Annotated in this window: 51 protein-coding genes and 1 tRNA gene (1 of these 52 cut by a window edge); 17 read left to right on the forward strand and 35 right to left on the reverse strand. The window is 64.9% G+C overall.

What is annotated here, in order from left to right; all coding sequences use genetic code 11:
- Positions 1–1977, reverse strand: a 1977-nt coding sequence (locus BLW48_RS35100; RefSeq protein ID WP_177142424.1) for a DUF6531 domain-containing protein, incomplete at its 3' end; no start/stop codon positions are given.
- Between the two features lie 201 nt (positions 1978–2178).
- The gene (locus tag BLW48_RS27320) at positions 2179–2553 is read right to left on the reverse strand and encodes a hypothetical protein (RefSeq protein ID WP_093178580.1); all 375 of its coding nucleotides are present in this window, start codon (positions 2551–2553) and stop codon (positions 2179–2181) included.
- Between the two features lie 418 nt (positions 2554–2971).
- Between BLW48_RS27320 and BLW48_RS27325 the strand changes: the two genes are divergently transcribed.
- Positions 2972–3151, forward strand: coding sequence for a hypothetical protein (locus BLW48_RS27325; RefSeq protein WP_093178582.1), 180 nt, complete (start codon positions 2972–2974; stop codon positions 3149–3151).
- A gap of 43 nt (positions 3152–3194) precedes the next feature.
- Here the strand turns inward: BLW48_RS27325 and BLW48_RS35105 are convergent, their stop codons facing one another.
- The 22 genes from BLW48_RS35105 to flgB all read right to left on the reverse strand — a co-directional run bounded on the left by BLW48_RS35105 (position 3195) and on the right by flgB (position 31214).
- A complete protein-coding gene (locus BLW48_RS35105) occupies positions 3195–3527 on the reverse strand; it encodes a hypothetical protein (protein WP_143047793.1) in 333 nt (110 codons plus the stop codon).
- An 8-nt stretch (positions 3528–3535) separates the two neighbouring features.
- A complete protein-coding gene (locus tag BLW48_RS27335; RefSeq protein ID WP_093178586.1) occupies positions 3536–8140 on the reverse strand; it encodes an RHS repeat-associated core domain-containing protein in 4605 nt (1534 codons plus the stop codon).
- Positions 8141–8509: 369 nt separating this feature from the next.
- Positions 8510–9721, reverse strand: a complete 1212-nt coding sequence (gene flgL / locus BLW48_RS27340; RefSeq protein ID WP_093077303.1) for a flagellar hook-associated protein FlgL — start codon at positions 9719–9721, stop codon at positions 8510–8512.
- A gap of 38 nt (positions 9722–9759) precedes the next feature.
- The gene (gene flgK, locus BLW48_RS27345) at positions 9760–11724 is read right to left on the reverse strand and encodes a flagellar hook-associated protein FlgK (RefSeq protein ID WP_093178587.1); all 1965 of its coding nucleotides are present in this window, start codon (positions 11722–11724) and stop codon (positions 9760–9762) included.
- Between the two features lie 102 nt (positions 11725–11826).
- Positions 11827–13542 carry a methyl-accepting chemotaxis protein gene (locus BLW48_RS27350; RefSeq protein WP_093178589.1) on the reverse strand — a complete coding sequence of 572 codons (1716 nt, stop codon included), beginning with the start codon at positions 13540–13542 and terminating at the stop codon, positions 11827–11829.
- Between the two features lie 19 nt (positions 13543–13561).
- Entirely contained in the window at positions 13562–15283 is a 1722-nt protein-coding gene (locus BLW48_RS27355) for a methyl-accepting chemotaxis protein (RefSeq protein ID WP_093178590.1), read from the reverse strand.
- A gap of 3 nt (positions 15284–15286) precedes the next feature.
- Positions 15287–17227 (reverse strand): methyl-accepting chemotaxis protein, encoded by a 1941-nt coding sequence (locus tag BLW48_RS27360; protein WP_305367592.1) that lies wholly within the window; start codon positions 17225–17227, stop codon positions 15287–15289.
- Between the two features lie 78 nt (positions 17228–17305).
- Positions 17306–18973, reverse strand: coding sequence for a methyl-accepting chemotaxis protein (locus BLW48_RS27365; RefSeq protein ID WP_093178593.1), 1668 nt, complete (start codon positions 18971–18973; stop codon positions 17306–17308).
- Between the two features lie 63 nt (positions 18974–19036).
- Positions 19037–19561 (reverse strand): chemotaxis protein CheW, encoded by a 525-nt coding sequence (locus BLW48_RS27370; protein WP_093178595.1) that lies wholly within the window; start codon positions 19559–19561, stop codon positions 19037–19039.
- Positions 19562–19638: 77 nt separating this feature from the next.
- Entirely contained in the window at positions 19639–21357 is a 1719-nt protein-coding gene (locus BLW48_RS27375; RefSeq protein WP_093178596.1) for a methyl-accepting chemotaxis protein, read from the reverse strand.
- Positions 21358–21375: 18 nt separating this feature from the next.
- Positions 21376–21657 carry a hypothetical protein gene (locus tag BLW48_RS27380; protein WP_093057943.1) on the reverse strand — a complete coding sequence of 94 codons (282 nt, stop codon included), beginning with the start codon at positions 21655–21657 and terminating at the stop codon, positions 21376–21378.
- A 7-nt stretch (positions 21658–21664) separates the two neighbouring features.
- Entirely contained in the window at positions 21665–23230 is a 1566-nt protein-coding gene (locus BLW48_RS27385) for a methyl-accepting chemotaxis protein (protein ID WP_093178598.1), read from the reverse strand.
- A gap of 66 nt (positions 23231–23296) precedes the next feature.
- Positions 23297–23779 carry a chemotaxis protein CheW gene (locus BLW48_RS27390; protein WP_093077315.1) on the reverse strand — a complete coding sequence of 161 codons (483 nt, stop codon included), beginning with the start codon at positions 23777–23779 and terminating at the stop codon, positions 23297–23299.
- Positions 23780–23813: 34 nt separating this feature from the next.
- On the reverse strand, positions 23814–24794 hold the full coding sequence (flgJ, locus tag BLW48_RS27395) for a flagellar assembly peptidoglycan hydrolase FlgJ (RefSeq protein WP_093178599.1): 981 nt from the start codon (positions 24792–24794) through the stop codon (positions 23814–23816).
- A gap of 10 nt (positions 24795–24804) precedes the next feature.
- Positions 24805–25896, reverse strand: a complete 1092-nt coding sequence (locus tag BLW48_RS27400) for a flagellar basal body P-ring protein FlgI (protein WP_093178601.1) — start codon at positions 25894–25896, stop codon at positions 24805–24807.
- Positions 25897–26015: 119 nt separating this feature from the next.
- Complete coding sequence (locus BLW48_RS27405; protein WP_093178603.1) at positions 26016–26726, reverse strand: flagellar basal body L-ring protein FlgH; 711 nt, start codon at positions 26724–26726, stop codon at positions 26016–26018.
- Complete coding sequence (flgG, locus tag BLW48_RS27410) at positions 26726–27508, reverse strand: flagellar basal-body rod protein FlgG (RefSeq protein ID WP_093077317.1); 783 nt, start codon at positions 27506–27508, stop codon at positions 26726–26728. Before flgG ends, BLW48_RS27405 begins: the two co-directional genes overlap by 1 nt.
- A gap of 54 nt (positions 27509–27562) precedes the next feature.
- Positions 27563–28309, reverse strand: coding sequence for a flagellar basal-body rod protein FlgF (gene flgF / locus BLW48_RS27415; protein ID WP_093057948.1), 747 nt, complete (start codon positions 28307–28309; stop codon positions 27563–27565).
- Between the two features lie 43 nt (positions 28310–28352).
- Complete coding sequence (gene flgE, locus BLW48_RS27420) at positions 28353–29573, reverse strand: flagellar hook protein FlgE (protein ID WP_093057949.1); 1221 nt, start codon at positions 29571–29573, stop codon at positions 28353–28355.
- 49 nt (positions 29574–29622) lie between these two features.
- On the reverse strand, positions 29623–30306 hold the full coding sequence (locus tag BLW48_RS27425) for a flagellar hook assembly protein FlgD (RefSeq protein WP_093178605.1): 684 nt from the start codon (positions 30304–30306) through the stop codon (positions 29623–29625).
- 50 nt (positions 30307–30356) lie between these two features.
- Positions 30357–30779, reverse strand: a complete 423-nt coding sequence (gene flgC, locus BLW48_RS27430; RefSeq protein ID WP_093057951.1) for a flagellar basal body rod protein FlgC — start codon at positions 30777–30779, stop codon at positions 30357–30359.
- A 24-nt stretch (positions 30780–30803) separates the two neighbouring features.
- Complete coding sequence (gene flgB / locus BLW48_RS27435) at positions 30804–31214, reverse strand: flagellar basal body rod protein FlgB (RefSeq protein WP_093057952.1); 411 nt, start codon at positions 31212–31214, stop codon at positions 30804–30806.
- 220 nt (positions 31215–31434) lie between these two features.
- Between flgB and flgA the strand changes: the two genes are divergently transcribed.
- From flgA to BLW48_RS27460, 5 genes are all read left to right on the forward strand, one after another.
- Positions 31435–32139, forward strand: coding sequence for a flagellar basal body P-ring formation chaperone FlgA (gene flgA / locus BLW48_RS27440; protein ID WP_093178606.1), 705 nt, complete (start codon positions 31435–31437; stop codon positions 32137–32139).
- A gap of 74 nt (positions 32140–32213) precedes the next feature.
- A complete protein-coding gene (gene flgM, locus BLW48_RS27445) occupies positions 32214–32537 on the forward strand; it encodes a flagellar biosynthesis anti-sigma factor FlgM (RefSeq protein WP_093178608.1) in 324 nt (107 codons plus the stop codon).
- The gene (locus BLW48_RS27450; protein ID WP_177142426.1) at positions 32534–32992 is read left to right on the forward strand and encodes a flagella synthesis protein FlgN; all 459 of its coding nucleotides are present in this window, start codon (positions 32534–32536) and stop codon (positions 32990–32992) included. The genes flgM and BLW48_RS27450 overlap by 4 nt, the downstream gene beginning before the upstream one ends.
- A 5-nt stretch (positions 32993–32997) precedes the next feature.
- On the forward strand, positions 32998–33420 hold the full coding sequence (locus BLW48_RS27455; protein ID WP_256330950.1) for a YadA-like family protein: 423 nt from the start codon (positions 32998–33000) through the stop codon (positions 33418–33420).
- Between the two features lie 50 nt (positions 33421–33470).
- Entirely contained in the window at positions 33471–34304 is an 834-nt protein-coding gene (locus BLW48_RS27460; RefSeq protein ID WP_093178610.1) for a winged helix-turn-helix domain-containing protein, read from the forward strand.
- 7 nt (positions 34305–34311) lie between these two features.
- On the opposite strand, the gene BLW48_RS27465 is transcribed toward BLW48_RS27460, so the two are convergent.
- Entirely contained in the window at positions 34312–34560 is a 249-nt protein-coding gene (locus BLW48_RS27465; protein WP_093057956.1) for a hypothetical protein, read from the reverse strand.
- Positions 34561–34776: 216 nt separating this feature from the next.
- Here BLW48_RS27465 and BLW48_RS27470 point away from each other — a divergent pair, with 216 nt between their 5' ends.
- Positions 34777–35568, forward strand: coding sequence for a 4'-phosphopantetheinyl transferase family protein (locus BLW48_RS27470; protein WP_093178612.1), 792 nt, complete (start codon positions 34777–34779; stop codon positions 35566–35568).
- Here BLW48_RS27470 and BLW48_RS27475 read toward each other — a convergent pair whose 3' ends face one another.
- Positions 35569–36396, reverse strand: a complete 828-nt coding sequence (locus BLW48_RS27475) for a DUF7822 domain-containing protein (RefSeq protein ID WP_093178614.1) — start codon at positions 36394–36396, stop codon at positions 35569–35571.
- A gap of 437 nt (positions 36397–36833) precedes the next feature.
- Between BLW48_RS27475 and BLW48_RS27480 the strand changes: the two genes are divergently transcribed.
- The 4 genes from BLW48_RS27480 to BLW48_RS27495 all read left to right on the forward strand — a co-directional run bounded on the left by BLW48_RS27480 (position 36834) and on the right by BLW48_RS27495 (position 44254).
- Positions 36834–41045 (forward strand): ESPR-type extended signal peptide-containing protein, encoded by a 4212-nt coding sequence (locus BLW48_RS27480; protein WP_093178616.1) that lies wholly within the window; start codon positions 36834–36836, stop codon positions 41043–41045.
- A 32-nt stretch (positions 41046–41077) separates the two neighbouring features.
- Entirely contained in the window at positions 41078–41947 is an 870-nt protein-coding gene (locus tag BLW48_RS27485; RefSeq protein WP_256330951.1) for an OmpA family protein, read from the forward strand.
- A 129-nt stretch (positions 41948–42076) separates the two neighbouring features.
- Positions 42077–43048 (forward strand): Bug family tripartite tricarboxylate transporter substrate binding protein, encoded by a 972-nt coding sequence (locus tag BLW48_RS27490; RefSeq protein ID WP_177142427.1) that lies wholly within the window; start codon positions 42077–42079, stop codon positions 43046–43048.
- Between the two features lie 156 nt (positions 43049–43204).
- On the forward strand, positions 43205–44254 hold the full coding sequence (locus tag BLW48_RS27495; protein WP_093178622.1) for a porin: 1050 nt from the start codon (positions 43205–43207) through the stop codon (positions 44252–44254).
- A gap of 121 nt (positions 44255–44375) precedes the next feature.
- On the opposite strand, the gene BLW48_RS27500 is transcribed toward BLW48_RS27495, so the two are convergent.
- Both BLW48_RS27500 and serS read right to left on the reverse strand, forming a co-directional pair.
- Positions 44376–44465 (reverse strand) — tRNA-Ser (locus tag BLW48_RS27500).
- A 59-nt stretch (positions 44466–44524) separates the two neighbouring features.
- A complete protein-coding gene (gene serS, locus BLW48_RS27505) occupies positions 44525–45856 on the reverse strand; it encodes a serine--tRNA ligase (protein WP_093178624.1) in 1332 nt (443 codons plus the stop codon).
- A 61-nt stretch (positions 45857–45917) separates the two neighbouring features.
- On the opposite strand from serS, the gene BLW48_RS27510 reads away from it, so the two are divergent.
- Positions 45918–46319, forward strand: a complete 402-nt coding sequence (locus BLW48_RS27510; protein WP_093057964.1) for a VOC family protein — start codon at positions 45918–45920, stop codon at positions 46317–46319.
- Between the two features lie 7 nt (positions 46320–46326).
- Here BLW48_RS27510 and BLW48_RS27515 read toward each other — a convergent pair whose 3' ends face one another.
- Genes BLW48_RS27515 through BLW48_RS27525 form a run of 3 tightly spaced genes read right to left on the reverse strand, consistent with a single transcriptional unit; the run spans position 46327 to position 48697 of the window.
- Positions 46327–47292 (reverse strand): threonine/serine dehydratase, encoded by a 966-nt coding sequence (locus tag BLW48_RS27515; RefSeq protein ID WP_093178626.1) that lies wholly within the window; start codon positions 47290–47292, stop codon positions 46327–46329.
- Positions 47289–48257 (reverse strand): 4-hydroxy-3-methylbut-2-enyl diphosphate reductase, encoded by a 969-nt coding sequence (gene ispH, locus BLW48_RS27520; RefSeq protein WP_093057966.1) that lies wholly within the window; start codon positions 48255–48257, stop codon positions 47289–47291. The genes BLW48_RS27515 and ispH overlap by 4 nt, the downstream gene beginning before the upstream one ends.
- Positions 48254–48697 (reverse strand): FKBP-type peptidyl-prolyl cis-trans isomerase, encoded by a 444-nt coding sequence (locus BLW48_RS27525; protein WP_093057967.1) that lies wholly within the window; start codon positions 48695–48697, stop codon positions 48254–48256. The genes ispH and BLW48_RS27525 overlap by 4 nt, the downstream gene beginning before the upstream one ends.
- 109 nt (positions 48698–48806) lie before the next feature.
- On the opposite strand from BLW48_RS27525, the gene radC reads away from it, so the two are divergent.
- Positions 48807–49484 (forward strand): RadC family protein, encoded by a 678-nt coding sequence (gene radC / locus BLW48_RS27530; protein WP_093178628.1) that lies wholly within the window; start codon positions 48807–48809, stop codon positions 49482–49484.
- Entirely contained in the window at positions 49484–50140 is a 657-nt protein-coding gene (locus BLW48_RS27535) for a Smr/MutS family protein (RefSeq protein ID WP_093057969.1), read from the forward strand. Before radC ends, BLW48_RS27535 begins: the two co-directional genes overlap by 1 nt.
- Before the next feature lie 30 nt (positions 50141–50170).
- Here BLW48_RS27535 and BLW48_RS27540 read toward each other — a convergent pair whose 3' ends face one another.
- From BLW48_RS27540 to fabV, 4 genes are all read right to left on the reverse strand, one after another.
- Positions 50171–52234 carry a bifunctional 2',3'-cyclic-nucleotide 2'-phosphodiesterase/3'-nucleotidase gene (locus BLW48_RS27540; protein WP_093178744.1) on the reverse strand — a complete coding sequence of 688 codons (2064 nt, stop codon included), beginning with the start codon at positions 52232–52234 and terminating at the stop codon, positions 50171–50173.
- Between the two features lie 142 nt (positions 52235–52376).
- Positions 52377–53600: an NAD(P)/FAD-dependent oxidoreductase gene (locus tag BLW48_RS27545; protein ID WP_093077341.1), complete on the reverse strand. Its 1224-nt coding sequence runs from the start codon at positions 53598–53600 to the stop codon at positions 52377–52379.
- A gap of 39 nt (positions 53601–53639) precedes the next feature.
- Positions 53640–54059 (reverse strand): group II truncated hemoglobin, encoded by a 420-nt coding sequence (locus BLW48_RS27550; protein WP_093178630.1) that lies wholly within the window; start codon positions 54057–54059, stop codon positions 53640–53642.
- Positions 54060–54086: 27 nt separating this feature from the next.
- Positions 54087–55283 (reverse strand): enoyl-ACP reductase FabV, encoded by a 1197-nt coding sequence (gene fabV / locus BLW48_RS27555; RefSeq protein WP_093178632.1) that lies wholly within the window; start codon positions 55281–55283, stop codon positions 54087–54089.
- 186 nt (positions 55284–55469) lie between these two features.
- Here fabV and BLW48_RS27560 point away from each other — a divergent pair, with 186 nt between their 5' ends.
- The 3 genes from BLW48_RS27560 to BLW48_RS27570 form a co-directional block, all read left to right on the forward strand.
- Positions 55470–56297 carry an ABC transporter substrate-binding protein gene (locus BLW48_RS27560; RefSeq protein WP_093077344.1) on the forward strand — a complete coding sequence of 276 codons (828 nt, stop codon included), beginning with the start codon at positions 55470–55472 and terminating at the stop codon, positions 56295–56297.
- Between the two features lie 88 nt (positions 56298–56385).
- Positions 56386–57081 (forward strand): amino acid ABC transporter permease, encoded by a 696-nt coding sequence (locus tag BLW48_RS27565; protein WP_093178634.1) that lies wholly within the window; start codon positions 56386–56388, stop codon positions 57079–57081.
- Between the two features lie 13 nt (positions 57082–57094).
- On the forward strand, positions 57095–57178 hold the beginning of the coding sequence (locus BLW48_RS27570) for an amino acid ABC transporter permease (RefSeq protein WP_081265922.1). 627 nt of this gene lie beyond the right edge of the window; only the first 84 of its 711 coding nucleotides appear in the window; it begins with the start codon at positions 57095–57097; its stop codon lies off the right edge, out of view.

Consider the following 57178-nt stretch of genomic DNA (forward strand, 5'->3'; position numbering starts at 1 on the left):
GGGATCGGTGGCGGTATCGACCAACTGCGAAGAGTTGTAGGTCCACTGCCAGAGTTGGGCCTTGTTGGTCGCGGTGTCGGTCACCATCTTCGACAACATATTGCCGAGGGCGTCGTAGGTGTAGGCAGTGGTGCGGCCGGGCTCCGTCACCAGCACGGGTAGCGAGAAGGTCGCATGCCATTGCGTCGTTACCGTACGCTCGTCGGGAGTGCCAGAGGCGTAGACCGCGGTGGTCGGCAGGCGTCGGGCAACGTCCCACGTCGTGTTGGTCATCACGCCATTGAAGTCAGTCTCCGAAGTGATTAGCCCGTTGGTGTCTTGCACGCGACTGGCGGCGTCTGCCTCGCCTTCGCCAGAGGGCAGTGACCCCGAGATCACGGCCAGCTTGCCGACGGTGGTGCTGTAGCGGTAGGTGCGGGTGGTTCCCCGAGGGTCTTGTACGGTGGCCGAACCCGCGGTGGACGGGTAGAACACCCAGTAGGAGTCCACTCCGCCAGCCAGTTGGGTGCTGACGGCACGCCCCTGGTCGTCGTAGCCGAAGGACCCCCAGAGCACGCCGGCTTCGTCGATGATGTCCGTCAGGGCCTGTGCATAGGTAGCATTCCTGTAGAGGAACGTGCGGCTTTTGCCGTCTGGATGCAGCACCGAAGACAGGCGCCCCGAGGCGTCGTAGCTGTAGCCCAAAACGCGGCCATCCGGAGTGGTGACGGTGGCGAGGCTACCGTTGGCATAGGCAAAGGCCAAAGTACGGCCGAAGGCGTTGGTAACGCTGATCAGGCGTCCATCGTTGTTGTAAGCGTAAGTCGTGGCCCGACCGTTGCGGTCGACCACCGTTTGCAGCTTGCCGTCAGCGGTGAAGCTGTAAGTACTGTCGTCGTCGGCGCGATGCCAGACCCAGACGCCGCCAAGCTGGGCCAGGGTGTCGGCGCTGTTACCTTTGGCGGGGGTCCAGGCAGAGTTGGCATCGGCGCGTGTGAAGCTCCGCAAATAGCCTGCGGGTAGGCTGATAGTGATCGCCGGTGGGTCGGTGCCAAGCGAGGCAGTCAGACCGGTGTTGTAGTTATGACTCCAGACTTGCCCCAGGCCCGATGCCGGCCCCGCCGTGCCACCAGCCCATGTACTGCGGTAAGTGCGCACGAACGACAGGGCGTCGGGGCCAAAGTCAGACCAGTCGGTTTCGGCGCGGAATTTTTCGCCGGAGGCAGGGAAAATCGGATTGCCTTCAAAGGCGCCGGCAGGCAGGCGGGGGCGGACGCAGATTTGTGGACCAGAGGCCGGCTCAGGAGCTGCTGCTTGGCAAGAGGTGCGGCCGGGGGTTTCTGCGTAGCCATCCTTGCAATCGCAAGAATTCTTATTATTCAGGGTGCTGTATGCAGGACACCCAGTAATGATCTGAACAATCGTGTCCGACATGTACATCGGGCCGCCAGCATTGGTGTAGTACACCATGCACTGATTCGCCTTGCCCCACGCATCGACACCGAAAGAATGCGAAGTCACCGTGACGCCAACAAAGTTCGACGACACCACGAAGGCATCACAGGCCGCAGATGCACTGGAAGCGCGGATCCCTACCTGATAGTCATGCGTCGTCCAATATGCCATCGGAGGCAAAGCAGCCGATGCCCCACTGGCAAACCAAAGCGCCAGCGGAACCAGAGATTTCCTGACTGCGCCACCGGCCGCAACAAGAAGCAGACGCCAAAGAGCGCTGCGAACTTGAAGGGACGGGGACGGAACCTCGCCAGGCACTGAGGAGAAGGTACGTCCGGATGCAGGAAATGCGACTGCCTGAGGCAAAGCCGACAGCAGCGCCTTGCGTGCGAGCCACGTCCACGGGAAGGAGGCCAAGCGCAAAAGGCCTTTGGTCTTCGACAGCGCCAGACGAGACGTCCGCAATCCATATCGTTGACCTGACGCCTCCCTCGAAATTGCGATCAACTCACTGATCTTTTGCAGTGCTCCCCAAAGCCTCATCACACACTCTCCCATGCTTCTCATCTGCGTGTCTGATCATCTGATGGCATCTTCGCGAGCCGTGATGAACAGTATTTCTTGAATGGTCAATCCCCCTCGGGTGACGCGCACCGCCATGCAGCGCACTCCGTACAAGTTGTTTCAGATTAGCCGAAAGGCCACATGCAGACAACGACAGATCGATGGCACGGGGTGAGTTGATCACGAGCTGAACATGAAAGTACGCAGCGTCCAGAGGTTGCTGTTGTCGGAGGGCGACGATCGGGCGCTCCAAGCATCGCCTTCAGATACGGCGTTGGATGTCGTAGCAGAAGCGGCCATGGCCATGCCGATCTCGGTGCCGGTGACGGCACCAGAGAGCGCACCGGAGATACCACCAGCTGCGCCGGCGACGGTGCCGATCGCCGCGCCGGCCTTCTTGCCGGTGTCGCGCGGAATGGTTCGCGGTGACTGGCAGGCAGGACAGGCGAAGTTCGCAGACGTTGCACGCGTCTCGTGCTGAGGGAATGGCTCATCGTCGAAAGTGGTGGATGTGAAGTCGTGATCCATGAGGTGCGAGGTGATCGGGAAAGACATGCCCTTGGAGGGAAGAGAGAACACGCCAGGCGGAGCCAGACGGCACAAAGCCCAGCTCGGCGGTGAGGCCGAGCTGAGCTTTGTGAACGAGGATGGACGTTCTACCGTCTATCCAAGGCAGTCATATGGGGTTGAAAATTTCTGGAATCATTTATCGCCGCGTGACCTGTGGGCATGTGTTGCGCGGATGTCATCCGCGGCGAGTGCTCTGCACCCGATCCAACAGTCGCGGTAAACAGTTCGTCAGTTCGACCTCTTGATCAGCCGGTGCCCCGTGTACATCGACCTGCGCAGATGTCTCTGATCGTTGGAGAGTCTGTCTCTGCCCGAACTGAGAAATCACTGATCGAATTGCTGGTGGAAGGTGAGACAGTGCTCCACATGAAAAGCCGAGTAATCCATCAGGCAGAGCGTTGATGTGACCTCGAAGCTCCAGACGTTGCAGATGGAGCGCGAGGACGACCGTCACCGGCAGCTGATCGACAGCATCGACAACGTTGCGCAGACTGTCGAGGAATCCAGTGCGTTCGCACAGGGCAAGAAACTAGTCGAGCGCCATCCGTTCCTGACGGGGCTACTCGGACCATCGATCATCTAGAAGATTTTCGGACGATGAGAAGCGAAAGCCCATCGTCAGATGTTCACCCCTTTTCGCTCTGTTCGATCGCACTCACAAGTGCAGATGCGGCATAGCCTTGAACGCCGTTCGTATCTGCGATTTCATCAAGAATCGCGAACAGAACATCATCGGGGTATCTTGCTCGTCCGACTGATTCAGAAAGGGCCTGAGAGAGCAACTTGTGTTGAAGTTCGTTGAGAGCATCTCCCATCTTTCGCGCATCGCGATCTTGCAGATCACGTAGTCCACGAAACTCAATGGTCAAGTTGAATGCTGCAGTAACCAACACAGCGGCCTTTTGCGTAGAAGGCAAACTGGCGAACCGCAATGAGAGAGGCTTGATTTCGTTGTTCATGTGTTCTCCTAGGAGCATCGGGGGTCGCAGCTGCACGGGTCCTTGCTGCATTGCATGTCTCTCTTGATCGCCTCAGCAGCGTCCAAAGCAATGCCGATGGCACTGAGAATGGGAATGCATCGAAGACCACTCATGCCTCCTGGACGGTAGCTTTCTCTCGGCAAGCCATTAACGTCGAAACCACGATCGTTGAGGACCTTGATTCGGGTATTTCCATCCCAAATTTTTCCGGTCGCTGGATCAACCTTTAAGCTTTCGGGGAGACCGGGTTGCAACGACTTTACGATGTCTCCGGTTGGCTGGCGAGACCAAAAATCAAGGCCCGACTTCGATAGTGACGAATCAGGGTGCATCGGTGTCAGCGGTAGCCTCGGAGACCCTTGGCCCTCCATTGAGTTGAGGCCCAGCGGATCAACTTTCGACAACGGATTGGCATCCACATACCCAAACCGATTCCACCCTCCGTCAAGCCCGATGGGGTCGCCCTGCGTATAGCGACCAACTTTCGGGTCATACGTTCTGAACCCGTTGTAGAACAGCCCCGACTCCTCATCCGCATACTGTCCCGGATACCTCAGGTTGAACTTCACTTCCGCGATGCCGGTCGTGCCCGAGTTCGGCGTCGTCTCCGTGTTGGCGAACCGGTACCTCGCCAGCGTCGGCTTGTCTTCTCCAAACGCGCTGTAACCCCACTGCCAGACCACTTGCCCATCTGCGTTCGTGAGCTTCCTGGGCGTGTTCAGGTGATCGCTGTGGATGGCATAGGTGGCGCCATTGATCACAGCCGCAATCGGCATCGGCCCATTGCCCGTCGGCAGGTAGATGTAGCTGGCCTGCCCCGCACTGTTCGTGCCCCCGCTGCCCACCTCCGCAATCAGCGTGCCCTGCTCGTCGTAGACGTACGCATAGCCCAGTTGCTCCGCCTGTGTCGTGCTCGGGCTCCACAGCTTCGTGAAGAACGCGATCAGGCTCTGCATGAAGCCCGGGTCGGCCTCGTCGCCCTGGCTGGGCGGGTACAGCGGCTCGGTCTTGAACACCCGCTGCCCCAGCGCGTTGTGCGCATAGCGCGTGGTCGGGCTGACATCGGTCGCACCCGTCGTTGCTGCGGCCAGCCTGCCTTCGGCATCGTAGGTGTAGCTGCGCAGGCCATCGCTCACCATGTCACCGTTGGCGTTGTAGCCGTAGGTGACGCTGGTGCTGCTCGCGCCGTTGATGGTCTGGCTGAAGCCCGTGAGCTGGTTGCTTGTCGATCCCACCGTGTAGGTGCGGCTGGTGCTCGTGCCATCGACAGCCCGGGTGCTGCTGTTGCGGTTGCCGTTGGCGTCGTAGCCGAAGCCGGCCGTGTTGCCCGTGGCGTTGAAGCTCACGATGCGCCCTACGGCGCTGTAGCCCACGCTCCAGGTGACGTTGGCATTGGCGATGGTGCTGTGCGTCGGATCGGTGTCGCCGGGCTGGTAGAGGTTCTGCGTGAGGCTCGTGATGCGCCCGGCTGTGTCGTAGGCGTAGCTGCTGAACTCGGTGGCGGTCAGCCTGCCTGCGGTGTCGTAGGTGCGGCTGGCCGCCAGCTGCGGGCTGCTGGTGGTGAAGGCCCAGGTCCATGCGGTGGGCTGGCCCAACGGGTTCCAGGCGATGCCGGTGACCAGCGGGTTGCCGTTCCAGTTCAGGCCCGTGAGGCGGCCGGTGGCGTCGTAGCTGTGGCTGAGCGTGCCGCCGTTGGGGTAGCCGATGCTCGCCAGCGTGCCGTTGGGGTTGTAGCCGTAGCTGACCTGCTGGACGCTGCCGTTGGCCAGGGTCTGCTTCTTGAGGGTCACGCGGCCGAAGACGTCGCGGGTGTACTCGGTGGTGCCGCTGCGGTCGACGATCTCGGACAGATAGCCCTTGCTGTTGGCCGTGAGGTCGTAGCGCAGGGTGGTGGTCTTGCCGTCGGCGAAGACCAGGCCAGTTGGGCGGTCCAATGCATCGCGCGTAATCGTTGTCGCCTGGCCCAGGGCGTCGGTGATCTGGCTGGGCGGGCCGAGGTTGTCGTACTGGGTGCTGGCGGTGCCTGTGTCGGCGCTGGCCTCAATAGTGGCGTTGCCCTGGGCGTCTCGGGTGTAGCTGGTCACGACCCCCTTGAAGTCGCTGGCTGCTGTCACCGCATCCAGGGCGTTGTACGCGAGGGTGGCACTGGCGTTAGCCGCGTCGGTCACGGCCTTGACGCGGCGCAGGTTGTCCAGGCCGTAGTTCGTGCTCTGGTTCAGGCCGTTGGTCGAACTGATCAGCTCGCCGTTGGCGTCGTAGCCGAAGGTGTTGGACTGATTGGGGCCTTCGGTCTTTGAGGACAACCGGTTGATGTTGTTGACCGTGCGGGCCACGCTCCAGGCCACATGGCCAGCGCTGTCCTTGATCTGCTCGGCGGTGCGGTTGCCCATGCCGTCCAGGGTGTAGGTGCCGCTCTCGCCTCGGTTGTTGCTCCAGCCAGTCAGGCGATGGGCTGCGTCGTAGGTGTAGGTCAGGACGAGGCCGGCGGGCAACGTGACTGTCTCGACCGTGCCGTAGGGCTTGTAGGTGAGCGTGGTGGTCAGACCGCCGACGGATTGGGTCAGCAGGCGGTCGCGCAAGTCGTAGGTGTAGGTGCTGACGAGGCCATTGGGGGCTGTCGAGCTCACGACACGATTGGCTGTGTCGTAGGCGTAGCTGGTGACGTGGCCCAGCGTGTTGGTCGAAGTGAGGACGTTGCCCCGGGTGTCGTAGGTGTAGCTCGATGCAGCACCGTTGGGCTCCGTGGCTGTATCAACCAGCTGCGACGTGTTGTAGGTCCACTGCCAGAGCTGGGCCTTGTTGGTCGCGGTGTCGGTCACCGTGCGAGTCAGGACATTGCCGACAGCATCGTAGGTGTAGGCGGTGGTACGGCCAGACTCAGTGACCAGCACGGGCAAGGCGAAGGTCGCATGCCATTGGGTGGTCACTGTTCGTGCATCGGGGGTGCCGGAGGCGTAGACCACGGTGGTGGGCAGACGGCGAGCGGCATCCCAGGTCGTGGTGGTGACGAAGCCCTTGAAGTCGGTCTCGGAGGTGACGAGGCCGTTGGCGTCCTGCACGCGACTGGCGGCATCGCTCTTGCCTTCGCCCGAGGGCAGTGAGCCGCCAGTGACGGCGAGCTTGCCCAGCGTGGTGCCGTAGTTGTAGCTGCGGCTCGTGCCCAATGGGTCGACCACAGTTGCAGAACCTATCGATGGATAGCTGACTTGATAACTGTCAACGGAGCCCGCGAGCTGAGTGCTGATCGCGCGGCCCGTGCTGTCGTAGGCGAACGAGCCCCAGCGAACTCCGGCTTCATCGAAGATGCCGGTCAGCGCCTGGGGGAACGAAGCGTTCTCGTAGACGAAATTACGGCCCTTGCCGTCGGGGTACAGGACCGAGACCAGGTGACCGGAGCCATCGTAGGCGTAAGCGATAACACGTGCATCCGGGGTCGTGACGGTGGTCAACTGGCCTGCGCCGTTGTATGCGAGCGTGAGGGTGCGTCCGAAGCCATTCGTAACGGAGGCCAGTTGGCCAGCGCCGTTGTAGGTGTACGCAGTGACCCAGCCGTTGCGATCTGTCTCCGTCTGCAGCTTGCCCGAGCCGTCGAAGATCTGCGTCGTGTCGTCATCAGCGCGGTGGTAACTCCAGGCGCTGGAGGCGAGTTGCGCCAGCGTATCGACGCTGTTGCTGGCGCTCCAGCTGGTGGCGCCGGCAGTCTTGCCAAAGGTCCGTACATAGCCTTCTCCAGTGGTGATGGCCACACCCATGGGGGCTGTGCTAGGTGTGGCGACCAGCTTGCTGCTGAAGTTGTGCGACCAGACTTGGCCAAGTGAATTACCGACTCGGGTCGAATCACTCGCCCAATTGCTGCGGTAGGTCCGCGTGAAAGACAAGGCACCGGGGCCGGAGTCGGACCAGTCGGTTTCGGAGCGGTACTTCTCGGCTGTTGCGAGGAAAATTGGAGTGGGAGTGTTGGCACCATCGGCCTGGCGATGGCACATCGGGGGTTCTGGTGTAGCAATAAGGCACGACGTGCCAGCTGCGTCCTCCTGTGTTTTTGAGTCGCAGTTGCACCCAGTTCGAGCAGTGTTCAGCGCGCTGTTGATCGGACAAACGGGAGCGAGAGCAGAGATGCTCCCAAGCCAACTCCCAGATTGTTTTCCTGCGAATGAACCATGGCTGGGGCCAAAGAACTGGTCGAGTCGGCATATCGTGTTGCTCGACGCGCTGTTGATCTCGAAGTAGTAGTCATTGACGATGCTTGGGTCATGCACATTCAAGTAAGCCATCCCTTGCGCACAAACATCCAAAGGACTCGACCCAATTACGACTGTAGATGTAGACGCACTCCCCGTATTCGCGTACATCTGGTACTTGATGGTTGGAGTGATCGTGGCAAACACTTGCATCGGCACCAGCAGGAAGAGCGCTGCTTGCAAGTAGGGAGAGCGGTGGATGCGCCCAAGAAACCAAGAGCAAAGACGCTGCACGCTCGGTGTCTCGTCAACGAAAAGACGCGTTCGTTGATCATTCAGATGCAACATTGCGGAAGAAATGTGCCACGCAAGCCACTTCAACGGATTCCAAATCCTCATCGCACTCCCCATGCTTTTCGTTCACGCATCTGAACATCCATAGCCCACTTCTCGTGGACCACGACGGTCAGCATCCTTCTTGAACGGGCGCGATCAACTCCTCAGGTGACGCACACTGCCATGCAGCACATTCCGTACAAGTTGTTTCAGGCTAGCCGAAAGGCCTTATGCAAACAACAACGGATCGATTGCACGAGGAGCGTTATTGATAGTCTGAGCATGAAAGTACACAGAGCTCCGAGATAGCTGTTGTCAGTAGGCGACTGTTGAACGGCATGCGATCGTGCCCTCCAAGTTCACACAACTGAGCCCGGAGTTGGAGCAGATCTACCACTCCGCAATCAAACCAACGCAAGGCGCGCCTGACCGCGCCCCCATCCACTACAAATAATTGAACAACGAAATGCTATTCAACTTAGCAAACGTCATCTGCGTAGCCTGCAACGAAGACTGCCGCTGATAAAACTCCGCAATCGCGCTATACGGGTCCAGGTCTTCAATCGAAGACAGATAAGACTCTTCCTGCAGCTTGCGGTCCCCGCCACCCGAGTCCAGCGCATCGATCTCGCTCTGCCGCGAGCCCACCGACGACAACACCGTCAGCACGTTGTCATGCGCATTCGTCACCTTCACGTTGGCCGTGGCCAGCGCGTTCTGCAGCTTCGCCTGCGCAGCCGCGCCACCACCGCTCAGCGGCGTGCGCAGCGCACTCACCAGTTCGCCGATCGCAGCGAACACATCGGTGCCGGCATTCTTCGCGGTAGACACATCAAAGCTGTCGCCAGCCGCCGGCGTGCCGGTGATCTTGATCTGCACGCCGCCGAAGTTGATGGGCGTGTCCGCCGAGATGGGGCCGGTGGCTGCGACCACTGGCGGCGTGTCCTTGGTCGTCACCGTGTAGTCGGTGGCGCTGAAGGTGATGGTGAAGTCCTTGCCGTAGTTGGGCGCGGTGGCGTCGGTCACGCTGACGGAGCCGAACACGCCGGTGCCGGTGTTGCCCGCGGCGCCTGACGCCACATAGCCCGCGCCGCCCTGCACCGACTGGAAGACGCTGCGGCCGTCGTCTGACGTAGACATCTGGCGCGCCACGTCGACCTGCATCAGCCGCTGGCCCTGGTCGCCGACGTACTGCACGCCGCCGCTGGCCGTGGCCACGAAGGGCGGGGAGCCGCTCTTGAAGCCTGCGAACAGGTACTGGCCGTTGCCGTCGTCGGAGTTGGCGATGCCCACCAGCTGGTCGTAGCTGCTCTGGATGGTGGTGGCGAGCGATGCGCGGTCGGCGTCCGACAGGGTGCCGTTGCCGGCCTGCACGGTCAGAGCCTTGATGTTCTGCAGGATCGAGGTCACCGAGTTGAGCGCGTTCTCCTCGGTGGAGAGCGAGCGCGACGCGCGCTGGCGGCTGGTGGCGTACTGCGAAATTTCCGACAGCGTCTGGCTGACGCCGAGTGCGCGGGCTGCGCCCACCGGGTCGTCGCCTGCCGAGAGAAATTTTGAGTTGGTCGCCAGCTGCTGCTGGACCCTGAACAGTTTCTGCTGCTGCTGGCCCATGGCCAGTACGTTCTGTTCGTAGAAGGATTGGGTGCTGATGCGCATCGCTTTGCCTTGTTGAATCTGCTTGACGTTGAGCTGGCTCAGCTGCCAATGCCGAGGATGGTGTCGAAGATGGTCGAGGCGGTCTGGATCACCTTCGCATTGGCCTGGTACATCTGCTGGAACATCAGCAGGTTGGCGGTTTCCTCGTCCTGGTTCACGCCCGAGATGGCCTGCTGGCTGGCCTTGATCTGGCTGGTAACGCTGTCTTGCGTGGTGGCTGCCACCTTCACTGCCATGGCGCGGTTGCCGACTTCGCTGACGATCTGCGAGTAGGCGCCGTTGAAGGTTGCCGTGCCGTTGGCCATGGTGGTCTTGCGCTGCAGTGCGCCCAGCAGCAGCGCGTTGCTGCCGTCGGACACGCCCGCGGTGTTCTTGCCGATGGTGAAGGTGTCGCCTTGCGCAGGCGCGCCGGTCATGGCAACGGTGATGCCGTCGAAGCTCATCTTCGCGCCGGCGGTGTAGGGCACGGGCGTGCCGGCCGCGTAGCTGGTGCTGGTGCCATCGGCCAGCGTGACGGTCACGGCCGAGGTGGCCGGAAAGCCGGTCAGGTTGCCGGTGGTCGCGTCGTAGCTCAGCGTGACGGTGCCGCCCAGCGGCGTTGCGGGGTAGCTCGCATCCACCGTGGCCGCGCCCAGCGCACCGGAGCCCTTGTTGCCGACGGTATTGCCGGTGACGATGGGCGATGCCGCGGCCACCTTGGCGGGGTCGAGCGTCAGCACGTCGAGGTCGCGCGCGCCGGTGCGCGTGGGCTGCACCAGAAACGAGTCGCCGGCCTGCGCGGTACCGCTGGCGGCCGTGAGGCTCACGCCGTCGAAGGTAATGGGGAAGGTGGTGAAGGAGCCCATCGACTGCTTGTCCGACAGGCGGGTGACCGAGTAGGTCAGCGTGCCGGCCACGTCGGTAACGCTCACGTTGTAGTCGCTGGTCGTGAGTTGCGACGCGTTCGAGAGCGTGCCGGTGAGTTCGAGGTTGCCCGCGTTCTTTGCGTTGGAGAGCACACCCGGCACGGACTGCGTGAAAAAGTCTTTGCCCAGTGCGCCGCTGAGGTCCACGCCCAGCTTGCTCTGCGCGTTCACGGCGTCGGCCACCGACATGGCGAGCCGGCCGATGGAGTTTTGCGTGGGAATGAGCGTGTCGCGCCGAAAGCTCATGAGCCCGCCCAGAGTGCCGCCGGTGATGACGCCGTCCGACAGCTCGGTCGTGTTGCCGGCAAAGCCCTGCAGCGCCACGGCCTTGCGCGACGGGTCGGCGGCGGAGTTAACTGCCGCCATGGTGGCGGCGTAGTCGCCCGTCACCAAAGACTGGCCGGTGGCGATGAACACGTTGTACTTGCCGTTGTCCTGCTGCAGCACCTTCACGTCGACCACCTGGCTCAGCTCGCTCACGAGCTGGTCGCGCTGGTCGAGCAGGTCGTTGGGCGGCTGGCCGCCGGCCATGGCGCTGATCTGGCTGATCTGCTGGTTGAGGCTGGCGATCTTGCTGGCGTAGGTGTTGATCTGGTCCACGCTGCCAACGATCTGCTCATTGACGGAGGAGTTCAGGTCCGACAGGTACTGGTCGGTCGCGCGAAACTTGCTGGCCAGCGCCTGCGCCGAGCTGATCATCTGCTGGCGCGCAGCCGGGTCGGCCGGTGTGTTGGCCACGCCCTGCACGCCGGTGAAGAAGCTCTGCATCAGCGGCGCGATGCCCGAGGTCTTGTCGGCCAGCAGGGTGTCGATGCGGTTGATCTGCGTGCTGTTGGTGGCAAGCGCGGCCGAGGCCGACTGCGCAATAGAGAGCTGCGCCGTCAGGTAGCGGTCGTAGCTGCGCGAGACGGTCGTGACGTTGGCGCCCGAGCCAATGAAGCCCGAGCCTGTGCCAGTGGCGTTGCCCGTGGCGATCTCTGCCACCTGGCGGCTGTAGCCGGCGGTGTACACGTTGGCTGTGTTGTGGGCCGTGGTCATCAGCGCGGTGCGTGCAACGCCGAGGCCGCTCAGACCCGTGTAGAACAAACTTCCGGACATATGGCTTTACCTGTCGATGAGGTGTGTGAAATGAGGTGGCATCGCCTGGATGCCTCTGGGTCTATATCGGCAGCGCCGGCCGAAAGTTGAGGGCCTATCGGGTCAGAACTCGGTCCAGTCGCCCTTGGCGTCGTTGGCCATGACGAGTTGCGGGGCGCCAGAAGGCTCGCGCCGGGTGGGCAAGGCCTTGGCGGGGCGCTTCGGCGCTGGCTTGGCGGGCTTCGGGATTGGGGTGATTCGCGTGAAGCCGGGGCGTGTGGTGGCGACGGCATTGGCGTCGAGCTTGAAGACGCTCACCGCCTGTACGAGGCTGCTGGCTTGCTCTTGCAGCGATTGAGCGGCTGCCGAAGCCTCTTCGACCAGTGCGGCGTTCTGCTGCGTGACCTGATCCATCTGCGTGATGGCCTGGTTGATCTGTTCGATGCCTGACGTTTGCTCCTGGCTGGCAGCGGTGATCTCGCCCATGATGTCGGTCACGCGGCGCACGCTGCCGACGATCTCGTCCATCGTGCGGCCAGCCTCTTCCACCTGCTTGCTGCCCTCTTCGACCTTCTCCACCGAGTCACCAATCAGCGTCTTGATCTCTTTGGCTGCTGCAGCGGAACGTTGAGCCAGGCTGCGAACTTCTGAAGCCACTACGGCAAAGCCTCGGCCTTGTTCACCTGCACGTGCAGCTTCGACCGCTGCATTCAGCGCCAGGATGTTGGTCTGGAAAGCAATGCCGTCGATCACGCCGATGATGTCGACGATCTTCTTGGACGATGCATTGATCGAGCCCATGGTGTCGACCACTTGCGATACGACACTGCCGCCCTTCACCGCAACTTCAGAGGCAGACACAGCCAGCTGGTTGGCTTGACGCGCGTTGTCCGCGTTCTGCTTGACGGTGCTGGTCAGCTCTTCCATCGAAGCAGCCGTCTGCTCCAGCGAACTCGCCTGCTCTTCGGTACGCGAAGACAGATCCTGATTGCCCGAAGCAATCTGCCCCGAAGCAGTGGCGATCGTCTCCGTGCCCGTGCGCACCTCGCCCACCACCTTCGCCAGGCTCGTATTCATCTCTCGCAGCGCGTGCATCAGCTGCCCTGTCTCATCGCGGCTTTCCACCTCGATGTGCGTGCTCAGGTCGCCCGCGGCCACCGTCTCGGCCACTTCCACCGCATGCCCCAGCGGGCGCACGATGCCCAGTGTCAGGCGCCATGCAAACAGTGCCCCCAGCACCAGCGCAATGCCCGACAGCACCATCAACGTGGTCTCGCCGGTCGTATGGTTGGCTTCGATGTCTTGCGCCAGTTCGTCGATGCGGTCGCGCTGATACGCCGCGAGCTTGGCCACGGCCTCCTCGTAGACGGTGAGTGCGGGCGCGAACTGGTTGTCGGCCATTTCCATGGCCTCTTCGTTCTTCCCCTCGGTCTTGAGCTTGTTGATCTTCCCGATGGTCGCGAGCACGACGCCGCGAGCGTCAGCCACACCGGCATACAGCTTCTTCTCTTCCGGAGAGGTCAGCAGTTCCTCGAGCTTCTTCTGCACCGGGTTGATAAGCGCCGACTTGTCGGCCCGGCCCTTCTCGAAGTAGGCGACCGCCTTGGGGTCCGTCGCCTTGACTATCGCGAACGAATTGACGATTGCCGGCCCGAGCAGGTTGGACCACTGGTTGGCCAGGCGCTCCTTGACCAGCGCGTTCTGCATCATGTCTTCCGTGGCCTTGCCCACGCTCGCAAGGCGCTGCATGCCGGTGGCGGCAATGACCAACATCAGGAGCAGCACGACCGCAAAGCCGAGGCCCAGGCGGGTGCCGATTTTCAGGTTCTTCAAGTTCATTTGATTTCCTCCAGCAGACTCAGAATTCCGTCCAGTCGCCCTTCGCATCCCCAGCTACAGCGAGCTGTGGGGCTGCGGCGGGTTCGCGGCGGGTGGGCAAGGCCTTGGCGGGGCGCTTCGGCTCGGGCTTGACGGGCTTGGCGATCGGGGTGATGCGCGTGAATCCGGGGCGTGTTGTGGCCGCGGCGTTGGCGTCGAGCTTGAAGATGCTGACGGACTGCACGAGGCTGCCAGCCTGCTCCTGCAGCGACTGGGCTGCGGCCGAAGCTTCTTCGACCAGCGCTGCGTTCTGTTGCGTGACCTGGTCCATCTGCGTGATGGCCTGGTTGATCTGTTCGATGCCAGAGGTCTGCTCCTGGCTCGCGGCAGTGATCTCGCCCATGATGTCCGTCACGCGGCGGACACTGCCGACGATTTCATCCATCGTGCGACCAGCCTCTGCAACCTGCTTGCTGCCCTCTTCGACCTTTTCTACCGAGTCGCCGATCAGGGTCTTGATCTCCTTGGCTGCAGCAGCGGAGCGTTGAGCCAGGCTGCGAACTTCCGAGGCCACCACTGCAAAGCCACGGCCCTGTTCACCGGCGCGTGCCGCCTCGACTGCCGCGTTCAGCGCGAGGATGTTGGTCTGGAACGCAATGCCATCGATCACACCGATGATGTCGACGATCTTCTTGGACGATGCATTGATCGAACCCATGGTGTCGACCACTTGCGATACAACGCTGCCGCCCTTCACCGCAACTTCCGAGGCCGAGACTGCAAGCTGGTTCGCCTGCCGCGCGTTGTCCGCGTTCTGCTTGACGGTGCTGGTCAGCTCTTCCATCGAGGCAGCCGTCTGCTCCAACGAGCTCGCCTGCTCTTCCGTGCGCGAAGACAGATCCTGATTCCCCGAAGCAATCTGGCTCGAAGCCGTGGCAATGGTGTCGGTCCCCGTGCGCACTTCACTGACGATCTTCACCAGGCTGTCGTTCATGCCCTTCAGGGCCTCCAGCAGTTGCCCGGTTTCGTCCGTCGTCCGCGCCTCGATGCGGCTGGTCAAGTCGCCTGCCGCCACCGACTGCGCCACCTTTACGGCTTCCGCCAGCGGCCGCGCGACGATGCGTGCAATCCACAGCGCCAGCCCCAGGCCGAGCGCCATGCTGCCCAGCAGCAGGCCCAGCACCCAGAGCCTGGCTCGCCCGTGCACCGCGTCGGCCGTCTGGCCCGCGCGAAGGGCGCCCGCCAGGTTCACCTGCGTCAGCTTGTCCAGCGTCGCGTTCATCTCGCGGCTCAAAGTCTGCGACTTTCCGCGAATCAGATTGGCCGCCTGGTCGATGTCCTGCGTATTGGAGATGGCGACGATCTTGTTGTGCTCGAGCGCGTATTGCGCCAGCAGCTTCTCGAACACCGGATAGAGCTCGCGCTCCTCGGGCTCCGAGATGAGCGTCGCATATTCGGCGCGCTTCTTCTGCAGCACCGCCCACGACTCGTCCATCGTCTTCTCATGCGCAGTCATTTCGGTGAACGAACCCAACAAGGCATGCTCCGTCTCCTGCGCGCGGTAGCTCGCCACCAAAGTCTTCAGCTCCAGCAGCGAGCGCGTGGCGGGCAGCCAGTTGGTCGAGAGGTCCGTGGACATCTCGTGAACCTTGCCGAGCTGCATCACCGAAATCACACCGAGGCAGGCCGTCAGCACGAGGACGGCAATGAACGACGCAAGCAGCTTGGTCGCGATCTTGAGGTTGTAGAAAGACTTGATCATTTTTCAGGCCGAGAAGGCCAATACCGTGTGTTGCCGGCCTTCGCCGAGCTTGAAGATGCTGACGGCCTGCACGAGACTGCCGGCCTGTTCCTGCAGCGACTGGGCTGCGGCCGAGGCTTCCTCGACCAGTGCCGCGTTCTGCTGCGTGACCTGGTCCATCTGCGTGATGGCCTGGTTGATCTGTTCGATGCCCGAGGTCTGCTCGTGGCTCGCGGCGCTGATCTCACCGATGATGTCGGTCACCCGCTTCACGCTGCCCACGATCTCTTCCATGGTCCTTCCGGCTTCGCCCACCAGGGCGGTGCCCGCATCGACCTTGCCTACCGAGTCATCGATCAGGCCCTTGATTTCCTTGGCCGCTGCTGCCGAGCGCTGCGCGAGGTTGCGCACTTCGGCAGCCACCACGGCGAAGCCCCTGCCCTGCTCGCCTGCGCGCGCTGCTTCCACCGCGGCGTTGAGCGCCAGGATGTTGGTCTGGAAGGCGATGCCGTCGATCACGCCGGTGATGTCCACGATCTTCTTCGACGAGGCATGGATCGAGGCCATGGTGTCCACCACCTGGCTGACCACATCGCCGCCCTTGAGCGCCACCTCCGAAGCCGACAGCGCCAGCTGGTTGGCCTGCCGCGCGTTGTCGGCGTTCTGCTTGACGGTGCTGGTGAGCTCTTCCATCGATGCAGCGGTCTGCTGCAGCGAGCTCGCCTGTTCCTCCGTGCGCGTCGAAAGGTCCTGGTTGCCCGCCGAGATCTGGCCCGAGGCGGTGGCGATGGCATCGGTGCCCTCGCGCACGCCGCCCACAACGCCGGCCAGGCCCTCGCGCATGCTTTCCACGGCGCGGGTGATCACGCCCATCTCGTCACGGCGGGCCGAGTCCAATCGCTGCGACAGGTCGCCCTGGCCGAGAGCCTGCACATGCTCGCTCAGAACGCTCAGTGGCCGCACGGTGCGACGGATGAAGACGATCAGCGCCGCCCCCAACACGAGGGCCGCCAGCGCAATGCAGGCGCCGATCCAGGCCATCTGGCGATAGAGCCCGGCGAGCACCTCCGAAGCGGGAAGCTCGGCCACCACCAGCCAGCCCGTCGCTTCGCTCCTGGCCACAGAGGCATAGCGCCGCTGCCCGTTCGCTGCGGATGCAAGCACCGCCCGCGCGTCGTCGATCCACATGGCGTCAGGCGCCGCGACCCGCGACAGCCAGGCGGCCGACTCGTCACCAGGCAGAAGCTCGCTCAGCTTCTTGCCGGCCGCCGTCGGATGAAAGACCAGCGTCGCCGCATCGGCACCGCCGCTGGGGTTGACGATGTAGAGCCCGCCGGTCTCGAAGATCCGCGTCTTGCCCACGGCTTCGCCGAAGGAAGCCTGCTGCTGGGAAATGTCCAGCCCGATGTAGAGCACCGCGACGACGCGGCCAGCCGCATCGCGCACCGGCTCGTAGACCGTCATGTAGGGGCGCCCGAACAGCATGACGCGCCCCACGAACCGCTTGCCCTCGCGCAGCACCGGATAGGCGCCGCTCTTGCGATCGAGCAGCGTGCCGACGGCGCGTTCGCCGCTTTCCTTCTTCACCGAGGTGGTGACGCGGCGGAAATCTTCGCCTTGCGCTACGAACACCGTGGCATTGGCGCCGGGGAAATCGCGCGCGAAGGCATCCACCTCCGCGATGCGCTTGGCGTCGATGGGCGTGCCGTCACTGCTCAGCGCTCCCTGCGCGGCTCCGTCGAGAACGAAGCTGGACGCGAACTGGCGGCGGAAGACGCCGAAGGCGTTCTCCGCCGTGAGGCGCATGGTCTGGTCGAAGATGTCCAGCGAGCGGGCGATGGCTTCCGCCTTGGCATTGGCATACTGCGCGGCACTGCGCTGCTGCTGCGAGGAAGCCAGCGCGTAGAAGACTGCCAGCACCAGCGTCACCACCAGGAGCATGCCTGCGACGGCGCCGAGGGTCATGGTGCGAGCCAGGGAGACGAAGGCGGGATCGCGCCTCGCGGGGTTCGCGGTTTTCATAACTACAGAAAGCCCTATGGTTCAGAACTCGCGCCAGTCACCGGCACCGGCCACCGCAAGCTGCGGTGTCGTGGGCAAGGGCGACCCGACGCGCTTGGCCGGCTGAGTTCTGGCCTGCGCGCGAGGCGCGGCTTGGCGGCCTTCGTCGAGCTTGAAGATGCTGACGGCCTGCACAAGGGCGCCGGCCTGCTCTTGCAGCGATTGAGCTGCGGCCGAAGCTTCTTCGACCAGCGCTGCGTTCTGCTGCGTGACCTGATCCATCTGCGTGATGGCCTGGTTGATCTGTTCGATGCCCGACGTTTGTTCCTGGCTGGCAGCGGTGATCTCGCCCATGATGTCCGTCACGCGCTTCACGCTGCCGACGATTTCGTCCATCGTGCGGCCAGCTTCTTCCACCTGCTTGCTGCCCTCTTCGACCTTCTCCACCGAGTCACCAATCAGCGTCTTGATCTCTTTGGCTGCTGCAGCGGAACGTTGAGCCAGGCTGCGAACTTCTGAAGCCACTACGGCAAAGCCTCGGCCTTGCTCACCTGCGCGGGCAGCTTCGACCGCTGCATTCAGCGCCAGGATGTTGGTCTGGAAAGCAATGCCGTCGATCACGCCGATGATGTCGACGATCTTCTTGGACGATGCATTGATCGAGCCCATGGTGTCGACCACTTGCGATACGACACTGCCGCCCTTCACCGCAACTTCAGAGGCAGACACAGCCAGCTGGTTGGCTTGACGCGCGTTGTCCGCGTTCTGCTTGACGGTGCTGGTCAGCTCTTCCATCGAAGCAGCCGTCTGCTCCAGCGAACTCGCCTGCTCTTCGGTACGCGAAGACAGATCCTGATTGCCCGAAGCAATCTGCCCCGAAGCAGTGGCGATCGTCTCCGTGCCCGTGCGCACTTCGCCCACCACCTTCGCCAGGTTGGCGTTCATGTTCTTCAGCGCCTGCATCAGCTGCCCTGCTTCGTCGCGGCTTTCCACTTCGATGTGCATGCTCAGGTCGCCGGCAGCGACCGTCTCGGCCACCTGCACGGCTTGCGCCAGCGGGCGCACGATGCTGCGCGAGATGAAGAACGCGAAGATGCCGCCGCTGACCACCGTCAGCACCGTCAGCAGCAGCTGCAGGTTGAAGCTGCGCGTGTTCGCCGCGTCGATGGCCTGGCTCATGTCGTCGATGGCCTGGCGCTCCATCGACAGCAGGTCGAGCACGCGGGTTTCATAGGCCTTGGCGGCCGGCTGGAACGACTCCTTGAAGGCGCGCGCAGTGTCCACCGCATTGCCGCTGGCCTTGGCCTTGCCCACGTCGTCCTTGGCAGTCTGGTACTTCGCGCGCAAATCGAGAATGGACTTCAGGACGGCCTTCTCCTCCTCCGTCACCAGCAGTTTCTCGACCTTGGCAATGGTCTCGCTGCCCTTCTTCACGCTGTCGGAGATCACGTCGGCAAAAACGACCGGCAGGGTCTCGTCGGTCGTGCGCGCGATCATCGAGGTGCGGGCGATGGCCGAGTAGGTAAGCACGTACCAGTCGGAGATGAGCCGCTCCTTCGCGAGCGGGCTCTGCATCATGACCCGGGTGGCTTCCGCGTTGTTGCGCGAGGAAACCAGGGCGATGGCGGTCGAGATCACGGTCAAGCCCAGCACGATGGCGAAAGCCATGGCCAGCCGGTTGCCGATGCGGAGGTTCGAGAGAAATTTCATGGTGCAGGCCTTGAAAGGTGAAGATGTGGAGCCGAGCCTGGCCATGCGGCCATGGCACCGGTGTCAGGCAGTGGCGGCGGCTTCGACGAGCCCCATTTCTTCGCTGGACATCAAGCGGTCGATATCCACCAGGATCAGCATCCGCTCTTCCAGCGTGCCCAGCCCGATCAGGTAGTCGGCGTCCAGCACCGAGCCCATCTCCGGTGCAGGCTTGATCTGCTCGCCCGTCAGCGTGATCACGTCCGACACGCTGTCCACCACCATGCCCACCACGCGCCCTGCGATGTTCAGCACGATCACCACCGTGAACTGGTCGTACGTCGGGTCGCCCAGCTTGAACTTGATGCGCATGTCGATGATCGGAACGATGATCCCGCGCAGGTTCACCACACCCTTGATGTACTCCGGCGCGTTCGCTATGCGCGTCACCGCGTCGTAGCCGCGCAGCTCCTGCACCTTCTGGATGTCTATGCCGTACTCCTCTTCGCCCAGCTTGAAGGTCACGACCTCCAGGCGGTTTACGCCGGTGGACGCTGGCGAAGCCGAGGCGGCTTTCTGCAGTGGATCTCTTGCCTTGTTCAGACTCATTGCTCTCTTCCTTCGATAACAGGGAACGGGTTCATCCTGTTATCGGCATCGGATCGCTGAACTTGAGTCCTTTTTTCTCAAAACTCGGTCCAGTCGCCCTTGGCGTTGCCGGCCATGGCGAGCTGCGGAGCGCCAGAAGGCTCCCGTCGGGTGGGCAAGGCCTTGGCGGGGCGCTTCGGTGCGGGCTTGGCTGGCTTCGGAATCGGCGTGATGCGCGTGAAGCTGGGCCGCGCGGTGGCGACGGCGTTGACGTCGAGCTTGAAGACGCTCACAGCGCGCACGAGGCTGCTGGCTTGTTCCTGCAGCGACTGGGCTGCGGCCGAAGCTTCTTCAACCAGTGCGGCGTTCTGCTGCGTGACCTGGTCCATCTGCGTGATGGCCTGGTTGATCTGCTCGATACCGGAGGTTTGTTCCTGACTTGCGGCAGTGATCTCGCCCATGATGTCCGTCACGCGCTTCACGCTGCCGACGATTTCGTCCATCGTGCGGCCGGCTTCTGCAACCTGCTTGCTGCCCTCTTCGACCTTCTCGACCGAGTCGCCGATGAGCGTCTTGATTTCCTTGGCGGCGGCTGCCGAGCGCTGCGCGAGGCTGCGAACTTCTGAAGCCACCACCGCAAAGCCCCTACCTTGCTCGCCCGCGCGGGCAGCTTCGACTGCGGCGTTGAGTGCGAGGATGTTCGTCTGGAAAGCGATGCCGTCGATCACGCCGATGATGTCGACGATCTTTTTCGACGACGTATTGATCGAGCCCATGGTGTCGACCACTTGGGAGACGACGCTGCCGCCCTTCACAGCCACTTCCGAAGCCGAGACCGCAAGCTGGTTCGCCTGCCGCGCGTTGTCGGCGTTCTGCTTCACCGTCGAGGTCAGCTCTTCCATCGAGGCTGCCGTCTGCTCCAGCGAACTCGCCTGCTCTTCAGTGCGCGAAGACAAGTCCTGATTGCCCGAGGCGATCTGGTTCGAAGCCGTTGCAATCGTCTCGGTGCCCGTGCGCACTTCACTGACGATCTTCACCAAGCTCTCGTTCATTTCCTTGAGCGCGAGCATCAGCCGGCCAGTCTCGTCCTTCGACTGCACCTCGATGCGCGAGCTGATGTCGCCCGCCGCCACCTTCTCGGCCACCTGCACGGCCTCGCCGATGGGCCGGGTGATCGAGCGCGTGATGAGCCATGCAATGGCCGCGCCAAGCAGGACCGCGAGGGCGCCCAGTGCCAGCATCAGGTTGCGCGACCATACGTAGCCGGCGTGGGCCTCTTCCTCGGCCTCCTGCGACAGCTTGCCCTGGCGTTGGCTCATGGCGTCGAGCTCCTCGAGCAGCGCCCGCGTGGCCGGCTGGAACTTCGAGATGAAGATTGCAGTTGCCTCGTCGTTCCTGTTCTGCAACGCGAATTCGGACAGTTGAGCGCTCAGCGGCACGAGCACGGCCACCTTCTCGTCGATGCGCGCGAGCAGCGCCTTGCCATCGGAAGTGGCCAGCAGCTTCGCCAGCACGGCGCGGTTTTCGGTGAAGCGGTCGCGCGCGGCGGCAACCTTCTTCGACTCTTCGCGCATGGCGTCGGTGTCGGTCAGCAGGATCAGGTTGCCGTCGAGGATGGCGATGTCGCGGACCGCGTCCAGCATCTTGTTGACCGAGGCCACCTTGACGTTGTTGCCGTTGACGATGCCGTCCAGCCGCAACTGGATGTTCGACATGGCGCTGAGGCCGAGGCCGGCAATGCCGGCCAGCAGCAGGAGCACGGTGGCAAAGCCCGCGCCGAGACGGGTACCGATCTTGAGATTGATGAATGAGTTCATGGGGTGGAGAGCTTGTTTTCAGGAATCCTGGGCATTGACGTGCTGGAAGACCCTGTCGAGCCGGTCGGAGACCTTCGCGGCGTCGTGGGTCGAACGGGTGACCGAACTCGTGACGAGCCACGCGACGACACCGGCGGTGAGCAATGCAGCCACGCCCAATGCACACACCGTCAGGCGCGCCCATTCGTAGCCGGCGCCGGCCTTGAAGCCGAGGCTCAGCGCGACGGCCAGCAAGAGCAACAGAATGGCGAAGCCCACGCCGAGGCGCAGGGCAAGCCTGGGGCTGAGACGTGTGCGCATGGGTGCTTCAGACCGTCTCTACTTCTTCGACGTCGGCGTCGAGCTTGAAGGTGCTGACGGCGCGCACGAGGTTGTCGGCCTGCTCCTGCAGCGACTGGGCAGCGGCCGAGGCTTCTTCGACCAGCGCGGCGTTCTGCTGCGTGACCTGGTCCATCTGCGTGATGGCCTGGTTGATCTGCTCGATGCCCGACGTTTGCTCCTGGCTGGCAGCGGTGATCTCGCCCATGATGTCGGTCACGCGACGCACGCTGCCCACGATTTCCTGCATCGTGCGGCCGGCTTCACCAACCTGCTTGCTGCCGGCCTCGACTTTTTCGACCGAGTCGCCGATGAGCGTCTTGATTTCCTTGGCCGCCGCTGCCGAGCGCTGCGCCAGGTTGCGCACCTCGGACGCGACAACGGCAAAACCCTTGCCCTGCTCGCCGGCACGGGCGGCTTCGACCGCCGCGTTCAGCGCGAGGATGTTGGTCTGGAACGCGATGCCGTCGATCACGCCGATGATGTCGACGATTTTTTTCGACGACGCATTGATCGAGCTCATGGTGTCGACCACTTGCGAGACAACGCTGCCGCCCTTCACCGCGACCTCGGAGGCCGAGACGGCCAACTGGTTCGCCTGACGTGCGTTGTCGGCGTTCTGCTTCACGGTCGAAGTCAGCTCTTCCATCGAAGCCGCCGTCTGTTCCAGCGAGCTGGCCTGCTGCTCGGTGCGCGACGACAAGTCCTGGTTGCCGGCCGCAATCTGCCGCGAGGCCACCGCGATCGAATCGGTCGAAGCCTTGATGCGCGTCACCAGATCGGTGAGCGTGTCTTCCATCTCGCCCATGCCGCGCAGCAGCCGGCCGAAGTCGCCTCCGCGCTCGGTCTCGAATTCCTGGCTCAGGTCGCCGGAGGCCACGGTCTCGGCGATCAGCAGTGCCTCGGCGATGGGCTGCACGATGCTGCGCGTCAGCAGCCATGCGATCACCGATCCGGCAACGACTGCGAAAGCAGCCAGCCCGACGAGCCAGGCCCGGCCCGACCGGTACTGCGCGCCGATGCCGGCAGCGGTCCTGTCGATCTCCTTCTGCTGGTGGCCCACCATGGCACGGATGCTCGCGTCGTAGCCGTCGAGCGCGGGCAGCAGTTGCGTGTCGGTCAGCTTCGTGGCCTCTTCCTTGCGGCCGTCGGCCTTGAGCTTGAGGATCTGGTTGCGCAGCTCGACGTATTCGCCGCGCTTCTTCTTGATGTCGGCGCTCAGCGCCAGCTCTTCTGGCGAGACCAGCATGGCCTCGAGCTTCTTCTGCGTTTCGGTGATGACAGCGCTGGTGGCCGTGATGTTCTTCTGCAGATACTCCTGCACGGCCACGTCGTCGCTCTTGAGCAGGGAGAAGGTGCGCACGCTGTTGGTGTTGGTGCCCAGCTGCCAGGCGGCCGCCAGCCGTTCCTTTGTCAGCGACTGCCCGGCCATGGCCTCCGTCGCATCGCCCACGCCCTGCAGGCGCAGCACGCCGATGGCCGCGGTGATGACCACCAGCGCCAGCACCAGTGCAAAGCCGGCACCCAGGCGCCGTCCGATCTTCCAGTCTTTCATGTGCGTCTCCTCGCGGAACCTCTGTGTGTCGTTGTTCTGATTGGCGTTGGCGTGCGCGCCCGGCCGTCAGGCGGCGATCTTTTCGACGAGCCCCATCTCGTCGCTGGACATCAAGCGGTCGATGTCCACCAGGATCAGCATCCGCTCTTCCAGCGTGCCCAGCCCGATCAGGTAGTCGGCGTCCAGCACCGAGCCCATCTCCGGCGCAGGCTTGATCTGCTCGCCCGTCAGCGTGATCACGTCCGACACGCTGTCCACCACCATGCCCACCACGCGCCCTGCGATGTTCAGCACGATCACCACCGTGAACTGGTCGTACGTCGGGTCGCCCAGCTTGAACTTGATGCGCATGTCGATGATCGGAACGATGATCCCGCGCAGGTTCACCACACCCTTGATGTACTCCGGCGCGTTCGCTATGCGCGTCACCGCGTCGTAGCCGCGCAGCTCCTGCACCTTCTGGATGTCTATGCCGTATTCCTCTTCGCCCAGCTTGAAGGTCACGACCTCCAGGCGGCTGCCTGCTGCGGTTTCTTGGGTCTTTGCCATGGGGTTTCCTTGATGTGGTGTGCGCGAGCGCGACTCACCCGAATTTCTGCATGATGCGAACGAGCTTCTCGCCATAGCGCGGATCGGTGGCGTAGCCCGCGCGCTGCAGGCCGTGCGCGGCCTCGGTCGGGTCGTCGGTGGCCAGCACGTTCGCGTAGCGCGGGTTGCGGGTGATGAAACGCGCGTAGTCGGCGAAGGCTTCTTCGTACGAGGCGTAGGCGCGGAACTTGGCGCGCACCTTCTGCGGCTCGCCGTCGACGTATTCTGTGGTGGTGGTTTCGACCGTTGCGCCCTTCCAGCTGCGGTCGGCCTTGATGCCGAACAGGTTGAAGCTCTGCGTGCCGTCGTCGGCGCGAATCTCCCGCTTGCCCCAGCCGGATTCGAGCGCGGCCTGCGCAAGGATCAGCGGCGCGGGCACACCGCTGGCCGTGCTGGCAGCCTGCGCAGACGCACCCATGCGGCCCACGAAATCATCGACCTGCCCTTGCAGCGAGGCATTCGCACTACCAGCACCGGGTGCGCGGCGCTCGCTGTTGAATTGATAGACGCTCAGGTCGGCCCCCACGCGGGCAGTCGGCGCCGAGCCAATGGGAATGCCTGCGCGCGGACCGTACGGCAAGCCGCCGCGCGGTTCGAGCGACATGGGCTTGGTGCCGATTTCGGCGTCGGCATCCGCATCGGGCGGACCCGACGGCATGCTGCGCCGCAGCTGCGCGAGCATGGCCTCGGCCAGCCCCACGCCGCGCCCCGAAAGGCTCTGCGTGAGCTGCTGGTCGAACATCGAGAGGTACACCTTCTGGTCCTGGCTCTCGAACAGCCCGCTGGAGGGCGTTGCCTCGCGCATGCTCTTGAGCACCATGTTCATGAACAGCGCCTCGAACTGCCGCGAGACCTGCTGCAGGCCTTCTTCCGGCGAGGTGCGCACGGTGCGCCGCAGGGCATCGACGCCCTGCACGTCGAGCGCGAAGCGCTGGTCGAGCGCGCCGCTGCGGTCGGTAGTGGCCGGTAGCGTCATCGCATCGACCTCAGATGATTTCCAGCTCGGCGCTCAGTGCGCCGGCCGACTTCATGGCCTGGAGAATGGACACCAGGTCCTGCGGATTCGCGCCCAGGCTGTTGAGGCCCTTCACCACGTCCGACAACGACGCGCCACCGCGCACCATCTGGATCGCACCGCCGCCCTGGTTCACCGAGATCTGCGATGTCTGCGCCACCACCGTGCTGCCGCCCGAAAGCGCCCCCGGCTGGCTGATGACTGGCTCGGTGTTGATGACCACCGACAGGTTGCCGTGCGCAACGGCGCAGTCCTTCACGCGAACGGCCTGGTTCATCACCACCGACCCGGTGCGCGCATTGACCACCACCCGGGCCCCGGCTTGCGTGGGCGTCACTTCAATATCTTCGAGCCGCGCGAGAAAACCCACGCGCTGCTGTGGCTCCGGCGCACGCACGCGAATCGACCGTGCATCGACCGCCTCGGCCGTGCCCGAGCCGAACTGCCGGTTGATCGCATCGACCGCACGCTGCGTGGTGCCGAAGTCCGACCGGTTGAGCTCGATGGAGAAGGTGCCTTCGGCACCAACAGGCGCTTCCACAGTGCGCTCCACCAGCGCGCCAGCCGGAATGCGACCCGAGCTCAGCTGGTTGACCTGCACCTTGCTCCCGTTGGCCGCGGCACCCGCGCCGCCGACCACCATGTTCCCCTGCGCCACTGCATAGGTCGCCCCATCGACACCCTTCAGCGGCGTCATCAGCAGCGTGCCCCCACGCAGGCTCTTCGCATTGCCCATCGAAGACACAGTCACGTCGATGTTCTGCCCCGGCCGCGCGAACGAAGGCAGCGTAGCCGTCACCATCACCGCCGCCACGTTCTTCAGCTGCATGTTCACGCCCTGCGGAATCGTGATGCCCAGCTGCTGCAGCATGTTGTTCAGGCTCTGCGTGGTGAACGGCGTCTGCATAGTCTGGTCGCCAGTACCGTCCAGACCCACCATCAGCCCGTACCCGATCAACGGGTTGTCCCGCACCCCCTGAATGCTGGCGAGCTCCTTGAGCCGCTCTGCATGCACAGGCGCAAAAAACAAAGCACCCAACACGGCCAACGCCGCGATGCGCAAGCGAGCCGAAAAATTCGTGGAATGCCGCGGAACCGGCTTCGCCGGGCCGCAGGCATTGCCCCCTGCAAGGGGGGGGGAGTAACGACACGAAGTGCGCGAAGCCTGGGGGTTTTTCATATTCAAAATGGCATGACGTTGAGGAAGATGCGCTGCATCCATCCCATGGTCTGCGCCTCGTCGATGTAGCCCTTGGCCGAGTACTCGATGCGCGCATCGGCCACCAGCGTCGAAGGCACGGTGTTGTTGCCCGACACGGTGCGCGGGTTCACCACGCCCGAGAAGCGGATGTACTCGGTGCCCTGGTTGATGCCCATCTGCTTCTCGCCGCTCACCAGCAGGTTGCCGTTGCCCATCACGTCCGTCACCGTGACCGTGATCACGCCGTTGAAGGTGTTGTTGGCGTTGGCTCCGCCCTTGGCGTCGAGCTTGTTGGTGCCCGAGAGATTCGTGCCCTGTCCATCGAGCAGGCCGCCGATGAGCTTGGGAATGGCGGAGAACACGCCCGTCGTGCTGCCCGTGCGGCTGGCGTTGGCGCCGGAGTTCTTGGTGGCGTTGACCTTCTCGCTGATGACGATGGTCAGGATGTCGCCGACGTTGCGCGGGCGGCGGTCTTCGAACAGTGCATTGGCGCCAGGGCCGTCCTGGAAGATCGCGCCGGGCGCGCGGCGCGGCTGCATTGCCGCGTAGTTGTCGGCGCGCGCCGTCATCGGCTGATGCACCAGCGGCTCGCGCGGAATCTGCGCGCAGCCCGTGGCCAGCACTGCGGCGGCAAGCAGCAGCGCCCTCGCGGCCGCGCCACTCCCACGAAGAAGACGCACACCCCGCAACATCACAGCTGGGCCAGGCGCTGCAGCATCTGGTCCGAAGTCTGGACCGCCTTGCTGTTGATTTCGTACGAACGCTGCGTCGCGATCATGTTGACCAGCTCTTCCACCACGTTCACGTTCGAGGCTTCGACGTAGCCCTGGCTCAGCACGCCAGCGCCGTCGATGCCGGGATTCACCTGGTTGGGCGCACCGGAAGCATCGGTCTCGGCATACAGGTTCTCGCCCTTGCTCTGCAGGCCCGTCGGGTTCACGAAAGTCGCAAGCTGAAGCTGGCCGACCTGCACGGTGTTCGTGCTGCCCGCCTGCACCACCGAGACGATGCCGTCGCGGCCCACCGTGATGCTGGTGGCGTTGGCCGGAATGGTGATGGCCGGCTGCACGGGAAAGCCGCTGGCCGTAACGAGCTGGCCGTCGCGGTCGGTCTGGAACGAGCCGTCGCGCGTGTACGAGGTGGTGCCGTCGGGCATCAGCACCTGGAAGAAACCGCTGCCGTTGATGGCCACGTCGGTAGGCTTGTCGGTCTTGGTGAGGTTGCCTTGCGAGTGGATGCGCTCGGTGGCAACCACGTGCACGCCGGTGCCGACCTGCAGGCCCGAAGGCAGGCGGGTCTGGTCCGACGACTGGCCACCGACCTGGCGCAGGTTCTGGTAGACCAGGTCTTCGAACACGGCGCGGCTGCGCTTGAAGCCGGTGGTGCCGACGTTGGCGAGGTTGTTCGAAACCACGTCGAGCTGCGTCTGCTGCGCGTCGAGGCCGGTCTTGGCGATGTAGAGGGAGCGAATCATTTTTTGAAGAATCCTGCGGGTGTGTTGCGGGGCGGGCTGCTACGGATCAGCGGATCAGCCGTAGGCCAGCAGCTTGTTGGCGGCCTGCGCATTGGTGTCGGCGGTCTGCAGCGACTTCATCTGCATCTCGAAGCTGCGCGCGTTGGCGATCATTGCCACCATGGCCTCGACCGGGTTGACGTTGCTGCCCTCGACCACGCCGGTAACGAGCGTGACGGCCTCGTCGGCCTCGGCGGGTGGCTGGCCGGCGCGCATGCGGAACAGGCCGTCGTCGCCGCGTTCGAGATCGGCGACCGGCGGGTTGACCAGCTTGAGGCGGCCCACTTCGGCAATGCCCGTGAGCGTGGTCGAAGATGCGTCGCGCGAACCCACCAGCCCGTTGGTGGCAATGCTCACGCTGGAGCCGGGCGGAACGGTGAGCGCGCCGTTGTCGCCGACCACCGGGCGCCCGCCCATGGTGGTGAGCTGGCCGTCGGCGCTGATCTGCAGGTTGCCCACGCGGGTGTAGGCCTCGCCGCCATCGGCCGTCTGCACCACCAGCCAGCCCTCGCCGCTCACGGCCACGTCGAGCTCGCGGCCGGTTTCGGTCAGCGGGCCGTGGGTGAAGTCGGCGCCGGGCGTGGTGGCCGCCACGAAGGCGCGCGTGGGCGCCTCCTGGCCGACCACGGGCACCGCGCGGAAGTTGGCAATCTGCGCGCGGAAGCCCGGCGTGGAAACGTTCGCCATGTTGTTGGCAACCGAGGCCTGCTGTTCCATGACCTGCTTGGCGCCGCTCATGGCGACATACAACATTCGATCCACTGGGTGCTCCTGGTGTCAGTCGTTCTGCGTTGCTGTTGCCGCGTCAGCGGATGTTCATCAGCGTCTGCATGACCTGGTCCTGCGTCTTCACGGTCTGCGCGTTGGCCTGGTAGTTGCGCTGCGCGACGATCAGGTTGACCAGCTCGGAGGTGAGGTCGACGTTGGACGACTCGAGCGCGCCCGACTGCAGCGCGCCGAGCTTGGTGCCTTCGCCCGGGGTGCCGGTGAGCGCGTTGCCCGAGGCCTGCGTTTCAGCCCACACGTTGTCGCCCTTGGGCTCCAGGCCGTTCGGGTTGGCGAACGACGACAGCACGATCTGGCCCAGCAGCTTGGTCTGTTCGTTGGAGAACTTGCCGGTGATGGTGCCGTCGGCGTTGATCGAGAACGAGGTGAGTTCGCCCGAGCGGTAGCCGTCCTGCGCGAGCTTGCTCATGGCGTTGGCCGCGCCGAACTGCGTGGTGCCCGAGAGGTCGACCGTGGCGCTCAGCGCCGCGGCGCCGTTGGTGAAGGTGATGGGGCCGATGTTCAGCTGGCCGTTGGCCGGCGCGGTCATCTTGCCGGCGGAGTCGAAGGTCAGCGTGGTGAGCGCTGCGCCGGCGTTGAGCGCCGCGCCGTCGGAGGTGCCGTACACGCTCCAGGTGTTGGCGGGGGTGGCGCTCTTCACGAAGTACACGGACACGTCGTGCGGGTTGCCCAGCGAGTCGTAGATGGGACCGACGGCGTTCGAGTAGTTGAAGGTGTCGGAATCGGCCGCGTTGAAGGGCGTCTTGGTGGGCGTGGTGAGGCGCGCGTCGAGGTTGAACTCGGCGTTGATGCCGGTCGTGGCCTTGGGCGTCATGGCCGCGGTCGGGATCTGGATGGCCGCCGGCGTGCCGCCGCTGATGCCGCCGCTGGCGTTCACGCCGAAGCCGGTGAGGCGCAGGCCCGATGCGTTGACGATGTAGCCGTCCTTGTCGCGCGTGAACTGGCCGTTGCGCGAGTACATGACTTCACCGCTGGGGCTGCTCAGGCGGAAGAAGCCGTCGCCGTTGAGGATGGCCACGTCCAGCGGGCGGCTGCTCGACTGCGTCACGCCCTGCGTGAAGTTCTGCGTCACGCCCGACACCGATGCGCCCAGGCCGACGCGCGAGCCCGCGTACACGTCCTGGAAGGTGGCGGCGGCCGACTTGAAGCCGACGGTGCCCGAGTTGGCGATGTTGTTGCCGATGACGTCGAGGTTGGCTGCGGCCACGCCGAGTCCGCTGATGCCCTGGGAAAAAGCCATGTTGGTTCCTTGGTTCGATGCTGCGTTGAATGCGTTTTGAGAAAAAAGCTCAGAGGAACAGCCGCACGTCGGACAGGCTGATGTTGTTGCCCGTCATCAGTTCGAGCGAGACCCCGTTGGTGCCCTGCTTGACCGCGGCCACCTGCGAGAAGGTGAGCGAGGTGGCCTTCACGGTCGCGCTGCCGTTGGTGGCGTCGACGGTGAAGCGGTAGGCGCCCGCGGGCACCACGGCGCCCGTGTCGTCCTTGCCGTCCCATGTGACGGCGTTGACGCCTTCGGTCATGGAGCCGGCGCTGATGGTGCGAACGACCTTGCCGGTGCCGTCGACGATCTTGATGTCGACGTCGGAGGCGGTGCCGGGCAGCTCCACGGCAAAGGCCTGCGAGGCAGGTTCCTTGCCCTCTTCGGGAGCCTTGGTGGTGAGCGTGTCGCCCGGCGACAGCACGTTGTAGCCAATCAGCGAGGTAGCCTGCAGCAGCTGGTTGGAGCTGGTCTGGTTCACCAGGCCGGAGAGCGTGCTGTTGAGCTTCTCGATGCCGCTCACGGTGCTCATCTGCGCGAGCTGCGAGGTGAGCTCGGCGTTCTGCATCGGGTTGAGCGGGTCCTGGTTGTTCAGCTGCGTGACGAGCAGCTTGAGAAAGCGCTGCTCGCTGTCTTCGTTCGAGACGTTGCTGCTGGTCGCCGCTGAAGTGGCGTTCTGACCGGTGATGGACGAGGTGTCGGAGATGGCCATGGCGTGGTGCCTGTTCTGTTCTGGTGGATCTGATGAATCTGGCGAGAGGTTTACTGGCCGATGGACAGCGTCTTGACCATCAGCGTCTTGGCCGTGTTGAGCACCTCGACGTTGGCCTGGTAGCTGCGCGAGGCGGAAATCATGTTGGTCATCTCCTCGACCACGTTGACGTTGGGCATCGCCACGTAGCCTTCGGCGTTGGCGTGCGGGCTCTTCGGATCGAACACGAGCCGCGGCGGCGACTGGTCTTCGATGACGCCCGCGACCTTGACGCCGCCGATGTCCCCGGCGCCGTATGCCGACGGCTCGACCTGGAACACCACCTGCTTCGCGCGGTAAGGCATGCCGTCGGGGCCGGCCACGCTCTCGGCGTTGGCCATGTTGCTGGCGGTCACGTTCATGCGCTGCGATTGCGCGGTCATGGCGGAGCCCGCCACGTTGAAGATGTTCATGGAAGTGCTGTTGAAGGGCATGGTGGCGGCCGCTCTTCTTTCTTGTTACTGCTGGATCGCCGAGAGCAGCGACTTGATCTTCGAATTGATGACGGTGAGGTTGGACTCGTAGCGCAGCGCGTTGTCGGCAAAGGCGATGCGCTCGACGTCCATCTCTACGGTGTTGCCGTCGAGGCTCGACTGGTTGGGCACGCGGTAGAGCAGGTCTTTGTCGGACGCGGCTTGCGCCTGCCCTGCAAGGTGGCGCGACGAGGTGGTGGCCAGCGACACCGACTGCGCCGACGCGCGGCCGCGCTCGACGGCTTCGCTCAGGCGCGAGCCGAAGTCGAAGTCGCGCGCCTTGTAGTTGGGCGTGTCTGCATGGGCGATATTGGCCGCGAGCACTTCCTGGCGCTCGGCGCGGAGGTTGAGGGCTTCGCGGTTGAAACGAAGCGCCGCATCCAGCTTGTCGATCATCTTTTTTCCATCCGTTGAGGCGTCGCCAATGCGCAAGCGCAGCGACAGATGGAAAGCGAGTCTATGCATGCATCGCGTTTGCAATCGCCCGAACAAAGGGGGTTTTCGCCTGCTGCTCGCACCTTCGATCGGCGGGCGGATTTCTAGAATTTCCGGGCGGCGGCATGCGCCCTCTTGCTGTGGCGCGCCGCAATCCAGGCCCTCTTTTCCGACACACCCGATGACCCTCTTCAAGCTTCGCAACCGCAGCCTGCCGGCACTGGTGGCCATGGTGTGCACGGCGTCCGCGTTCGCCGCCGCTGCCGATGCCAATGCCGCCGATGTCAATACGGTCATCGAGAAATACCTGCAGGTGCAGACAGCGGGTTTGCCAGGCAAGGTGACGATCAACATCGACGCACGCAGCACCTCCAACCTGCCCGCCTGCGATGCGCCAGAGGCCTTTCTGCCGCCGGGCGCGACGCCCTGGGGGCGCGTGTCGGTGGGCGTTCGCTGCCAGGCGGAGCGGCCGTGGACGCGCTTCGTGCAGGCACACGTCGCGGTGGAAGGCAGCTATTTCGTGGCCGCGCGCGCCATCGATTCGGGCCGCCCGCTGGGCGCGGGCGACGTTACCGAGCGCACCGGCGACCTCACTCGGCTGCCGCGCTCGGTCATCACCAGCGCGGCCGAACTGGCCGGCGTGGTGACGGTCAACCGGGTGGCGCCGGGCGCGCCGCTGCGCAAGGAGCTGGTACGCGGCGTTACCGTCATCCAGCAGGGGCAGGCGGTGAAGGTCGTGGCGCAGGGCCAGGGCTTCGTCGTCAGCACCGAGGGCAAGGCCATGACCGGGGCCGTCGTCGGCGCCGTGGTGCAGGCCAAGACCCGCGACGGACGGCTGGTCAGCGGCGTGGCGGACGAAGAGGGGCAGATCCAGCTCGCCCAGTAAGCAGCTTCGTGCACGCCCTGCCTAAAGTTCTTGCCCAAGCTGCCGATATACGGGTCAGCCCCTGAGGAATCACCTTGAAAATCGATCAACCCGCCCCTTCGGCCACGCCCCCTCATCGCCCAACGCCCGCGCCGGGCGCGGCTACGGTGACCGGCGCCGATGCCGCCCAGCGCCCCAAGGAGGCGGCGCCGGCTTCCGCGCACGTTCATTCGCTGCCCAGCGCCGCGGGCACCGCCAGCGATTTCGACGCGGCCCGCGTGGCGGCGATCCGCGAGGACATCCGCGCGGGGCGCTACCAGATCCGCCCCGAGCGCATTGCCGACGGCTTGCTGGCAAGCGTGCGAGACCTGCTCGACCCCAGGCTCGACCCGAACAGCGGCAAGGGCGGCAACGAATGAAACCCACCCTGCTGACCCACCTGCGCACCGAGACTGCCTGCATCGAGGAATTCCTGTCGGTGCTGGACCGCGAGGCCCAGGCGATGTCGGACGGCGCGTTCACCGACCTCGCGGCCATTGCCGGCCAGAAGACCGTGCTGCTCGACCGCATGGCCGAGCTGGACACGCAGCGCGAAGCCATGCAGGCGGCGCTGGGCTTCGAGCCTGGCCGCGTGGGTGCCGATGCTGCCGCAGCAGCCGGCGGCCCGGACGTGGCGCAAGCCTGGGCTGCACTGCTGGAGCTTGCCGGGCAGGCAAGAGGCCACAACCTGCGCAACGGCTCGATGGTCTACGCGCATCTCGATTTCACGCAACAGGCCCTGCACTTCCTGCAGGCCAGCGCGCAGCTGTTCTACGGACCGGACGGCGTGCGCAAGACACAGGCGGGCAGCGGCAACCGCCTCGCGGCGGGCTGATCGCCGTGCGGGCCGGGCTGCTGGTCATGCTGTGGCTGTGCGCCACCGCCCTGCCTGGCGTGGCGAGCGCGGCGGACGGCGTGCTTGTCACCAACGTGGCGCCGGGCGCCCTGCCGGGCGACGCGGTCAACCTCGGCCAGCTGCAACAGGTGCCCGCTGCCTTGCGCGACGTGGAACGCATCGCGTACTCAGGTACTGCGATGGCCGTAGCCATGTCGGCTGCGTACGTGCCCACGCTCTACCCCGGCGAGAAGACGGTGGGCCTGGCCGTCGGCACCTACAAGGGCTACACGGCGGCGAGCCTCGGCTTCAAGACCCTGTCGGACGACGGGCAGATGGCCTGGGGCATGGCCATCGCCAATGCAGGCCGGGACTGGGGCTTCAACGCCGGCATCGGCTGGAAGCTGCCGCGCGCGGGCGACCGCTGAAGCAGCCCTTCCACCCTCACCATCACCAACACACGGAACCCCTCGACATCATGAACAACGACGCTCACGGCGGCTCGCGCCAGGTGGCCATGGTGGGTTGCGACGAGGCCCAGGCGCAGGCATGGGGACAACGGCTGAGCCTGATGGGCTGCGCGCCGGTTTCCTTCGACAGCAGCGACGACTTTCTGCGCGCGGTAACGCGCGGCACGCAAGGGAGCCACTTCGACCTGCTGCTGGTAGTGCTGAAGGACGAGGGCGCGTGGCCGGTGCTGACGTCGATGTGCAAGGCGCTGCGCCTGCCGATCTTCCTGGTCGCCAATGCGCTGCAGCGCGAGCTGCTGGCCGAGGTGCTGCAGGCAGCGGAGCCCGAAGCGCAGGGCGCGAGCATCGATTTCGCGGTGCTGCCGGTCGACGACTTCGAGGTGGAACTGCGCGTGCGAGAGGCGCTGCGGCGCAACGAGACGCTGCTGCATCCGCCGTCGGTGAATGCGCTGTTCGGCGACTACCAGTTCATCGGCAGCCGCAAGGTGGTGGTGCACAAGGGGCAGGACATCCGCCTGAAGCCGCGCGAATTCGAGCTGGCGCTGCTGCTGTTTCGCAATACCGGCCGGCTGCTGGAGCGCGACTGGCTGCTGGGCTCGCTGTGGATGGACTCGCAGGTCGAGCGCAGGAGCCGGGTGCTCGACTGCTGCGTGGCGAACATCCGTCGCAAGCTGTCGCTGCACAAGGACAGCGAGTTCATGCTGCACTCGGTGTACGGACGGGGCTACGAGCTTCGCCATGTGCCGGGCTCGCCGATTGCAGGCACCGTGGACGACTCGGGATTTCCGGACACGTCGAACGAGCCGATCTGGCTGGGGGAAATCTCCCAGGCACGGGCGTAGGAGCCTGTCAGGCCTGGGAATCGCTCCCGCGGCGGCGCCGGGTCGTCCATTCGTCGACGAAATACCGGGCGCGGGAGCGGACCCGCTCGAGCGCTGCTTCGCGCGAGGGCTGTTGCGTCAGCACGAACACGCAGCGCTGCACCCGTCCCTGCCGTAGTTCGGCCTTGCCGGCATAGGTGCCTTCCAGGGTCTTTTTGAGGTCCAGCCGGCACGTCCAGCCTTCAGGGAGATTGAAGTCGACGGGGTCTTGGGTCATGGCGTATCGAAGAATAGTTCTCCGCAGGCCGTTTGAAAATGTGACGATCGCCAGCCTCGAGGAACCGCCACCAATGGGCGGGTGCCTGAGCGACCTCTACCAACGCCAGCAGACCGTCCACCCGAGTATCAGCCGGCAACCTTAAGCCGAACTGAAGGCCGGAAAATAAGAGCGCTGGCGTCATGGAAGATCGCGCCACCCGAGCAAGAATTGCGGATGCAACAACTGCAGCTCGACTCGCACCAGGTTCACCTGTGGCACCTGTACGTCCCCGAACAGGACGACGACGCCACCTGCGAAGAAAAGGGCATGGCCCTGCTGGCGCCCGAAGAGCGCGAAAGGCATGGGCGCTTTCACTTCGCCCGTGACCGGCGCCGCTATCTCATGACGCGGGGGCTGATCCGCTCGCTTCTCTCCTGCTATGCACCCATCGCCCCGCAGGACTGGCAATTCGAGAACAACGCTTATGGGCGCCCCCGGATTGCCAATGCACTGCCGCAGGCGCAGCGACTTCGCTTCAATATTTCGCACAGCGCCTCGCTCATCGTGGCGGCGCTGACGGTGGAGCGCGAAGTGGGCGTGGACGTCGAGCACACGGCAAGGGCCGCGCCGCTGGAGATTGCTGAGAACTTCTTCTCCGCCAGGGAGGCGAAAGAGCTGCAGCAGCTTCCGGTCGGGCTTCAGCCTTCACGCTTCTGGGATCTCTGGACGCTCAAGGAAAGCTATATCAAGGCGCGCGGAATGGGGCTGTCTCTGCCGCTGGACCGGTTTTCCTTCAGCTTCGACGACGCCAATCGCGTGGCAATCGACTTCGAGGACGGCCTCGAGGATTCCGCAGCACGCTGGCAGTTCTGGCAGCTTCAGCCGGACAACGCGCACGCCGTGGCCCTCTGTCTTGAGCGAACTCAATCGCAAGACGTGCAGATCCTGTGCCGGAAGGCAACGCCGCTGCTTGCGTCCTTCGGGGAATTCCAGGGCACGGTGACGCGCCGGTCAGCAGGTAGCTGACTACTTGCTGGCCGACTGACCGCGCTCCGCCTCGAATTCGGCCCGGTTCCACAGGCCGAAATACAGCACCTCCGACCACTGCAAGCCGAGCGGATGCTCCGTGGCGCCGGTGCGGGTGCTGTCGCAGTCATCGTCCAGCCGCAGCCCGAAAAAGGCGTCGAGCGGGGCGGCGCGCTTCTGCATGGTCGCCTGTTTCAGCTGCCGCCCTGCCTCAGCGATGTCGGCCGGCAGGGCATCGATGGCAGCGCCCACGCGCAGGCACCGCGCGATCTCCTGCTCCACGCAGGCTCGCAGCGCCGCCTCATCTGATTCGGACATGGTGTCGAGCTCGATCGTCTCCAGCAGCAGGTAGCGGTCGCGATGGGCTTCGAGGAAGGCGATCGTCTCGTCGAGCCAGATGGGCAGATGCACCGGCGCCGTGGACGCACTCGCTGGCTCAGCGGGGGCCGCTTCCGTCTGCGGCGAAACCAGCCGCTTGAGACGCCCGAGGAAAGACACCGGCTGCGCTGAAACGGCAGGTTGCGGCTCGGGTGCTGATGCTTGCGCCGCAAGGAGAAACCGCACGATGTCGATGAAACGCCGCACGCGCTCGAAGCCCGGATCGAAGCTGCTGCTGATCGCATGGAGCCTGACCTTGTGCTCCGGCTCGTCGTCATCGAAGCCATCCGACACCAGCGAGGCACACAGCTGCGGATCGCCCGACATGAGAAGCCGGTACATGAACGGCACGTCGTACGCCCATTCGGACAGGCCCGAAATTGTTTCCGGGCGGTCGGCATATGCGCCGGGCCGATTGCTGACGCTGTAGAGATAGGAACGGTTGGCCATCTGGAACTCCCTGATTCGCGCGCCATTGTTCGAGCGCTATTGCCCGATTCTAGGAGGTAGGCCCGGCTGAATGACTATTCCCAGGAAACCTGAAATTAAGAAAAAACTTCAACAAAATCAAAGACGCACCAATAAGAGGCATCACTTTTTTGTCGCCGCCGATATCAAAATAGTGATTCAGAAAAATAACTACATTGAAAAAATAAAACAACTGTGATATTCATTTAATTCACTAGTATTTTCATATTACTATTCATCGATAACGCTCGATTTAAAATACAAATCAATTTGACACAATGACTCCAAAATGCGACATGGCTAGTTGCAAATACCCGCCCTCCTTTTAAGATTTATTTAGAAATAATAATTTCCAAGTGTTTCTTAAGTGGAATGGCCTCACGACCATTCAATAGTTTTCCAACGGATGGATGGGGCTCATGAACACAACTTATCGCTCGCTCTGGAACGAATCCCTTGGCGCCTGGGTAGCGGCGTCGGAAAACACCCGTGCCTGCGGCAAGCGCGGCGGGAGTCGCGCCGCGCTTTCGTTGCCTCCGTCGGGGCGCCTGCGCGCGGGGCTCATGACGGCGCTGCTGGCGATGGGCGGGGCCGGATGGTCCTCGCTGGCGCAAGCGCAGTCGGTGGACTGCAGCGGGGCGCCTTTCAACGCGTACAACGACACCGCTTCATGCATGGGCCTCAGCTCCAAGGCTTCGGGGATCGGGGCCACGGCGCTTGGTTCGCTCTCGCAAGCCCAGCAACTCGGCGGGCTCGCAGTGGGGTACAACGCCCTCAGCTCTGCACAGAATTCCATTTCTCTGGGCTTTCAGGCCTATACCGCGGGCGTCAACTCCATCTATCTGGGCGCCCGCACCGGGCCCACCACGGGCGCACTGGGTGGGGGCTCCATCGGAATCGGCACGGACGTGACAGCAAGCGGCGGCAATGCCATCGCCGTTGGCAGTCAGGCCCTCACCAGCGGGGATAACGCAACCTCCATCGGCGTTACCGCGAGAGCAACCGGGTTGCGCAGCCTCGCCCTTGGATTCCAGGCAAATGCGGCCGCATTGGATTCCGTTGCCCAGGGCAACACCGCAACCGCAAGCGCTCAGAACGCCATCGCCGTCGGCTTCCAGTCGATCGCGTCCCAGCTGAATTCGGTCTACATCGGCTCGCGTACCGGCGCGGGAACGGGGGCCACCGCAGTCGGCGCCGTTGCCATCGGCACGGATGTGACGGCGTCCCAGCTCAACACCACAGCCATGGGCTTCCAGAGCCAGGCGACCGGACAAAGCGCAGTGGCTGTCGGGTCGACTGCGGTCGCTTCGGGTACCTCTGCAATGGCGCTGGGGACGGGCACGCTCGCAAACAACGTCAATGCTGTCGCGCTCGGCGCTTCCGCCAATGCCACCGCGGCCGGCGCCAGCGCCCTCGGCACCTTTGCCAATGCTTCGGGAGCGAACTCCACAGCGGTCGGTGTCAGCTCGACGGCCAGCGGCTTGCGCGGGTTCGCTGGCGGCTGGGGGAGCAACGCCGTAGGCGCCGATGCCGCAGCCATCGGCACGTCGGCCAACGCGGCAGGAACAAGCTCGGCAGCGCTCGGCAACCTCGCCAATGCTTCGGCGGATTTCTCGCTGGCCATGGGCAATCAAGCCCTCTCGAGCGGAGTCGGCTCGGTCGCGGCGGGGTCGGGAGCCAACGCCGCGGCCGACGGGACCGTGGCGATGGGCAACAACGCTGCGGCAACCGTCACGCGCGCAACCGCACTGGGATTCGGCACAGCAGCGAGCGGCCAGAACGCTACTGCAGTGGGCGCACTCGCCAATGCGTCCGCAGCGCAGGCGGTCGCTATCGGCAACAGCGCCAATGCCTCGGCGCTCAATACGATAGCGATGGGCACCAACACCGTCGCCGACTCCGCCGATGCAGTCGCGATCGGCAACAGTTCCAGGGCCACCGGCGGCAAGGCGGTGGCCATCGGCTCCGGCAACGTCGCCAGCGGCAATGGCGCCGTGGCGATCGGCGACCCGAACACTGCAACCGGCAACGGCGCGATCGCGAATGGCCTGGACAACACCGCCACCGGCAACGGCTCTGTGGCCATGGGCAACACCAACAAGGTCGGCGGTGGCGGCCAGGATGTGAGCGTGCCCGGCACGGCGGCTCAGGGCGCAGTCGGCATCGGCTACCAGAACACCGTGGTCGGCCAGGGCAGCGTGGCCATCGGCAGCACCAGCAAGGCGCTGGCTGCGGGCGCGGTCGCGTTCGGCGACACGGCGGTGGCGAACAATGCTGGCGACGTGGCGCTGGGCTCGGGCTCCACGACGGACGTGGCGGTCGGCACGCCCAACGCCGTGGTCGGCGGCACGACCTACAAATTTGCCGGCACCACGCCGACGAGCACGGTCAGCGTCGGCGCTTCGGGTGCGGAGCGCACCATCACCAATGTCGCGGCTGGCCGCATCTCCGACACGTCGACCGATGCGATCAACGGCTCGCAGCTGTTCGGCACGAACCAGCAGGTCACGAAGAACACGAACGACATCACCAACATCAACGCCGGCGCGGGCATCAAGTACTTCCACGCGAACTCGACCCTGCCCGATTCGCAAGCGGTGGGGACGGATTCCGTCGCCATCGGCCCGAACGCGGTAGCCAACAACGCCGGCGCCGTGGCGCTGGGCTCGGGGTCCACGACGGACGTGGCAGTCGGCACGGCCAGCGCCGTGATCGGCGGCACGACCTATAACTTTGCCGGCACGACACCGGCCTCGACGGTGAGCGTCGGTGCAGTGGGTGCCGAGCGCACGGTCACCAACATGGCGGCCGGCAGGCTCTCCAACACGTCGACAGATGCGGTCAACGGCTCGCAGCTGAATGCAACGAATCTGCAGGTCACCAAGAACACGACCGACATCACCGTCCTTGGCAACACGATCAACGACATCAACACCGGCGCGGGCATCAAGTACTTCCACGCCAATTCGACGCTGGCCGACTCGCAGGCGCTGGGGACGAATTCAGTCGCCATCGGACCGAACGCAGTGGCCAACAACGCTGGCGACGTGGCACTGGGCTCCGGCTCCACGACGGGCGTGGCAGTCGGCACGGCCAGCACCACCATCAACGGCACGACCTACAACTTTGCCGGCACTACGCCGACGAGCACAGTCAGCGTCGGCGCGGTGGGCGCCGAGCGCACGATCACCAACGTGGCGGCCGGCAGTATTTCCGGCTCTTCGACCGATGCCATCAACGGCTCGCAGCTGTTTGCCACCAACCAGTCGATCGAGAACCTCAGCACCACGGTCACAGCCAACAAGACCAGGTACTACAGCGTCAACTCGACCGGTGGCGGCAACGAAGACAACCTCGGCGCGACTGGCGCCGATGCCATCGCATCGGGCAAGGATGCGAGTGCAACTGTCGCCGGCTCCGTGGCCCTCGGTTCAGGCTCCGTCTCCGACCGCGCAGTCGCAGGCAGCACCGGCAACATCCCCGCGGGCAGTTCGCTGATCCCCTTCAACACGACCGACCGTACGCTGCTCGGCGCCCTCTCTGTCGGCAGCGCCACCACCTACCGCCAGATCACCAACGTGGCCGACGGCACGCAGGCGCAGGACGCCGTCACGGTGCGCCAGCTCAGCGGCGCGCTGCAGTCGTTTGCGGTCACGCCCATCCAGTACTTCCACGCCAACTCCACCGCGGCCGATTCGCTGGCCATCGGCACGGAGTCGGTGGCGGTCGGCCCGCAGACGGTGGTCAACGGCAACAACGGCGTGGGCATCGGCAACGGCGCCATCGTGCAGCAGAGCGCACCGGGCGGCATTGCAATCGGCCAGGGTGCAACCTCGCACCTGGCCGACTCCATCGCGCTGGGCACGCAGTCGTCGGCCGCCGCGGTGCAGGGCGTGGCGCTGGGCGCGGGCACCAGCGTGACGCAGGCCGGCGGCGTGGCGCTGGGAGCTGGCTCGGTGGCTTCGACTGCGGCAGGCGTGGCAGGCTATGTGCCGCCCACCGCCACCGACGCGCAGCGCATCGCCATCGGCGCGACCACCAGCACGCTGGCGGCCGTGTCGGTGGGCAATGCCGCCAGCGGCCAGTTCCGCCAGATCACCGGCGTGGCCGCGGGCACGGCCGACAGCGACGCGGTCAACGTCTCGCAACTGCGGGGCGTGCAAGGCCAGGTGGCAGTGATCGATCAGTCGACGGTCAAGTACGACACCAACGCGGACGGCACGACCAACTACAACAGCGTGACCATGGGCGGCAGCAATGCCACCGGCCCCGTCACGGTGCACAACGTGGCGCCGGGCGTGGCGGGCACCGACGCGGTCAACGTCAACCAGCTCAATGCGGTCAGCGGCGGCCTGAACAACCGCATCAATGCCCTCAGCGACCGCCTCGACGGAGTCGAGAAGAACGCCTATGCAGGCGTTGCCGCGGCCATGGCGCTGCAGATGCCCGGAAGCTACGTTCCGGGCAAGACGGTCATGCGCATCGGCGCGGGCTCCTTCAAGGGCCAGAGCGCGGTGGGCGTCAGTTTCCGGCGCACATCCGAGAACAACGCCTGGAGCATCACCGGCGGCGTGGCCACCAGCCGTGCCGGCGTGGGCGCCACCGTGGGCGCGGAATGGGTCTTCAACTGATCGCCGTACGAATGAACTGGACGAACTCCATCATGAACAAGCTTCTTCAAGCCAAGGCCCCTTTCACTGTTCTCTGCCTCGCAGCACTGCTGGCCGGCGGCTGCGCCAGCCCGAGCTACACCATCACGCCGGAGATGCAGGCCCGAGCCGCTTCGGAGAACCCGGCGCCGCCGAAGGACGAGGACTTTCCCGCGCTGAACTCGGCCAAATGGCAGCAGGGCACGTTCCCGAGCCTCGAGGCCTTGCGCAACATGCGCACCGGCCTGGGCAAAGACCAGGTACGCGAACTGCTGAGTTTTCCGCACTTCAGCGAAGGGCTGGGCGGCGTGCGCGAATGGAACTACATCTTTCACTTCCGCACGGGTGCGGGCCCGGAGTACATCACCTGCCAGTACATGGTTCGCTTCAATGCAGACGTGCTGACCAACGGGATGTACTGGAAGGGGCCGGGCTGCGCGGATGTGCTCAAGCCATCCGTGGTGACGAGGCCTGCCGCGGCCGCTCAGCCGGCGGTTGCTCCTGCGAAGACGACGCTCGGTGCCGACGGCCTCTTCCGCTTCGACGGCCGCTCGCTGGCCGACTTGCTGCCTGAAGGGCGACGCAAGCTGGACGCCCTGGCAAGCGACATCAAGGGCAGCCTCAAATCAGTGGACACGATCAGGGTCACTGGCCACACCGACCGGCTCGGCAGCAGCACCTACAACCAGGCACTCTCGCTGGCGCGAGCCAACACCGTGCGCGACTACCTCGTGCAGGCCGGCGTGTCCGCGCAGAACATGCAGGTGCAGGGCAAGGGCGAATCGGAACCGAAGGTGCAATGCGCGCAGACACGGCGGGCAGAACTGATCGACTGTCTTGCTCCGAACCGCCGCGTCGAGATCGAGGTCTTCGCGCAGCGATGAACTCTTCGGCGGGCCTCGCATACTCATTCATCAATACGAAGGAGGTATAAAAAAGCATCTCGAATGAGTATTTCCAGATATGGATTTGTCTCCCTAGGATGCGCCCACAACTATCAGGAGACGAGACATATGAAGAGGATCACCACTCTGGCTTTGCTATGGGCCGCCGGCTTGCAATGCACCATGGGCGCTGCGTTTGCACAGAGCGCGCCCTGGCCCCAACGAGCCATCAAGATCGTGACGCCAACGCCAGCCGGCGTGGGCTCCGACATCTTCGCGCGCAGCTATGCCGACCAGCTCTCGCGATTGCTGAAGGTGCCCGTGATCGTGGAGAACAAACCGGGCGCACTGTCGACCATTGGCACGGACGCGGTGGCCAAGGCAACGCCCGACGGCTACACGGTGCTGTTCTCGACGAGCAACCCGTTCACGATGACGCCGTTTCTCCTCTCGAAGCTTCCCTACAACCCGAAGGAAGATCTTGTGCCTGTGACGCAGGCACTCAAGGGCGGCTCATTCATCGTGGCGAACAACGCGGTGCCCGCGCGCAATACGGAAGAACTGGTCGCACTGGCCAAGCGCCAGCCGGGGCATGTGAGCTTCGCGTCTTACGGCTCGGGCAGCACATCACACCTGGGCTTTGAGCTGCTGCAGGAAGCAGCGTCCATCGAGATGCTGCACGTTCCCTACAAGCAGGGCGCCATGCCCGATGTGATCGGTGGGCAGGTGATGCTGGGCTTCGAGCCCCCGATCTCGGCATTGCCGAACATCAAGGCGGGCCGGGTGAAGGCACTGGCCTATACCGGCAGCCAGCGCAGCGCGGCACTGCCCGACGTGCCGACCGTTGCAGAGCGCTATCCCGGTTACGACGTGTCGACCTGGCTCGGCTTCTGGGTGCCCGCGCGCACGCCCGAGGTCATCGTCGAGCAATTGAACCGGGCGATCACCACCGTGACGCGCTCGCCGGAGATGGCGCGGCAGATCGCCGATGCCGGGCTGGAGCCGATGACGACGAATTCCGCCGACACCCGCGCCATCATCGAACGCGAGGCCCAGACCATGGGCCGGCTGATCAAGGCCAAGGGCATACGCATCGACTGACGATGTCCCGGCGCGGCTGAACGAACGCCGCTCCCATTCTTCTTCTGAGGTTTTCACGCCGTGGTGCTTGCAGCGCAAGCACCGCGCGCCGACACGCGCCGACACGCGCCAACACGCGCCATTTCCGCACGCCATTTCTACAACGAGGAGACACGCATGAAGACAACAACCACCCCACCCTTTCGCCGCCGGCTGCCGCACACCATTGCGGGCGCGCTCTGCATCGCCGCCAGCGCTGGCGCGACAGCTCAATCGAGCGTCCAGCTCTTCGGTACGCTGGACATGAACCTCACGTACACGAAGAGCGACGGGCGCTCCGTCAAGTCGATGGACCAGGGAGGCAACATCTTCCCCAGCCGGCTCGGCTTTCGCGGCACGGAGGACCTGGGCGGCGGGCTGGCCGCGAGCTTCTGGCTGGAAATGGCACTGCTGCCCGACACGGGCGAGGTCCAGGGCGTCGGCTTTCACCGGCGCTCGACGGTGAGCCTGTCGCACAACAGCGTCGGCGAGCTGCGGCTCGGGCGCGACTACACGCCCACGTTCTGGAACATCTCGCAGTTCTCGCCCTTCGGCACCGTGGGCGTCGGCGGCTCTGCCAACATCGTCGAAGGCTGGCCCTTCGGCCTCGGCGGCGCACGCACGCTGGCGCGAGCCAACAACTCCGTGGGCTACTTCCTGCCCAAGGGCCTGGGCGGCTTCTACGGCCAGGCGATGTACGCCCTGCCCGAAGGCGAGGACGGCGCCCGCTACCGCGGCGGGCGGCTGGGCTGGACCAACGGCACGGTCGATGTCGCGGCTGCCTACGGCGTGACACCGGTCGGCCCCAACGACTACAGCGTGGCGAGCCTGGGCGGCACCTACGACTTCGGGCTCGCAAAGCTCTACGCAAACTACTACCGGCAAAAGACCGAGGGCGACAAGCAGGTCAACGTGATGCTGGGCCTGGGCGTGCCGGTCGGCCCGGGCGTGATCAAGGCCTCGGTGGCACGCTCCAACCGCTCCGGACCGGGCATCGACAGCGACGACGCGACGCAATATGCCGTCGGCTACGTGCACTACCTCAGCAAGCGCACCGCGCTGTACGGCACCTACTCGCTCGTCCGCAACCGCGGCAATGCGGCCTACACCGTTGCCGACTCGGCACCGGCCAGCACGCCGGGACGCGCAGCGCGCGGGCTGCAGTTGGGCATTTCGCACAACTTCTGATCGGGTCAGCTGCAAGAAAAAAGCCGCAGTGAAAAATCACTGCGGCTTTTGATAGTGGCTTTGCCAGCAGAAGAATGAAAGGCCAGAAGGCTTTCAGCAATCAACCGCTTGCAAGCGTATTTGGAGGAGAGGGAGGGATTCGAACCCTCGGTACTATCGCTAGTACGCCTGATTTCGAGTCAGGTACATTCGACCACTCTGCCACCTCTCCGGTGCTGTCGAGCCTGCGATTATAGCAGACAAAAATTGGGCTTTTGAAGCTCCCTGCGATCAACCGCGCAGAACTTCGAGCCCGCCGAGGTACGGACGCAACGCCGCAGGCACGTTGATCGAGCCGTCCTCGTTCTGGTGGTTTTCCAGCACGGCCACCAGCGTGCGGCCCACAGCGAGGCCGGAGCCGTTGAGCGTGTGCACGAGCTCGTTCTTGCCCTGCGCATTCTTGAAACGCGCCTGCAGGCGGCGCGCCTGGAAGGCCTCGCAGTTCGAGACGGAGCTGATCTCGCGGTAGGTGTCCTGCGCCGGCAGCCAGACTTCGAGGTCGTAGGTCTTCGTGGAGCCGAAGCCCATGTCGCCGGTGCACAGCAGCACGACGCGGTACGGCAGCTCCAGCGCCTGCAGCACGGCTTCGGCATGGCCGGTCATCTGTTCGAGCGCGTCGTAGCTCTTCTCGGGATGCACGATCTGCACCATTTCGACCTTGTCGAACTGGTGCTGGCGGATCATGCCGCGCGTGTCGCGGCCCGCGCTGCCGGCCTCGGAGCGGAAGCACGGCGTGTGGGCAGTGAGCTTGATCGGCAGTTGCGACTCGGCCACCACCTCGTCGCGCACGAAGTTGGTCAGCGGCACTTCGCTGGTGGGAATGAGGTACAGCGCCGAATGGTCGGGCGCGGGTTCGCCGTCCTGGCCGCCCTTCTTCGCGGCGAACAGGTCGCCTTCGAACTTGGGCAGCTGGCCGGTGCCGCTGAGCGTGGCGGCGTTGACGATGTAGGGCACGTAGCACTCGCTGTAGCCGTGCTTCTCGGTCTGGATGTCGAGCATGAACTGCGCGAGCGCGCGGTGCAGGCGGGCGATCGGCCCCTTCATGACGGTGAAGCGCGAACCCGCGAGCTTGGCGCCCATCTCGAAGTCGAGGCCGAGCGGCGCGCCCAGGTCGACGTGGTCCTTCGGCGCGAAGGCCAGCGGCGTGGCATTGGCGCCGGCGCCGCCTTGCGGGCTCCAGCGGCGCATTTCGACGTTGCCTGTCTCGTCCTCGCCCACCGGCACACTGGCGTGCGGCAGGTTGGGCACGGCGAGCAGCAGCGCGTGCAACTCGGGCTGGATTTCTTCGAGGCGCTTCGATTGCGACTCTTGCTCGGCCTTCAGCGCATTGACCTCGGCCATCAGCGCATCGACCGACTCGCCCTTGGCCTTGAGCGGGCCGATCTGCTTGTTCAGCGTATTGCGGCGCGCCTGGATTTCCTCGGTGCGGGTTTGCAGCGTCTTGCGTTCGGCCTCGAGCGCGGTGAACGCCGACACGTCGAGGTACGGCTGGTTCTTCTTGCGTTTTTCGAGGCCGGCCACAGCGGAGGCCAAGTCTTTGCGGAGCAGGGTGATGTCAAGCATGGGGGGATTTTAGGTGGGCGTAGCATCGCGGTCCCACTGACCCACCTCGAAGGGAAAAACGATGGAAGCCTATCTGACATTCAACGGCAATGCCGCCGAAGCGCTCGCGTTCTATGGCAAGGCGCTGGACGGCAAGGTCGTCTTCAGCATGACCTTCGGCGAAAGCCCGGCGGGAGCCCAGACGCCGGCCTCCTACAAGGACAAGATCATGCACGCCACGCTCGAGGCCCGCGGCCACAAGCTGATGGCCTCCGATGCGCCACCCGAGTGGCCTTTCGAGGGCTACAAGGGCTTTTCGCTATCGGTGCAGGCCGACAACGTCGACGAAGGCAAGAAGCTGTTCGACGCGCTCGCCGAAGGCGGCAAAGTGACGATGCCCTACGGCCCGCAGTTCTGGGCCACGGGCTTCGGCATGCTCACCGACAAGTTCGGCGTCGCCTGGATGGTCAACTGCGAGAAGTAAGAACCGATCAGGCAACCGTCGCAGGATCGACGTTCGCCCCGCAGACGATCAGGCACACCTTCTCGCCTTCGCGCGGCACGTAGGCGCCGGTCTGTAGTGCAGCGAGCGGCAGCGCGGCGGCCGGTTCCACCGCCAGCTTCAGCTCTTTCCAGAGCCACTGCTGGGCTGCGCGGATGGATTCGTCGGACAGCAGCAGCGCGTCTTGCACCTGCTGCTGCGTGATCTCCCAGGAAATGGCACCGATGCGGCGTGCGCCGAGCGAATCGGCCGCGATGCCGCCCACTTCCACGTCGACCGGCTCGCCGGCTTCGCGGGCACGGAGCAGCGTGGGCGCCTTCTCGGGCTCGAGCGCCACCACGCGGGCGCGCTTCTCGAACCAGCCGGCAAGGCCGCCGATCAGGCCGCCACCGCCCACGCTCACGAGCACCGAATCGGGCAGCCCGCCCTGCTGCTCGATCTCGCGGCCCAGCGTGCCCGCGCCGGCCACCACTTCGGGCTGGTCGTAGGCGTGCGTGAGCAAGGCGCCGGATTCCTTCTGGCGCGTCAGGCAGGCGGCCAGCGCATCGGGGTACAGCTCGCCGACCACGACCACTTCGGCCCCCAGCGCACGCAGGCGCGCGCGCTTGGCTTCGGGCGACACGCCGGGCAGGAACACCTGGCAAGGCACACCCAGCGCACGCGCAGCGGCGGCCGTGGCAATGCCCGCATTGCCACCCGAGGCCACGACCACGCCGCTTTGCGGAATGTCGTTGGCCAGCAGCCGGTTCATCATGCCGCGCGCCTTGAAGCTGCCGCTGACCTGCATGTGCTCGAGCTTGAGCCAGATCTCCGCACCCGGCACCGCGATGCCTAAAGCGCTTGCCGGCAGCTTCCACAGCGGGGTTTCGCGCAGGAAGTGGCCGGCGCGTTCGCTCAGCCTTCGGGCGGCGCTGTCTATTTCAGAGCGCCAGTCGGTTGTTTTCGTATCGTTCAAGAGATGTGTCCTGGAGGCGGAATGTCGTCGAGCTTGAGGCCCTTGGGGAGCGGAAACTTGATGGTTTCCTCGATGCCGTCCATCTTGCGGACCGACACCGCGCCGAACGCGCGCACGCGGTCGATCACCTCGCGCACCAGCACTTCGGGGGCCGAGGCGCCAGCCGTGAGGCCGATGCGCGTCTTGCCCTCGAACCACTCGGGTTTCAGCTCTTCGGCCGAATCGACCATGTAGCTCTGGGTGCCCAGCCGCTGCGCCAGTTCGCGCAGCCGGTTGCTGTTGGAGCTGGTGGGGCTGCCGACCACGATAACGAGGTCGACCTGCGGGCTCATGATCTTCACCGCGTCCTGGCGGTTCTGGGTGGCGTAGCAGATGTCCTGCTGCTTGGGCTCACGCACCTCGGGAAAGCGCGCGCGCACCGCGGCGGCGATCTCGGCGGCGTCGTCCACGCTCAGCGTGGTCTGGGTGACTACCGCCAGCTTGGAGGTCTGCGCTGGCGAGACCTTCGCCACGTCACCCACGTCCTCTACAAGGTGGATGCCGCTCGACAGCTGCCCCATCGTGCCCTCGACCTCGGGGTGCCCCTTGTGGCCGATCATGATGAACTCGTAGCCCTCTTTCGCGAGCTTGGCCACCTCGACGTGCACCTTGGTCACCAGCGGGCAGGTGGCGTCGAAGATCTCGAAGCCGCGGTCGCGCGCCTCCTGCTCCACGGCCTTGCTCACGCCGTGCGCGCTGAACACCAGCGTGGCGCCGGGAGGCACGTCGGACAGTTCCTCGATGAAGATCGCGCCCTTGGCCTTGAGCTCGTTCACCACGTAGGTGTTGTGCACGATCTCGTGGCGCACGTAGATCGGCGCGCCGAACTTGGCGATGGCACGCTCGACGATCTCGATGGCGCGGTCGACGCCCGCGCAGAAGCCGCGCGGCTCGGCCAGGATGACTTCTGAGATCTCGGAGTTCATAGCACCCCGATCAGCTTCACTTCGAAGGTGACGGGCTGGCCGGCCAGTGGATGGTTGAAGTCGAAGCGCACACCGGTCTCGTTCGACTCGATCACCGCGCCGGCGTAGCTGCCGGTGCCGTCGGGCGTGGGGAACTGCACGACGTCGCCAACGGCGTACTGCTCGTCGGGGTCGCCCATCTGCGCGAGCAGCTTCCTGGCCACCCACTGCTGCATGTCGGGGTTGCGGTCGCCGAAAGCCTCGCCTGCGGGCAGCTCGAAGGTGGCGTGCGTGCCCTCTTCCAGGCCCATCAGGCGCTGCTCCATGGCAGGAGAAAGCTCGCCGGTGCCGAGCGACAGGGTCGCGGGTTTGTCGGCGAAAGTATTGATGATGTCGCCCGCCGGGCCGGCCAGCCGATAGTGCAGGGTCAGAAAGGAGCCGGAAGTCACGACTTGGGACATGGGGGCAGCGGAGGTAGGCAAAGACAAGGTGGGTGTCCCGATAAACTGGGCCTCATTTTAAGGACCGGGGCTTCCACCCGGCTCCGCCAAGGTTTCACCCCAGGGTTTCATGTCATTCAAGGATCTCCCCCTAGACGCCCGTCCCCGCGAAAAACTCATCTCGCGGGGAGCGTCCGCGCTGGCCGATGCCGAGCTGCTGGCCCTGCTGCTGCGCACCGGAGTTGCGGGCAAGAACGTGCTGCAGCTGGCGCAGCAACTGCTCGAGCGCTTCGGCGGGCTCTCGGGGTTGCTGCACACCGGCGCCGAAGACCTCAAGGCCGTCAAGGGCATGGGCGGCAGCGCCAAGCGCTCCGAGCTGATCGCCGTGCTCGAACTGGCACGCCGTGCCATGGGCGAAAAGCTCAAGGAGCGCGCGGTGTTCGACTCGCCCGGCGCAGTGAAGCAATACCTGCAGTTGCACATCGGCTCCTGCTCCTATGAAGTTTTCGCGGTGGTTTTCCTCGACGTGCAGCACCGCATGATCGCGCTGGAAGAAATGTTCCGCGGCACGCTCACGCAGACCAGCGTCTACCCGCGCGAGGTCGTCACGCGCGCCATCCACCACCAGGCCGCGGCCGTGGTGCTGGCGCACAACCACCCGAGCGGCAACATCGAGCCCTCGCGTGCCGACGAGTCGCTCACGCAAACGCTGCGAGCCGCCCTGGCGCTGGTGGACGTGCGGGTGCTCGACCACATCATCGTGAGCCCCGGGCAGAGCTTCTCGATGGCCGAGAGAGGGCTGCTCTGATGGGCTCGCGCGCTCCCTCGCTCAAGAACCTCGCCGACCTCAAGCAGGTGCAGCGCGCGCTCGCCGAAACCCGCGAGCGCGAAGCCGCCGAGGCAGCCGCCAAGGCAGCGGCCGAACGCAAGCGCGCCGCCGAGAAAGACCTGTTCGCCCGAGCCATCGGCGCCACCGAACCATTGCGCCGCAAAGCCGCCGTGCCGCTCGCACCGGAGCCGCCCGCGCCCATCCCCGTGCAGCACCAGCTCGACGAGCAGCGCGTGCTGCGCGAGTCGCTCTCCGACGAGTTCGACGTGACCACGCTGCTCGACGTGGACGACGCCATGAGCTTCCGCCGCCCCGGCATCGGCACCGATGTGACGGCGCGGCTGCGCAAGGGCGACTGGGCGATCCAGGCGCAGGTCGACCTGCACGGGCTGCGCAGCGACGAGGCGCGGGAGGCGCTCGGCGGCTTCATCCGCACGGCCTACAAGCAAGGGTTGCGCTGCGTGCGCGTGGTGCACGGCAAGGGGCTGGGTTCGCCGGGCAAGCAGCCGGTGCTGAAGACCAAGACCCAGCGCTGGCTGATCCAGAAGAACGAAGTGATCGCCTTCGTACAGGCCAAGCCTGCTGAAGGCGGGGCCGGCGCCCTCGTCGTGCTGCTGGCGCCCGCGCGGCGCTGAGCCGCACGGGACGCCGGCTTCTCTTTTGCCTTACTGGCTCAGATCGAGCTTGTAGACCGAGCGGCCCTTGCCGCTGCCGTCATCGGCCGTCAGCAGCGAGATGTTCGTCAATCCGGCATCCGTCGCAGCGCTCAGTTGGCCCTGCCCCGACGTGAACACCACATTCCCCGCCGTCGTCACTTGCGTGAAACGCCAGCTGCGCGCCGCACCGTTGGTTGCACGCGTGATGGTCTTCTTGGCCTTGATGTAGTCGATCAGCACGTCGCGGTTCGCATCCGGCGATGCATAGATCGTCGCGCGCCCGTCCAGCGCGGGGATGAAGCTTGCACCGCTCGTCGCACGGTAGTTGTTCGTCGCGATGACGAACTCCTTCGCCGGGTCGATCGCAGCGCCCAGGTACGTCAGGTTCTTGATCCTGCTGCCCACGTCCTGCGTCACGTCGATCTCGTACTGCACGTCGGGCGTGGTGAACATGTCGAAGTTGTAGCCCGGAAAGGTGCTGATGAGCTGCTGGTCGGCCGTGGCCGTCAGGCTGATCTTGTTGAAGCGCTTGGCCGCTGCTTCGAGCCAGCTCTTGATTTCCGCGCCCGTCACCTTCACCGCATACACCGTGTTCGGATACAGGTACAGGTCGGCCGCATTGAAGATCGCCAGGTTGCCCACGGCCACGTCGGTGTAGTCGCGACCGCCTTCGTAGCCCGACTTGAAAGGCGCGCTCACTGACAGCACCGGCAGGCTCGCGTACTGCGACAGGTTGGCCTGGATGTAGGCCTTCACGTAGTCGGCCTGCGCCTGGTTCACGATCTGGATCGCACCCGGGTCGCCCACGTCCGCGAAGAAGGTGTTCATGCGGAAGTCGGTACTGCCGATAGGCGTCTTCACGTAGGTGATCGCGGCCTTGTGCTGCGTATCGACCAGCGGAGCGATCGCAGGGTCGGCATCGACGTACACGGCCTTGTTGGCGCTGTCCTTGCCTGTCTGCGTGGAGCGCGCGTCGACCACGGTCTTGCTCTTGTCCACGCTCCAGGCCTTGCCGTCGTACTCCAGCTCCAGCTTGATGAGGCCCAGCGACTTGCCCCACGACGAAGCCATCACCGCCGGCACACCGTTGACGGTGCCGGCCGTGTTGTCCACGCCGGCCTGCGTGAAGCCGGGCTTGGCGCTGCGGTCGGGGAAAACGGCGTGCTGGTGGCCCATCATCAGCGCGTCGATGCCCGGCACCTTAGCGAGGTACAGGGCCGAGTTCTCCATCGTCGGCGAGTAGGCCGATCCGTCGATCCCGCCGTGCTGCAGCGCGACCACGATGTCGGCGCCCTTGGCGCGCAGTTCGGGGATGTACCGGGTTGCCGCTTCCACCGTGCCCTCAGTGCGCAGCTTGCCTTCGAGGTAGCGCTTGTCCCAGTTCATGATGCCGGGCGTGGTGAAGCCGATCACGCCAACCTTCAGCGGCACCGTAACGCTCTTGCCGTCGGGCCCGGTCGCGGTGAACTGCTTGTTCAGGATGACGTACGGCGCGAGCAGCGGCTTGCCGGTCTTCACGCTCTGCACGTTCGCCAGCACCAGCGGAAAGCTCGGCCCGACGCACTTCTTGGTGGCGTCCACGCCATCCACATCGAGCCCGCCGCCGATTGCCTGATTGAGAAACTCCAGGCCGTAGTTGAATTCGTGGTTGCCGAGCGTGCCGGCATCGAAGCCCGTGGCGTTCATCGCCTTGTACATCGACAGCGGCTGCGTGCACGGAATTCGGTTGATCAGCGCCTCGTAGTCGGCCAGCGCCGTGCCCTGGATGGTGTCGCCGCTGTCGAACAGCATCGTGTTGGCGAACTCCTTGCGCGCCGCGTTGATCAGCGTGGACGCGCGCTCGTAGCCGTACGACTTGTCTTCGGCAACCTTGAAGTAGTCGAAGCTCAGCACGTTGAAGTGCAGGTCGGTGGTTTCGAGCAGGGCCACCGTAGTGCGCGTGCCCTTGGCCACCGGTGCGGGCGTGGTGGGCGTGGGTTCCGACGTCACCGGCGGAATGACGACGTTGCCGCCGCCGCTTCCGCCGCCACAGGCGGTGAGCGCGGCGGCCAGGACGGCGGCACAGGTGGTCATGGGGACAAAACGCGAAAGCGACGTGGCCGCTGCATCGTTCTTCATCGAGAGGTCTCCCTGCAAATTAGAGGAAGACCAGTCTCTGAAAGCCGAGTGACAGGCCAGTGAACCGCGCCTGACCTGCGGCACTCTTACGACAGGTTCACGACAGGTGATTCTTTAGTGGTACCGCCGCATCCGCCACCGCAGCCGCATCGGGGTTGCGCCCCGCTTCGAGCAGCTTGCGGCTCATCATGTGATCGACCGGCGCATTCACCGACTCCACGCACACGAGCTGACCGTCGACGTAATGGAACAGCGAGAACGCATCGGGCTTCGGCCCCGCGCGGCGCACGCTGCTCAGGCCCGGCGTGCCTTCGGCCGGCATCAGGCCGACCATCTGCAGCCGCATGCCGCCCTGGTCGGACCAGAACCACGCGACCGCGTCGTGCGCGCGCGCCGCGCCGGTCAGCGTGGCCACTGCGGTGCGCGCCTGGTCGTTGGCGTTCTGCACCGATTCGAGCCGCAGCGCGCGGCCCGCGCGGCGGTCTGGGAAGCGCGTGCAGTCGCCCACCGCGAGCACGTCAGCCGCGCTGGTCTGCATGTGGCCGTCGACCACGATGCCGTCCGCGCATTCGATGCCGGCCGCTTGCGCGAGCGCGGTCTCGGGCACTGCGCCGATGCCGAGCAGCAGCAGGTCGACAGGCTGCTTCACGCCGTTGACCTGCACCGACACCAGCCGGTCGCCTTCGACTTCGAACGCGCCGGTCTGCGCGCCGAGCACGATGTCGATGCCGGCCGCGCGGTGCGTGGCGAGCACGTGCGCCGACAACTCGGGCGACACCGCGCGCCCCAGCAGGCGCGGCGCGCTCTCGATCACCTGCACCGACTTGCCGAGCGCCTTGGCGGTGGCCGCCACTTCGAGCCCGATGAAACCGCCGCCGAGCACCGTCACATGTTCGGCCGCCGCGAGCCGCGTGCGCAGGCGATGCGCTTCGTCGGCCGCGCGCAGGCTCGCGACGTTTTCCAGGCCCGGCTTCAAATCCGGCATCTGGCGCGCGCGGGTGCCGGTGGCCAGCACCAGTTGCTGCCACGGCAGGATCGCGCCCGAACGCAGAGTGACAGTGTGCGCCTCGCGGTCGATGGCAACGGCGGCATCGCCCAGGTGCAGCGTGATGCCCGCTTCGCGGTACCAGTCGGCGGCCTTGTGCGGCTGCGTGGTTTCTTCCGCGCTCTTGAGAAAGGCCTTGGACAGCGGCGGGCGGTGATACGGCTCGCAGGCCTCTTCGCAGACCAGGTGCACGCGCGCGCCCTGCCCTGCTTCGGCAAGGCCGGCGCAGAGCTGGGCCGCGGCATGGCCGCCGCCGATGATGACGATGGAATTCATGAGAGAAGCGTCTTTCGAAATCGTTGTGTGATCGGTCGGTCACTCGCCGCGGTTGCGCATCCAGTCGGCGGTCTTGAAGAAGGAGTCGCGCAGGCGCTCGCGCAAGTCTTGCGGCACGCCCGTCTCGCCCATGGCCTGGTCCATGCAGGCCAGCCACTGGTCGCGCTCCTTGATGCCGATGGTGTGGCCGCCGATGCTCTGCGGCAGGTGGCGCGCCCGCAGCATCGGATGGCCGAAGCGGTCGGTGTAGTGCTGCGGCCCGCCGAGCCAGCCGCACAGGAACCAGAACAGGCGCTGGCGCGCGTTGTCGAGGCTGGTGCCGTGCACTGCGCGCAGCTGCGCATAGGCGGGCTCGAGGTCCATCAGGTCGTAGAAGCGCTCGACCAGCGCCTCTACCTTCGGTTCGCCGCCGATCCAGTCGAACGGCGTGCCGGCGGGCGGCTTTTCTTGAATCTGCATGGGCTGGAGTATCCCTCCGGGCGCTTGCTAGAGCTGCACGAGGCCGGGAATGGCCACGTCGGGGTTCACGTCGGCCTCGTAGTCCACGCCCTCCACCGAGAAGCCGAAGAGGCGCAGGAACTCGGTCTTGTAGCCGGCGAAATCGGTGAGCTCGTCGAGGTTGTCGCCGGTCACCTGCGGCCAGAGCTCCTGCACGCGAGCCTGCACCTGCGGCGCCAGTTCCTTGTAGTCCGCGCGCAGGCGGCCGTCCTCGTCGATGTGCGGCGTGCTGCCGTAGAGGCTTTCGGCAAAGAGCCCGTGCACCTGCTCGATGCAGCCCTCGTGCGTGCCCTGCGCCTTCATCACCTTGAACAGCAGCGACAGGTACAGCGGCATCATCGGAATGGCCGAACTGGCCTGCGTGACGACCGCCTTCAGCACCGACACGCGCGCATCGCCGCCCTTGGCGGCCAGCTGCGCGCGGATGCCCAGCACCTTCTGGTCGAGGTCCTTCTTGGCGGCGCCGATGGAGCCGTTCCAGTAGATGTCGTGCGTGATCTGCTCGCCCAGATAGGTAAAGGCGGTGGTCTTCGCACCGTCGGCCAGCACGCCGGCCTGCTGCAGCGCGTCGATCCACATCTGCCAGTCTTCACCACCCATCACGGCCACGGTGTTGTCGATTTCTTCCTGCGTCGCGGGTTCGAGCACCGTTTCCTTCACGGCCCCGCTGTCGGTGTCGAGGCCGCGCAGGTTCACCGACTTGCCGATGGGCTTGAGCACCGAGTTGAAGACCTGGCCGGTCTTCGGATGCGTGCGTCGCGGCGCTGCCAGGCTGTAGACGACGAGGTCGACCTGGCCGAGGTCGGCGCGGATGGTGTCGATGACCTGCTGCTTCACAGCATCGGAGAAGCCATCGCCGTTGATGCTCTTCGCGTAGTGGCCTTCGGCTGTCGCGGCGCGATGGAAAGCGGCGGTGTTGTACCAGCCGGGCGAGCCGGGCTTGGTTTCGCTGCCCGGGCGTTCGAAGAACACGCCGAGCGTGTCGGCGCTACAGCCGAAGGCGGCGGTGATGCGCGCGGCCAGGCCGTAGCCGGTCGATGCGCCGATCACCAGCACCTTCTTCGGGCCGCCCGCGATGGGCCCCTGGGCCTTGACGTAGTCGATCTGCTGCCTGACGTTGGCTTCGCAGCCGGTGGGATGGGTCGTGACGCAGATGAAGCCACGTACGCGGGGTTTGATGATCATGAGGATCTCGCTGGATGAGATGCGGGAAGAAAACGGCGGGAGCGCGTTTTTGGCGCCGCGAATTTAACCCAGCCCGTAGTAACCGCCTTCAGCTTGTCCATATGCATATGTCGATTGACGATTTAATAATCAGGGGTTTTATTGATATGGTTCGACCCTGAATTTCCTTTAGGAGAGAGACAACCTATGCGCCACACCCTGCTCGCCGCGGCCGTCGCCGCTTCCACCTTCCTGCTCGGCACCGTCGCCCACGCCGACCAGCTGGCCGACATCAAGAAAAAGGGCGAACTGGTCGTCGGCGTGCTCGGCACCGACGAGCCCGCGACCTTCGTCGATCCGAAGACGCGCCAGATCGTCGGCTACGAAGTCGACCTGGTGAACGCCATCGCCAAGAAAATCGGCGTGAAGCCGGTGCTCAAGCAGATCGCTGTGGCCGCGCGCATTCCGGAGCTGCAGCAGGGCCACGTTGACCTGGTGGCAGCCGGCCTCACGCACAACAAGGAGCGCGAGGCGCAGATCGACTTCTCTCTCACCACCTTCGTCACCGGCCAGAAGGCCATCGTGAAGAAGGACAGCGGCATCGCCGAAGTGCCGCAGCTCGCGGGCAAGAAGGTGCTGACCATCCGCGGCGGCACGCAGGAGCCCAACATCCGCAAGGCCGTGCCCAACGTCGAGGTCGTGACCTTCGACACGAGCCAGCAGGCCTTCCAGGCGCTGCAGCAGGGCAAGGGCGTGGGCTATGTGGACGACGAGGCCGCACTGCTGCGCAGCTACGCCAAGCTGGGCCCGCAGAAGGCGCAGTACGTGGTGCTCAAGCAGAACCTGAGCACCGAGGCGCTGGCCATCGGCATCAAGAAGGGCGAGACCGGCCTGAAGGCCGTGGTGGACGACACGCTGCGCGAGCTCGAGAAGTCGGGCGAAGCGCAGAAGATCTTCATCAAGTGGTACGGCCCGACGACGGCTTCTGGCTTCCAGACGCGCGACTTCAAGCTCGACTCCGACAAGATCGACTGAGCCCGCGTTTCTCCTTCCCCCGCCGGGGGAAGGCCGGGATGGGGGCACGCGGCCCCGGCCCTTCGCGGCGGTGATACTGTCGCCCCCCATGCCCCTGTTCGACTATTCCTTGCTGCTGACCGGCAAGTACCACGACATGCTCATCGCGGGCCTGCTGCTGTCGCTGCAGCTGCTCGCGGCCGCGCTGGTGCTGGCGCTGCCCATCGCACTGGTGGTGGCGCTCCTGCGGCTGTCGCCCTTCGCGCCGCTGCGCTGGCTCGGCTTTGCGTACGTGGAGTCGATCCGCAACATCCCGCTGCTCGCGCACATGCTGTTCTGGTACTTCGGCGCACCCGAGCTGCTGCCCGAGGGCATCAAGCAATGGCTCTACGCGGGGCATATCGAGGCCTACAGCGCTGTGATCGCGCTGGCGCTGTACACGGCCGCCTTCATGGCGGAAGACATCCGCAGCGGCATCCGCGCGATTCCCTCGGTGCAGTTCGAAGCCGGCCGCGCAATGGGCTTCAGCTACCTGGCCACCATGCGCCGCGTGGTGCTGCCGCAGGCGCTGCGCGTGACCGTTCCGCCGCTCATCTCACAGACGCTGAGCCTGTGGAAGAACACCTCCATCGCCACAGTGATCGGCGTGGCCGAGCTGATGTACCAGGCGGGCCAGGTCGAGAGCGCGACCTTCCGCAGCTTCGAGTCTTTTGCGTTCGCGAGCGCGGCGTACCTGACGGTGTCGCTGGCCATCACCGGGCTGGCGACCTGGTACCACCACCGTTACCCGGTGCGGACCATCTGAGGGCGCCAACGCGATGTTGCAGATCATCAACGACTACTGGGTCTACTTCCTCATCGGGCAGTACCCCAACGGCCCGCTCGGCGGGCTGGTGCTCACG

The sequence above is a fragment of the Variovorax sp. YR266 genome (genome assembly GCF_900107295.1).
Taxonomy (GTDB): Bacteria; Pseudomonadota; Gammaproteobacteria; order Burkholderiales; family Burkholderiaceae_C; genus Variovorax.

Excerpts from the sequence above, each read along its gene's own strand:
- BLW48_RS27320 (WP_093178580.1), bottom strand. The coding sequence starts at position 2,553 with ATGTCTTTCCCGATCACCTCGCACCTCATGGATCACGACTTCACATCC.
- BLW48_RS35105 (WP_143047793.1), bottom strand. The coding sequence starts at position 3,527 with ATGAACAACGAAATCAAGCCTCTCTCATTGCGGTTCGCCAGTTTGCCT.
- BLW48_RS27335 (WP_093178586.1), bottom strand. The coding sequence starts at position 8,140 with ATGGGGAGTGCGATGAGGATTTGGAATCCGTTGAAGTGGCTTGCGTGG.
- flgL (WP_093077303.1), bottom strand. The coding sequence starts at position 9,721 with ATGCGCATCAGCACCCAATCCTTCTACGAACAGAACGTACTGGCCATG.
- flgK (WP_093178587.1), bottom strand. The coding sequence starts at position 11,724 with ATGTCCGGAAGTTTGTTCTACACGGGTCTGAGCGGCCTCGGCGTTGCA.
- BLW48_RS27350 (WP_093178589.1), bottom strand. The coding sequence starts at position 13,542 with ATGAACTTGAAGAACCTGAAAATCGGCACCCGCCTGGGCCTCGGCTTT.
- BLW48_RS27355 (WP_093178590.1), bottom strand. The coding sequence starts at position 15,283 with ATGATCAAGTCTTTCTACAACCTCAAGATCGCGACCAAGCTGCTTGCG.
- BLW48_RS27360 (WP_305367592.1), bottom strand. The coding sequence starts at position 17,227 with ATGACCCTCGGCGCCGTCGCAGGCATGCTCCTGGTGGTGACGCTGGTG.
- BLW48_RS27365 (WP_093178593.1), bottom strand. The coding sequence starts at position 18,973 with ATGAAATTTCTCTCGAACCTCCGCATCGGCAACCGGCTGGCCATGGCT.
- BLW48_RS27370 (WP_093178595.1), bottom strand. The coding sequence starts at position 19,561 with ATGAGTCTGAACAAGGCAAGAGATCCACTGCAGAAAGCCGCCTCGGCT.
- BLW48_RS27375 (WP_093178596.1), bottom strand. The coding sequence starts at position 21,357 with ATGAACTCATTCATCAATCTCAAGATCGGTACCCGTCTCGGCGCGGGC.
- BLW48_RS27380 (WP_093057943.1), bottom strand. The coding sequence starts at position 21,657 with ATGCGCACACGTCTCAGCCCCAGGCTTGCCCTGCGCCTCGGCGTGGGC.
- BLW48_RS27385 (WP_093178598.1), bottom strand. The coding sequence starts at position 23,230 with ATGAAAGACTGGAAGATCGGACGGCGCCTGGGTGCCGGCTTTGCACTG.
- BLW48_RS27390 (WP_093077315.1), bottom strand. The coding sequence starts at position 23,779 with ATGGCAAAGACCCAAGAAACCGCAGCAGGCAGCCGCCTGGAGGTCGTG.
- flgJ (WP_093178599.1), bottom strand. The coding sequence starts at position 24,794 with ATGACGCTACCGGCCACTACCGACCGCAGCGGCGCGCTCGACCAGCGC.
- BLW48_RS27405 (WP_093178603.1), bottom strand. The coding sequence starts at position 26,726 with ATGTTGCGGGGTGTGCGTCTTCTTCGTGGGAGTGGCGCGGCCGCGAGG.
- flgG (WP_093077317.1), bottom strand. The coding sequence starts at position 27,508 with ATGATTCGCTCCCTCTACATCGCCAAGACCGGCCTCGACGCGCAGCAG.
- flgE (WP_093057949.1), bottom strand. The coding sequence starts at position 29,573 with ATGGCTTTTTCCCAGGGCATCAGCGGACTCGGCGTGGCCGCAGCCAAC.
- BLW48_RS27425 (WP_093178605.1), bottom strand. The coding sequence starts at position 30,306 with ATGGCCATCTCCGACACCTCGTCCATCACCGGTCAGAACGCCACTTCA.
- flgC (WP_093057951.1), bottom strand. The coding sequence starts at position 30,779 with ATGCCCTTCAACAGCACTTCCATGAACATCTTCAACGTGGCGGGCTCC.
- flgB (WP_093057952.1), bottom strand. The coding sequence starts at position 31,214 with ATGATCGACAAGCTGGATGCGGCGCTTCGTTTCAACCGCGAAGCCCTC.
- flgA (WP_093178606.1), top strand. The coding sequence starts at position 31,435 with ATGACCCTCTTCAAGCTTCGCAACCGCAGCCTGCCGGCACTGGTGGCC.
- BLW48_RS27450 (WP_177142426.1), top strand. The coding sequence starts at position 32,534 with ATGAAACCCACCCTGCTGACCCACCTGCGCACCGAGACTGCCTGCATC.
- BLW48_RS27460 (WP_093178610.1), top strand. The coding sequence starts at position 33,471 with ATGAACAACGACGCTCACGGCGGCTCGCGCCAGGTGGCCATGGTGGGT.
- BLW48_RS27465 (WP_093057956.1), bottom strand. The coding sequence starts at position 34,560 with ATGACCCAAGACCCCGTCGACTTCAATCTCCCTGAAGGCTGGACGTGC.
- BLW48_RS27470 (WP_093178612.1), top strand. The coding sequence starts at position 34,777 with ATGCAACAACTGCAGCTCGACTCGCACCAGGTTCACCTGTGGCACCTG.
- BLW48_RS27475 (WP_093178614.1), bottom strand. The coding sequence starts at position 36,396 with ATGGCCAACCGTTCCTATCTCTACAGCGTCAGCAATCGGCCCGGCGCA.
- BLW48_RS27480 (WP_093178616.1), top strand. The coding sequence starts at position 36,834 with ATGAACACAACTTATCGCTCGCTCTGGAACGAATCCCTTGGCGCCTGG.
- BLW48_RS27485 (WP_256330951.1), top strand. The coding sequence starts at position 41,078 with ATGAACAAGCTTCTTCAAGCCAAGGCCCCTTTCACTGTTCTCTGCCTC.
- BLW48_RS27490 (WP_177142427.1), top strand. The coding sequence starts at position 42,077 with ATGAAGAGGATCACCACTCTGGCTTTGCTATGGGCCGCCGGCTTGCAA.
- BLW48_RS27495 (WP_093178622.1), top strand. The coding sequence starts at position 43,205 with ATGAAGACAACAACCACCCCACCCTTTCGCCGCCGGCTGCCGCACACC.
- serS (WP_093178624.1), bottom strand. The coding sequence starts at position 45,856 with ATGCTTGACATCACCCTGCTCCGCAAAGACTTGGCCTCCGCTGTGGCC.
- BLW48_RS27510 (WP_093057964.1), top strand. The coding sequence starts at position 45,918 with ATGGAAGCCTATCTGACATTCAACGGCAATGCCGCCGAAGCGCTCGCG.
- ispH (WP_093057966.1), bottom strand. The coding sequence starts at position 48,257 with ATGAACTCCGAGATCTCAGAAGTCATCCTGGCCGAGCCGCGCGGCTTC.
- BLW48_RS27525 (WP_093057967.1), bottom strand. The coding sequence starts at position 48,697 with ATGTCCCAAGTCGTGACTTCCGGCTCCTTTCTGACCCTGCACTATCGG.
- radC (WP_093178628.1), top strand. The coding sequence starts at position 48,807 with ATGTCATTCAAGGATCTCCCCCTAGACGCCCGTCCCCGCGAAAAACTC.
- BLW48_RS27535 (WP_093057969.1), top strand. The coding sequence starts at position 49,484 with ATGGGCTCGCGCGCTCCCTCGCTCAAGAACCTCGCCGACCTCAAGCAG.
- BLW48_RS27540 (WP_093178744.1), bottom strand. The coding sequence starts at position 52,234 with ATGACCACCTGTGCCGCCGTCCTGGCCGCCGCGCTCACCGCCTGTGGC.
- BLW48_RS27545 (WP_093077341.1), bottom strand. The coding sequence starts at position 53,600 with ATGAATTCCATCGTCATCATCGGCGGCGGCCATGCCGCGGCCCAGCTC.
- BLW48_RS27550 (WP_093178630.1), bottom strand. The coding sequence starts at position 54,059 with ATGCAGATTCAAGAAAAGCCGCCCGCCGGCACGCCGTTCGACTGGATC.
- fabV (WP_093178632.1), bottom strand. The coding sequence starts at position 55,283 with ATGATCATCAAACCCCGCGTACGTGGCTTCATCTGCGTCACGACCCAT.
- BLW48_RS27560 (WP_093077344.1), top strand. The coding sequence starts at position 55,470 with ATGCGCCACACCCTGCTCGCCGCGGCCGTCGCCGCTTCCACCTTCCTG.
- BLW48_RS27565 (WP_093178634.1), top strand. The coding sequence starts at position 56,386 with ATGCCCCTGTTCGACTATTCCTTGCTGCTGACCGGCAAGTACCACGAC.